47 protein-coding genes (1 of these 47 only partly in view) are annotated in these 45,137 nt (G+C 43.0%); 44 read left to right on the top strand and 3 right to left on the bottom strand.

The annotated features are described in order from the left end of the window. Window positions 1-328: 328 nt before the first annotated feature. From sucC to E2L07_RS03555, 10 genes are all read left to right on the top strand, one after another. A complete protein-coding gene (gene sucC, locus E2L07_RS03600) occupies window positions 329-1,489 on the top strand; it encodes an ADP-forming succinate--CoA ligase subunit beta (RefSeq protein WP_010898623.1) in 1,161 nt (386 codons plus the stop codon). 32 nt (window positions 1,490-1,521) lie between these two features. After that, window positions 1,522-2,430, top strand: a complete 909-nt coding sequence (gene sucD, locus E2L07_RS03595) for a succinate--CoA ligase subunit alpha (RefSeq protein ID WP_010898622.1) — start codon at window positions 1,522-1,524, stop codon at window positions 2,428-2,430. Between the two features lie 80 nt (window positions 2,431-2,510). Further along, window positions 2,511-3,419, top strand: a complete 909-nt coding sequence (gene dprA / locus E2L07_RS03590) for a DNA-processing protein DprA (protein WP_053430943.1) — start codon at window positions 2,511-2,513, stop codon at window positions 3,417-3,419. Between the two features lie 74 nt (window positions 3,420-3,493). After that, a complete protein-coding gene (gene topA, locus E2L07_RS03585) occupies window positions 3,494-5,566 on the top strand; it encodes a type I DNA topoisomerase (protein ID WP_010898620.1) in 2,073 nt (690 codons plus the stop codon). Between the two features lie 181 nt (window positions 5,567-5,747). After that, window positions 5,748-7,055, top strand: coding sequence for an FADH(2)-oxidizing methylenetetrahydrofolate--tRNA-(uracil(54)-C(5))-methyltransferase TrmFO (gene trmFO / locus E2L07_RS03580; protein WP_053430944.1), 1,308 nt, complete (start codon window positions 5,748-5,750; stop codon window positions 7,053-7,055). A gap of 60 nt (window positions 7,056-7,115) precedes the next feature. Next, window positions 7,116-8,030 (top strand): tyrosine recombinase XerC, encoded by a 915-nt coding sequence (xerC, locus tag E2L07_RS03575; protein ID WP_053430945.1) that lies wholly within the window; start codon window positions 7,116-7,118, stop codon window positions 8,028-8,030. Window positions 8,031-8,082: 52 nt separating this feature from the next. Next, window positions 8,083-8,625 carry an ATP-dependent protease subunit HslV gene (gene hslV / locus E2L07_RS03570; RefSeq protein ID WP_010898617.1) on the top strand — a complete coding sequence of 181 codons (543 nt, stop codon included), beginning with the start codon at window positions 8,083-8,085 and terminating at the stop codon, window positions 8,623-8,625. 46 nt (window positions 8,626-8,671) lie between these two features. Further along, window positions 8,672-10,066: an HslU--HslV peptidase ATPase subunit gene (gene hslU, locus E2L07_RS03565; RefSeq protein WP_243854895.1), complete on the top strand. Its 1,395-nt coding sequence runs from the start codon at window positions 8,672-8,674 to the stop codon at window positions 10,064-10,066. Between the two features lie 35 nt (window positions 10,067-10,101). Further along, complete coding sequence (gene codY, locus E2L07_RS03560) at window positions 10,102-10,881, top strand: GTP-sensing pleiotropic transcriptional regulator CodY (protein WP_010898615.1); 780 nt, start codon at window positions 10,102-10,104, stop codon at window positions 10,879-10,881. Between the two features lie 174 nt (window positions 10,882-11,055). Further along, complete coding sequence (locus E2L07_RS03555; RefSeq protein WP_243854894.1) at window positions 11,056-12,735, top strand: IS1182 family transposase; 1,680 nt, start codon at window positions 11,056-11,058, stop codon at window positions 12,733-12,735. 51 nt (window positions 12,736-12,786) lie between these two features. On the opposite strand, the gene istB is transcribed toward E2L07_RS03555, so the two are convergent. Together istB and istA are read right to left on the bottom strand one after the other, a co-directional pair. Continuing rightward, window positions 12,787-13,509 carry an IS21-like element helper ATPase IstB gene (gene istB, locus E2L07_RS03550; protein ID WP_134228857.1) on the bottom strand — a complete coding sequence of 241 codons (723 nt, stop codon included), beginning with the start codon at window positions 13,507-13,509 and terminating at the stop codon, window positions 12,787-12,789. Continuing rightward, window positions 13,502-14,965, bottom strand: a complete 1,464-nt coding sequence (istA, locus tag E2L07_RS03545; RefSeq protein ID WP_134228856.1) for an IS21 family transposase — start codon at window positions 14,963-14,965, stop codon at window positions 13,502-13,504. Before istA ends, istB begins: the two co-directional genes overlap by 8 nt. Window positions 14,966-15,296: 331 nt before the next feature. Here istA and E2L07_RS03540 point away from each other — a divergent pair, with 331 nt between their 5' ends. The 25 genes from E2L07_RS03540 to flhA all read left to right on the top strand — a co-directional run bounded on the left by E2L07_RS03540 (window position 15,297) and on the right by flhA (window position 36,537). After that, window positions 15,297-16,934, top strand: a complete 1,638-nt coding sequence (locus tag E2L07_RS03540; protein ID WP_134228860.1) for an IS1182 family transposase — start codon at window positions 15,297-15,299, stop codon at window positions 16,932-16,934. 617 nt (window positions 16,935-17,551) lie between these two features. Beyond that, entirely contained in the window at window positions 17,552-17,950 is a 399-nt protein-coding gene (flgB, locus tag E2L07_RS03535) for a flagellar basal body rod protein FlgB (RefSeq protein WP_134228855.1), read from the top strand. Window positions 17,951-17,954: 4 nt separating this feature from the next. Then, window positions 17,955-18,413: a flagellar basal body rod protein FlgC gene (flgC, locus tag E2L07_RS03530; protein WP_010898613.1), complete on the top strand. Its 459-nt coding sequence runs from the start codon at window positions 17,955-17,957 to the stop codon at window positions 18,411-18,413. A 12-nt stretch (window positions 18,414-18,425) separates the two neighbouring features. Beyond that, window positions 18,426-18,734 carry a flagellar hook-basal body complex protein FliE gene (fliE, locus tag E2L07_RS03525; protein WP_134228854.1) on the top strand — a complete coding sequence of 103 codons (309 nt, stop codon included), beginning with the start codon at window positions 18,426-18,428 and terminating at the stop codon, window positions 18,732-18,734. Between the two features lie 63 nt (window positions 18,735-18,797). Further along, the gene (gene fliF / locus E2L07_RS03520; protein WP_134228853.1) at window positions 18,798-20,375 is read left to right on the top strand and encodes a flagellar basal-body MS-ring/collar protein FliF; all 1,578 of its coding nucleotides are present in this window, start codon (window positions 18,798-18,800) and stop codon (window positions 20,373-20,375) included. Window positions 20,376-20,387: 12 nt separating this feature from the next. After that, a complete protein-coding gene (fliG, locus tag E2L07_RS03515) occupies window positions 20,388-21,395 on the top strand; it encodes a flagellar motor switch protein FliG (protein WP_134228852.1) in 1,008 nt (335 codons plus the stop codon). Continuing rightward, window positions 21,388-22,188 (top strand): flagellar assembly protein FliH, encoded by an 801-nt coding sequence (gene fliH, locus E2L07_RS03510; protein ID WP_053430948.1) that lies wholly within the window; start codon window positions 21,388-21,390, stop codon window positions 22,186-22,188. Before fliG ends, fliH begins: the two co-directional genes overlap by 8 nt. Beyond that, entirely contained in the window at window positions 22,178-23,491 is a 1,314-nt protein-coding gene (gene fliI, locus E2L07_RS03505; RefSeq protein ID WP_134228850.1) for a flagellar protein export ATPase FliI, read from the top strand. The genes fliH and fliI overlap by 11 nt, the downstream gene beginning before the upstream one ends. Window position 23,492: 1 nt before the next feature. Continuing rightward, window positions 23,493-23,933 (top strand): flagellar export protein FliJ, encoded by a 441-nt coding sequence (gene fliJ / locus E2L07_RS03500; RefSeq protein WP_010898607.1) that lies wholly within the window; start codon window positions 23,493-23,495, stop codon window positions 23,931-23,933. A gap of 10 nt (window positions 23,934-23,943) precedes the next feature. Continuing rightward, window positions 23,944-24,513: a MotE family protein gene (locus E2L07_RS03495; RefSeq protein ID WP_053430950.1), complete on the top strand. Its 570-nt coding sequence runs from the start codon at window positions 23,944-23,946 to the stop codon at window positions 24,511-24,513. Between the two features lie 22 nt (window positions 24,514-24,535). Then, the gene (locus tag E2L07_RS03490) at window positions 24,536-25,735 is read left to right on the top strand and encodes a flagellar hook-length control protein FliK (protein ID WP_134228849.1); all 1,200 of its coding nucleotides are present in this window, start codon (window positions 24,536-24,538) and stop codon (window positions 25,733-25,735) included. Window positions 25,736-25,755: 20 nt separating this feature from the next. Continuing rightward, the gene (gene flgD / locus E2L07_RS03485; RefSeq protein WP_010898604.1) at window positions 25,756-26,271 is read left to right on the top strand and encodes a flagellar hook assembly protein FlgD; all 516 of its coding nucleotides are present in this window, start codon (window positions 25,756-25,758) and stop codon (window positions 26,269-26,271) included. 3 nt (window positions 26,272-26,274) lie between these two features. Next, window positions 26,275-26,673 carry a TIGR02530 family flagellar biosynthesis protein gene (locus tag E2L07_RS03480; protein ID WP_134228848.1) on the top strand — a complete coding sequence of 133 codons (399 nt, stop codon included), beginning with the start codon at window positions 26,275-26,277 and terminating at the stop codon, window positions 26,671-26,673. Between the two features lie 65 nt (window positions 26,674-26,738). After that, complete coding sequence (gene flgG, locus E2L07_RS03475) at window positions 26,739-27,530, top strand: flagellar basal body rod protein FlgG (protein ID WP_010898602.1); 792 nt, start codon at window positions 26,739-26,741, stop codon at window positions 27,528-27,530. Between the two features lie 79 nt (window positions 27,531-27,609). Then, the gene (locus tag E2L07_RS03470; protein WP_010898601.1) at window positions 27,610-27,822 is read left to right on the top strand and encodes a flagellar FlbD family protein; all 213 of its coding nucleotides are present in this window, start codon (window positions 27,610-27,612) and stop codon (window positions 27,820-27,822) included. Further along, complete coding sequence (fliL, locus tag E2L07_RS03465) at window positions 27,823-28,254, top strand: flagellar basal body-associated protein FliL (protein WP_010898600.1); 432 nt, start codon at window positions 27,823-27,825, stop codon at window positions 28,252-28,254. A 48-nt stretch (window positions 28,255-28,302) separates the two neighbouring features. Beyond that, the gene (gene fliM, locus E2L07_RS03460; protein ID WP_010898599.1) at window positions 28,303-29,295 is read left to right on the top strand and encodes a flagellar motor switch protein FliM; all 993 of its coding nucleotides are present in this window, start codon (window positions 28,303-28,305) and stop codon (window positions 29,293-29,295) included. Then, the gene (gene fliY, locus E2L07_RS03455; RefSeq protein WP_134228847.1) at window positions 29,288-30,493 is read left to right on the top strand and encodes a flagellar motor switch phosphatase FliY; all 1,206 of its coding nucleotides are present in this window, start codon (window positions 29,288-29,290) and stop codon (window positions 30,491-30,493) included. Before fliM ends, fliY begins: the two co-directional genes overlap by 8 nt. Window positions 30,494-30,518: 25 nt before the next feature. Next, complete coding sequence (locus tag E2L07_RS03450) at window positions 30,519-30,884, top strand: response regulator (protein WP_053430954.1); 366 nt, start codon at window positions 30,519-30,521, stop codon at window positions 30,882-30,884. Window positions 30,885-30,895: 11 nt separating this feature from the next. Beyond that, window positions 30,896-31,594 carry a flagellar biosynthetic protein FliO gene (fliO, locus tag E2L07_RS03445; protein ID WP_233422115.1) on the top strand — a complete coding sequence of 233 codons (699 nt, stop codon included), beginning with the start codon at window positions 30,896-30,898 and terminating at the stop codon, window positions 31,592-31,594. After that, entirely contained in the window at window positions 31,591-32,292 is a 702-nt protein-coding gene (gene fliP, locus E2L07_RS03440) for a flagellar type III secretion system pore protein FliP (protein WP_010898595.1), read from the top strand. The genes fliO and fliP overlap by 4 nt, the downstream gene beginning before the upstream one ends. Before the next feature lie 24 nt (window positions 32,293-32,316). Further along, window positions 32,317-32,586, top strand: coding sequence for a flagellar biosynthesis protein FliQ (gene fliQ, locus E2L07_RS03435; RefSeq protein ID WP_010898594.1), 270 nt, complete (start codon window positions 32,317-32,319; stop codon window positions 32,584-32,586). Next, a complete protein-coding gene (fliR, locus tag E2L07_RS03430) occupies window positions 32,586-33,362 on the top strand; it encodes a flagellar biosynthetic protein FliR (RefSeq protein WP_010898593.1) in 777 nt (258 codons plus the stop codon). The genes fliQ and fliR overlap by 1 nt, the downstream gene beginning before the upstream one ends. 1 nt (window position 33,363) lies before the next feature. Beyond that, window positions 33,364-34,455, top strand: a complete 1,092-nt coding sequence (gene flhB / locus E2L07_RS03425) for a flagellar biosynthesis protein FlhB (protein WP_010898592.1) — start codon at window positions 33,364-33,366, stop codon at window positions 34,453-34,455. Window positions 34,456-34,491: 36 nt separating this feature from the next. Beyond that, a complete protein-coding gene (gene flhA / locus E2L07_RS03420; protein ID WP_134228846.1) occupies window positions 34,492-36,537 on the top strand; it encodes a flagellar biosynthesis protein FlhA in 2,046 nt (681 codons plus the stop codon). A gap of 116 nt (window positions 36,538-36,653) precedes the next feature. On the opposite strand, the gene E2L07_RS03415 is transcribed toward flhA, so the two are convergent. Then, entirely contained in the window at window positions 36,654-37,883 is a 1,230-nt protein-coding gene (locus E2L07_RS03415) for an IS4 family transposase (RefSeq protein WP_134228582.1), read from the bottom strand. A 219-nt stretch (window positions 37,884-38,102) separates the two neighbouring features. On the opposite strand from E2L07_RS03415, the gene flhF reads away from it, so the two are divergent. The 9 genes in view from flhF to E2L07_RS03370 are tightly spaced (at most 34 nt apart) and all read left to right on the top strand, a layout consistent with a single transcriptional unit that may run on beyond the window. Further along, window positions 38,103-39,248, top strand: coding sequence for a flagellar biosynthesis GTPase FlhF (gene flhF, locus E2L07_RS03410; RefSeq protein ID WP_134228845.1), 1,146 nt, complete (start codon window positions 38,103-38,105; stop codon window positions 39,246-39,248). Further along, window positions 39,241-40,107 carry a MinD/ParA family protein gene (locus E2L07_RS03405; RefSeq protein ID WP_010898589.1) on the top strand — a complete coding sequence of 289 codons (867 nt, stop codon included), beginning with the start codon at window positions 39,241-39,243 and terminating at the stop codon, window positions 40,105-40,107. Before flhF ends, E2L07_RS03405 begins: the two co-directional genes overlap by 8 nt. A gap of 33 nt (window positions 40,108-40,140) precedes the next feature. After that, on the top strand, window positions 40,141-41,181 hold the full coding sequence (locus E2L07_RS03400) for a protein-glutamate methylesterase/protein-glutamine glutaminase (protein WP_010898588.1): 1,041 nt from the start codon (window positions 40,141-40,143) through the stop codon (window positions 41,179-41,181). A gap of 27 nt (window positions 41,182-41,208) precedes the next feature. Next, the gene (locus E2L07_RS03395) at window positions 41,209-41,838 is read left to right on the top strand and encodes a chemotaxis protein CheC (protein WP_010898587.1); all 630 of its coding nucleotides are present in this window, start codon (window positions 41,209-41,211) and stop codon (window positions 41,836-41,838) included. Continuing rightward, entirely contained in the window at window positions 41,831-42,319 is a 489-nt protein-coding gene (locus E2L07_RS03390; RefSeq protein WP_010898586.1) for a chemotaxis protein CheD, read from the top strand. The genes E2L07_RS03395 and E2L07_RS03390 overlap by 8 nt, the downstream gene beginning before the upstream one ends. Next, a complete protein-coding gene (locus tag E2L07_RS03385) occupies window positions 42,316-42,639 on the top strand; it encodes a hypothetical protein (protein WP_053430959.1) in 324 nt (107 codons plus the stop codon). The genes E2L07_RS03390 and E2L07_RS03385 overlap by 4 nt, the downstream gene beginning before the upstream one ends. Window positions 42,640-42,671: 32 nt before the next feature. Beyond that, window positions 42,672-43,442, top strand: a complete 771-nt coding sequence (locus E2L07_RS03380; protein ID WP_053430960.1) for a FliA/WhiG family RNA polymerase sigma factor — start codon at window positions 42,672-42,674, stop codon at window positions 43,440-43,442. A 26-nt stretch (window positions 43,443-43,468) separates the two neighbouring features. Then, complete coding sequence (locus E2L07_RS03375; protein ID WP_134228844.1) at window positions 43,469-44,851, top strand: DUF342 domain-containing protein; 1,383 nt, start codon at window positions 43,469-43,471, stop codon at window positions 44,849-44,851. Window positions 44,852-44,885: 34 nt separating this feature from the next. Beyond that, window positions 44,886-45,137, top strand: partial view of a hypothetical protein gene (locus tag E2L07_RS03370; RefSeq protein ID WP_010898582.1) — the 5' portion only. The gene runs 60 nt beyond the window's last position; the window shows 252 of its 312 coding nt (coding positions 1-252); it begins with the start codon at window positions 44,886-44,888; its stop codon lies off the right edge, out of view.

The raw sequence follows: 45,137 nt of genomic DNA, 5'->3' as shown, positions 1-45,137 counted from the left end.
TAGTTGCTTTAACCATATCAGAAATGGATTCTTTTTTCATTTATTTGATGCATGGACCATTTAGCTCAATACCTTGATAGATAAGCATTATTTGGTTATCAAAGATTTTTTATGAATAATTCAGGTTGATTTCCCACCTACTGTCGTTTACTGCCGGATTTGCGGGAAAGAATTGAAGAACCCCTCCCAAAATATTTGAAAAAGTGCTAAAATGAAAAAGGATCATGCGAAGTGCCTCAAATCATGCATGATGTCACTGATGAATTCCATAAGCATACGGCAATAGCAGTATGTAAAATCTTGCATTTGACAGGAGGATGGAGAGAGAATGAATATCCATGAGTACCAAGGGAAAGAGCTCCTTCGTCAGTACGGTGTAGCGGTTCCGAACGGAAAAGTTGCCTTTTCTGTTGACGAAGCGGTTGAAGCAGCAAAAGAGCTCGGCTCTAATGTTTGTGTGGTAAAAGCGCAAATTCACGCAGGGGGTCGAGGAAAAGCAGGCGGCGTCAAGGTGGCGAAAAATCTTGATGAGGTTCGTACATATGCTGACGAGATTTTAGGAAAAACGTTAGTTACTCATCAAACAGGTCCTGAAGGTAAAGAAGTTAAGCGCTTACTTATCGAAGAAGGGTGCGACATCCAGAAAGAGTACTATGTTGGCCTTGTCCTCGACAGAGCCACTTCTCGCGTTGTCATGATGGCATCTGAAGAAGGTGGTACTGAAATCGAGGAAGTGGCAGAAAAAACACCTGAAAAAATCTTTAAAGAAATCATCGATCCAGTGGTCGGCTTACAAGGCTTCCAAGCGCGCAGATTGGCGTTCAACATCAACATTCCGAAAGAGCTCGTTGGACAAGCAGTGAAGTTCATGCTCGGATTGTACAAAGTATTTGTTGAAAAAGATTGCTCTATTGCCGAGATCAATCCGCTCGTCACAACAGGTGATGGAAAGGTCATGGCCCTTGATGCGAAGCTAAACTTTGATTCGAATGCTCTTTATCGTCAAAAGGCTATCCTCGAATTCCGTGATTTAGACGAAGAGGATCCAAAGGAAATCGAAGCGTCAAAATATGATTTGAGCTACATTTCTTTAGATGGAAATATCGGCTGCATGGTAAACGGTGCAGGTTTAGCCATGGCAACAATGGATATTATTAAACATTACAACGGTGAACCGGCGAACTTCCTCGATGTTGGAGGCGGTGCGACGGCAGAGAAAGTTACAGAAGCGTTCAAGATCATTCTTTCTGATGAAAGTGTTAAAGGAATCTTTGTTAACATTTTCGGTGGTATCATGAAATGTGATGTCATCGCAGAAGGGGTTATTCAAGCGACGAAGGAAGTAGGATTAAGCATCCCTCTTGTCGTTCGCCTTGAAGGAACAAACGTTGATTTAGGTAAGAAAAAGCTTGAAGAGTCTGGATTAAACATTACAGCAGCCGATTCAATGGCAGACGGTGCACAAAAAATTGTTTCTCTCGTGAAATAGAATGATAGGATTAGAAAGGCGGGACGTGGAGAATGAGTATCTTAATTAACAAGGATACAAAAGTCATCGTACAAGGGATTACTGGTGCAACAGGTTTGTTCCATACAAAGCAAGCAGTTGAATATGGAACAAACATTGTCGGTGGTGTAACACCTGGAAAAGGCGGAACAGAAGTAGAAGGCATCCCGGTATTTGATACGGTGAGTCAAGCGGTTGAAGCGACAGGTGCAAACGCTTCTGTTATTTATGTACCGCCAGCATTTGCTGCAGATGCAATCATGGAAGCTGTCGATGCTGAGCTCGACCTTGCCATTTGTATTACAGAGGGAATTCCTGTGATGGACATGGTAAAGGTTAAGCGTTATATGGAAGGGAAAAAGACCCGTTTAGTTGGGCCAAACTGCCCGGGTGTGATCACGCCGGAAGAGTGCAAAATTGGGATCATGCCTGGCTATATTCATAAAAAAGGCCACGTTGGCGTTGTGTCCCGCTCCGGAACATTAACGTACGAAGCGGTCCATCAGCTTTCAACAGCCGGCATTGGACAGTCAACGGCTGTCGGTATCGGCGGAGATCCAGTAAATGGCACAAACTTCATTGATGTCCTAAAGTTATTTAATGAAGACCCTGACACATACGCAGTTATCATGATCGGTGAAATTGGTGGTACGGCGGAAGAAGAAGCGGCAGAGTGGATCAAAGCCAATATGACAAAGCCAGTTGTCGGATTTATTGGTGGTCAAACAGCACCTCCAGGAAAGCGCATGGGTCATGCTGGTGCGATCATCTCTGGCGGAAAAGGAACGGCCGCTGAAAAAATTAAAACGCTCGAAAGCTGCGGCGTAAAAGTAGCGGAAACGCCTTCCGTTATGGGAGAAACGCTTATTTCCGTTCTTAAAGAGCAAGGGCTTTTAGAAAAGTGCACGACACATCAAGTATAATCTTCACATAAAAAGCTCCCTTGATGGGGGCTTTTTCCCCTTTGTTACCTCCGCCTAACAGGAAGAAAGGATGTGGCTTTTTGTCCTCACGAGCCAAACGGTTAACTCACCTTGCAAGTCTACCATCCATGTCACGCGCCCTACTTAAAAAAATTCTCCATTTTGATGAAACATTGACTGTAATTTTTAAGCAATCCCACGTACAATTATCCGAAACCTATGGACTTTCGACAAAAAAAGCACGACATCTCTACGAGCATTTACGACGGGTTTCAACAGATTTCTGGTCCGAATATTATAAGAAAAAGCAAATCGTTCCGGTTACGATCTTTGACAAAGGGTACCCAAACCTGTTAAAAGAGATTTATGACCCACCGTTTGTGTTGTTTTGCAGAGGGAGAATGAATACACTTTATTCAGAAAAGCGATTGGCGATTGTAGGAACGAGAAAACCTTCAACGACTGGGTTAAAAAGCTTGGAGCTTCTTATTCCTCCACTCCTACAGGACGGTTGGGTAATCGTGAGTGGATTTGCCGCAGGGGTGGATATACATGCCCATCAATTAACTGTGAAAAATGGGGGGCAGACGATCGCCGTTCTCGCCCATGGGCACGACAATCTTTATCCTGCTGCTCATCGCCCATTTGCTGAACACGAAATGGTCAGCCAACTGATGATTAGCGAATATCCACCTTATGTAAAGCCGAGGCCGTGGCAGTTTCCTGAACGGAACCGAATCATAAGCGGATTATGTGCTGGGACGGTCGTCATTGAAGCAAAAGAAAAAAGCGGCTCGCTTATCACGGCTGACCAAGCCCTAGAACAAGGACGTGATGTTTTTGCTGTGCCGGGAGCGATCACCAATCAGAAAGCAGCTGGGACGAATCAGTTAATTCAACAAGGGGCAAAATTAATTCAACGAGCGGACGATATAATAGAAGAACTTTGTGGATTTCAACAATCTTGTGACAGTGACAAGTTTTTCTAACTTCTGTTTGACAAAAGGAGAAACTCTGCTTCATAATAGGGAAGATTCATTTCTGTGAAAGGGGGAGGATTTTTGTGGCAGACTATTTAGTAATCGTGGAATCTCCCGCTAAAGCGAAAACGATTGGAAAGTACTTGGGAAAAAAATATACGGTAAAGGCGTCCATGGGTCATGTTCGTGACTTACCGAAAAGTCAAATGGGCGTTGATATAGAGGACGAGTATAGTCCGAGGTATATAACGATCCGCGGAAAGGGACCAGTATTAAAAGAGTTAAAAAGCGCCGCCAAGAAGGTGAAACGCGTCTATTTAGCAGCCGACCCGGATCGTGAAGGTGAAGCGATTGCTTGGCATTTAGCTCATAGCTTAGACATTGATGAAACGTCTGAATGCCGTGTAGTATTTAATGAAATTACGAAACAAGCGATAAAAGATGCTTTTAAAAGCCCGAGGCCGATCAATATGGACTTAGTTGACGCCCAGCAGGCAAGACGGGTTTTGGATCGTCTCGTTGGGTATAACATTAGCCCTTTATTATGGAAAAAAGTAAAAAAAGGGTTAAGCGCTGGACGTGTTCAATCCGTCGCCGTTAAGATGATTATTGATCGGGAGAAAGAAATTCAAGCGTTTGAACCTGAAGAATATTGGAGCATACAAGGGACATTCGCCTTGGACGGAGAGCCTTTTGAAGCAAAGTTCTATGGAACGAACGGTAAAAAGGTAGAGCTTAAATCAGAAGATGACGTGAATAACGTATTGGCAAAGTTAAAAGGCGATCAGTTTCACGTCGATTCCGTACAGAAAAAGGAACGAAAGCGAAATCCGGTCAGCCCGTTCACCACGTCTTCACTGCAGCAGGAAGCCGCTCGGAAATTAAACTTCCGCGCGAAGAAAACAATGATGCTCGCACAACAACTGTATGAAGGTATTGACTTAGGAAAAGAAGGTACGGTAGGTCTCATTACATACATGCGTACAGATTCTACTCGTATTTCCGATACAGCGAAAGCGGAAACAAAAGAATACATTGAATCAAAATTTGGAAAAGAATATGCGCAAAATGGGACGAAGGCAGTAAAGAAAGACAAAAAATCCCAAGATGCCCATGAAGCGATCAGGCCAACCTCAGTCGAGCGAGATCCTAAATCGTTGAAGGAGTACCTATCTCGCGATCAGCTACGTCTCTATAAATTAATTTGGGAGCGGCTTGTCGCTAGTCAAATGGCTCCTGCGATTATGGACACGATGACCGTCGATCTTTCCAATGAAGGCGTCTTGTTTCGAGCAACAGGTTCAAAGGTGAAATTTCCTGGATTTATGAAAGTCTACATCGAAGGAAATGACGAAGGGAAGAAGGAAGAAGATCGTCTTCTCCCGAACTTACAAGAAGGGCAAACGGTGACGAAAGAAGAGATCGAACCGAGCCAACACTTTACACAGCCGCCTCCTCGATATACGGAGGCTCGACTTGTGAAGACAATGGAGGAGCTTGGTATCGGCCGCCCATCCACCTATGCACCGACGCTTGATACGATTCAAAAACGCGGCTATGTGGCCCTTGATGAGCGGAGGTTTGTTCCAACCGAGCTCGGTGAAATTGTCCTTGAGCTCATGACAGAGTTTTTTCCTGAAATTCTTGATGTTGAATTTACGGCCAAGATGGAAGATGACCTCGACTCAATCGAGGAAGGTAAGCAGCAATGGATTAAGATCATCGACGATTTCTATAAAGGGTTTGAAGAACGGTTAAAAGTCGCAGAAGAAGAAATGAAAGAAGTCGAAATTAAAGATGAACCGACGGGAGAAATGTGTGAAAAGTGCGGCCATGAAATGGTGTACAAAATGGGGCGTTACGGCAAATTTATGGCCTGTTCCAACTTCCCGGACTGTCGAAACACAAAGCCAATCGTGAAAGAAATTGGTGTGAAATGTCCAAAGTGTGAAAAAGGAGAAATTGTTGAGCGGAAAAGTAAAAAACGTCGGGTGTTTTATGGTTGTAATCAATACCCTGAGTGCGATTTCGTCTCGTGGGATAAACCGATCGCCCGTTCATGTCCGAAGTGTTCAAGCTATCTTGTAGAAAAACGGACGAAAAAACAAGTTCAAGTTCAATGTTCTTCCTGTGATTACAAAGAGGAAGCAAATTAAGCAACTTTGTGTCAAAAACCACCTATGAGTTGCAATGGTAGCTTAAACGTATTATGATTTGTTTTGGTTATCTTAAGTACTGGAAGAAAGCCTGACACGTAAAGTGGTTGGGCTTTTTGCAAGTTTGTAAACATTAAATGAACATTTGTATTTTGACGAAGAGAGGCAAAAGGAGGTCATTATGTCTACGCCACATATTAATGTTATCGGAGCAGGGTTGGCTGGAAGTGAAGCTGCATGGCAAATCGCTGAGCGGGGAATCGCTGTCTACCTATACGAGATGCGTCCAGTGAAGCAAACACCTGCCCATCATACGGATAAATTTGCAGAGCTTGTCTGCAGCAATTCGCTGCGTGGAAATAGTTTGACGAATGCAGTTGGTGTGTTGAAAGAAGAGATGCGGCGTTTGAATTCGGTTATTATCCGTTCAGCTGACCGTTGCTCGGTTCCAGCAGGGGGAGCTCTAGCTGTGGATCGTCATGAATTTGCGCAAGCGGTTACCGAAGCGGTACGAGAGCACCCGAATGTAACGGTTTTTACCGAGGAAATTCAAAAGATCCCTGATGGACCAACGGTCATAGCGACAGGCCCGTTAACGTCAAAAGCATTATCCGAGCAGCTAAAACAATTAACCGGTGAAGAATACTTATACTTTTACGACGCAGCCGCTCCTATAATTGAAACCGATTCAATTAATATGGACAAAGTCTACCTCAAGTCGCGTTATGATAAAGGAGAAGCAGCCTATTTAAATTGTCCGATGACAGAGGAGGAGTTTGATCGGTTTTATGAGGCTCTCACCTCTGCAGAGACGGTCCCTTTAAAAGAGTTCGAAAAGGAAGTTTTCTTTGAAGGCTGTATGCCTGTTGAAGTTATGGCCAAACGAGGGAAAAAGACGCTTCTATTCGGACCGATGAAGCCAGTCGGTTTAGAGGACCCAAAAACAGGTAAGCGCCCGTACGCAGTCGTGCAATTACGACAAGACAACCAGTCGGGGACACTGTATAATATTGTCGGCTTCCAAACCCATTTAAAGTGGGGGCCGCAAAAAGAAGTGATTCAATTAATTCCAGGGTTAGAAAACGCAGAGATCGTCCGCTACGGTGTCATGCATCGCAATACGTTTATTAATTCACCTAACTTATTAAAGCCAACCTATCAATACAAGAAGCGGAAAGATCTTTTCTTTGCTGGACAGATTACAGGGGTTGAAGGGTACGTGGAATCCGCGGCAGCCGGTCTTGTCGCAGGTCTCAATGCGGCACGTCTCGTCCAAGGCAAAGAGCTCGTTGTATTCCCAGATACGACGATGCTAGGAAGCATGGCGAATTACATTACAACAGCCAATTCGAAAAATTTCCAGCCTATGAATGCCAACTTTGGCTTACTACCACCTCTTGATACCCGGATCAAGGATAAAAAAATACGCTATGAAACGTTAGCTGGGCGGGCACTAGAATCAATTCAGAATTTTGTGAAAAAAATGTAAATAGTATTGCCCCCTGACGAAACATATGTTAGAATTTAAAAGCTTTAAAAGAGGTGGTCAATGGTGGAAATTCGAAACGATCAATGGGTCTCGGCTTTTCTTCTTTATTTGAAAATGGAAAAAAATCATTCTCCTCATACGATCATAAATTATGAGTTAGATTTAAGGCATTTTCGTGACTTTATGGAGCAGCAGTCAATCCCATCGTTTGCTGCTGTTTCTTATGCATTTGTACGCCACTATTTAACCGTTCTTTATGAACAGGAATATGCGAGATCCACCGTTTCACGAAAACTTTCCACGTTAAGAAGCTTTTATCAATTTCTCGTCCGGGAAAAATGGGTGATGGAAAACCCATTTTTGCTAGCCCATACGCCAAAAGGGGTGAAAAAACTTCCCTCCTTTCTTTATGAAGAGGAAATGGAGCAGTTACTTGATGCACTAAACGGAGACTCACCATTGCAATTACGAAACCGAGCCTTGTTTGAAACAATTTATGCTTCGGGCTTGCGTGTAAGTGAATGTTGTGGACTGAAGCTTCAAGATGTAGACCTTTCCCTAGGTACCGTCTTTGTTTTTGGGAAAGGACGAAAAGAGCGCTACGTTCCAATCGGCTCATTTGCGTGTGACGCCATCCAAGAGTACATAGAAAATGGGAGAGAAAAGCTGCTAAAAAAAAGTAAAAGTGTAGATCTTCCCGGCGATTTATTCCTAAATTACCGGGGCGGTCCCCTTACAGAACGAGGAGTGCGAAAAATTTTGCACCAGGCTCTTGACCAGGCGGCTCTCTCTACTCGCGTAAGCCCGCATTCTTTGCGCCATTCGTTCGCCACTCATTTGTTGAACAATGGGGCTGACCTTCGCGTCGTTCAAGATTTGCTTGGCCACGAGAACTTATCAACGACACAAGTGTATACACATGTAACGAAGGATCGATTAAGGGACGTATATCGAACTCATCACCCACGCGCATAAAATAGGTAGAGTACATGAAAGCCGTAATTTATTTCGTAAGGAGGCTTAACGAATGGAAATGACATTCCATGCAACGACTATTTTTGCCATCCATCATAATGGGAAATGTGCGATGGCAGGCGATGGCCAAGTCACATTTGGAAATGCCGTGGTTATGAAACATACAGCAAGGAAAGTACGTAAAATCTATCATGGCAAAGTGTTAGCTGGTTTTGCAGGTTCTGTTGCCGACGCGTTCACATTGTTTGAAAAATTTGAAGCGAAGCTAGAAGAATTCAATGGCAACTTACAGCGATCTGCTGTTGAGGTCGCAAAAGAATGGCGTAGCGATAAAGTTCTTCGTCGGTTGGAGGCAATGCTTATCGTCATGAACGAAGAGCATTTGTTACTCGTCTCAGGAACGGGAGAAGTGATCGAGCCAGATGACGGTATTTTAGCGATCGGCTCTGGAGGGAATTATGCGTTAGCGGCCGGCCGCGCCCTGAAGAAAAAGGCTCCGCAATTATCAGCTAGAGAAATCGCCCAAGCAGCTCTTGAGACAGCTGGAGACATTTGCGTTTATACGAATGATCAATTGATTGTGGAAGAACTGTAAACCTAACGCCATGGCTTGGAAAGAAGATGTTTGGAGGGTGATGAAATTGAAAAGCGTTCTTACACCAAGACAAATTGTTGAACGGCTCGATCAGTATATCGTAGGTCAAGAAGGTGCGAAGCGATCTGTCGCGATTGCGCTGCGAAACCGTTATCGACGCTTCCAACTAGAAGATAAACTCCGGGACGAAATTACACCAAAGAACATATTAATGATTGGTCCAACAGGAGTTGGGAAAACAGAGATTGCAAGAAGGTTAGCGAAGCTTGTAGGTGCACCATTTGTCAAAGTAGAAGCGACAAAGTTTACAGAAGTTGGCTATGTGGGTAGAGATGTGGAATCGATGATTCGTGATCTTGTAGAAACCTCAGTTCGCCTCGTAAAAGAAGAAAAGATGAAGGATGTTAAAAAGCAGGCGGAAGAACAAGCCAACCAGCGGATTGTTGAGCTGCTCGTACCAGCAAAGAAAAAAACACAAGCATATAAAAATCCTCTAGAGATGCTCTTTGGTCAGCAGCAAGAAAATACGGACCATCAGGAAACGTCGGCGGAGCAAGACACATTGACGGAGCGGCGACGACGAATGAGTCATCAACTTGCACTTGGTGAACTGGAAGACCACTATGTGACGGTTGAAGTGGAAGAACAGACACCGCAATTTTTTGATATGCTCCAAGGTTCTGGAATGGAACAAATGGGGATGAATATGCAAGAAATGTTAGGGAATATGATGCCGAAAAAACGGAAAAAACGTAAACTCACTGTACGCGAAGCACGGAGGGTGCTGACAGAAGAAGAGGCACAGAAGTTGATTGACATGGATGAAGTGACCCAAGAAGCTGTTTCAAAAGCGGAACAATTGGGAATTGTGTTTATAGACGAAATCGACAAAATTGCTGGAAAAGGACAACAGAGTGCCGATGTGTCCCGTGAAGGAGTGCAGCGTGATATTTTGCCAATCGTTGAAGGTTCCACGGTTGTAACGAAGTACGGACCGGTATCAACCGATCACATGCTGTTTATTGGAGCCGGCGCTTTCCATGTAGCCAAACCTTCCGACCTCATTCCAGAGCTGCAAGGGCGATTCCCGATTCGTGTGGAGTTGAGTAATTTAACGGTGGATGATTTTGTCCGTATTTTAGTTGAACCTGACAATGCGTTATTGAAGCAATATGCTGCTCTATTGGAAACAGAAGGTATAAAAATCGTGTTTACTGACGAAGCTGTTCATAAGATTGCGACGATTGCAACAGAAGTAAATCAGGAGACAGAAAATATCGGAGCGAGACGACTGCACACGCTTCTTGAACGGTTGCTTGAAGATTTGTCATTTGAAGCACCGGATGTAAATTTAGAGGAAATAGTCATCACACCAGAGTATGTAACAGAGAAGCTAGCGGCCATTGCAAAAAATCGAGATTTAAGTCAATACATTTTATGACGATGTAATAACTAGGAGGAGATTAACAAATGGAAATGAGTTTATTATCAAGAATGCGTAAAATTAATGACATGTTACAAAAATCTGGGGTTCAACACGTAAACTTCCGCGAAATGGCTGAAACGTTGCGCGATGTTATTAGTGCAAATATTTTTGTTGTAAGCCGTCGGGGAAAGCTACTAGGCTTTGCGATAAAGCAAGAGATTGAAAACGAGCGAATGAAAAAGATGCTTGAGGACCGTCAATTCCCAGAAGAATATACGACAGGCCTATTCAAGGTTGAAGAAACATCTGCTAACCTAGATATTAATAGCGAATTCACGGCTTTCCCAGTTGAAAATAAAGAATTATTTAAAACAGGATTGACGACGATCGTTCCTATTTCAGGGGGAGGACAACGCCTCGGAACTTTGATTTTGGCACGTCTCAACGATTCGTTTAACGATGATGACCTCATCCTTGCAGAATACGGTGCAACGGTTGTAGGAATGGAAATTCTTCATGAGAAGACGCAAGAGATTGAAGAGGAAGCACGAAGCAAAGCAGTTGTGCAAATGGCGATTAGCTCATTATCCTATAGTGAGCTCGAAGCGGTTGAGCACATTTTTGAAGAGCTGGATGGTAAGGAAGGCTTACTTGTCGCTAGTAAAATTGCAGACCGTGTCGGTATTACACGTTCAGTGATTGTTAACGCCTTGAGAAAGCTTGAGAGCGCTGGTGTTATTGAATCGCGCTCACTAGGGATGAAAGGGACCTACATTAAAGTGTTGAATGATAAATTTTTAGTTGAGTTAGAGAAAATTAAAGCTAGCTAAAACTTTTGTAAAAAAGGGGCTGGGACAAAACCCCAGGAAATAAAAAAATAAGGCGTAGGAGCTTACACTAAAAAGTGTAGGCTTCACGCCTTTTTATTCGTATTTTGTGTAAACCAAAAGGACACCTTTTGATAAAATTAAAGTGACTAAACAATAATTTTTGGAGGTGTCCTTATGTTTAAACAGTATACCATGAATCAAATTGTTTTGCCGCTAGATTTAGAAATAAAATTACAAGAAAATGATATTGCTTTTGCGATTAATGACCTTGTAGAGAGCATACCAGAGGAAGCATTCAAAGATTTCTTACGCCAAACTGGACGTCCTGCCTATCATCCTCGTATGATGTTAAAAGTTATTTTGTGTGGGTATACACAATCTGTGTTTTCTGGTCGTAAGATAGAAGCGTTGCTCCAAGACAGTATTCGGATGATGTGGTTAGCCCAAGGAAATGAGCCGAGCTATCGGACGATTAATCGTTTCCGTTCCAATCCACTTATTGAAAAATTACTGCGCGAATGTTTTGTCCAATTCCGTAATCAACTCGTGGAAAAGGAGTTGATTGAAGAAGAAGCAATTTTTATTGATGGTACGAAGATTGAAGCGAACGCAAACAAATTTACCTTTGTATGGAGAAAATCCGTCGAACAATATAGTGAAAAATTAATAGAAAAGTCCAACCAACTGTATGATGAATTATTGGAAAAGGAAATTATCCCAGCGATAGAACGAGAAAGTAAAGAAGAACTAACCGTTAAAGAAATGGAAGAAGTGGTCAAAAAGTTAGACGAAACAGTCAGCGAATATGATAAAAAAATTGAAGCTTGTGAGGTCGGCAGTGAACGGAAGAACATTCGCGCTGAACGTAAAGCACCAAAACAAGCTCGTAAGCAGTTCATGGATTTCATTGCTCGTAAACAAAAGTATCAAAAAGATATGGAGACTTTCGGCGAACGCAATAGCTATTCAAAAACTGATCCTGATGCGACGTTTATGCGGATGAAGGACGATTACATGAAGAACGGTCAATTGAAAGCTGGTTATAATGTACAACTTGCGACAGAAGGTCAATACGCACTCGCTTACGATGTTTTTCCAAATCCAACAGATACACGCACCTTGATTCCATTTCTTCAAACGATAGAAGATTTCTTCGAATTACCAGAATATATCGTTGCAGATGCAGGATACGGAAGCGAACAGAACTATGAAGAAATCATTGAGAATCGAAATCGAACGCCACTTATTACATACAATCAGTATCGAAAGGAAAAGAAAAGGAAACACAAAGACAATGCTTTTCATGTAGACAATTGGGATTATAATGAGGAAGAGGACGCTTTCCGATGTCCAAATGGTCAAAAAGTATGGTTTAGCCATCAGTCCAAACGAACAGACAGGTACGGATTCACACGGGAATTTAAAGTGTACGAATGTGAAGATTGTTCAGGCTGTCCATTCCGCGAACTGTGCACGAAAGCAAAAGAAGGCAACAATCGAAAAGTCTACATTAATGAAAAGTGGGAATCTCAAAAAGAAAATATACGTATGAAGCTTTCAGACGAGAAAACTGGTGAAATTTACAGGAAACGAAAAGTTGAAGTAGAACCAGTGTTCGGTTTTCTGAAGGCTAATTTGGGTTTCACTCGAATGTCCGTCAGAGGCAAAGATAAAGTGAAAAATGAATTGGGGTTTGCATTTATGGCCGTGAACTTGAGAAAGTACACGGCCACGAACGGTGACATAGGGCCAGGAAATAAGAAAAACTCCACAAAAAAGGTTCCAAGCACTTATTATTTGCTTGGAACCTTTTTACTTACTATTTTTGGTGTATTTTGCAAGCAAAAAGTTTAGAAGAATGCAATGAAAAGTTTAGAACTTTGCCAGCCCTTACTTTCTTTCTAATTAGCGATTCGATAATGCATGTTTCACACGGTAACTATCGCCAGTAAAACTTAAAATATGTGCGTGATGTATCACTCGATCCACCAAGGCAGCGGTGAGCCGTGCATCCACAAATATTTTATTCCACTGACTAAATTCTAAATTGGACGTAATAATAAGGCTTTTCTGTTCATACCAATCGGAAATCAATTGAAATAATAACTCAGCTCCATCCTTACTAAATGGCACGTATCCCATCTCATCAAGAATGATCATATCGACTTTATTGAATCGGTTACGTAATAGTTGATATCGGCCTTCTGCCCAGGACTTTTCCAAAAGGTCTATTAAATCAGCTACCCGGTAGAAACGGACCTCATATCCGTTTCTACAAGCCTTACGACCCAATGCTGTTGCCAAATGGGATTTCCCAGTTCCTGGCGCTCCGGATAGAATGACATTCTCTTTTCTCTTGATAAATGAAAGGGACTCCAGACCATCTCTGTCGAGATTTGTTGGGAAATGAATATGTTCGCCCCAACGATAATCATCTAGTTCCTTTTCATTCATGAATTTTGCCTTTTTAATTAGGCGTTCTCCTTTTGCTATTTCCCTTAACTCTATTTCTTGTTGTAGTAAATCTATCAAGTATTGTTCTGGATTCTCGAAAGGAACCTTCTCGTACATGTCGGCTACATATGCTAAACGAAGCAATTTACATTTCTCTCTAATCGCATCAGTCATGATATACACCCTCCTTAACGGTAGGCTGGAGGGAGTCATAAATACTCCAATTTACATCATAAGGATGGTTCGTAGAATCATCCAGACTCGCATCAAACTGTTTTTCTTCTGGTAGTAACTCATAGAAGCGTTCGTCTATTTCTTGCATATCATGATTTACAATTAAGCTTAGTAACCACTCTACACGTTCTTTTCTTAATTTCATTGATTCAATGTTTAAGTAATAAGAAATTCTGCCGGGCAGGTAGGGGAAATACCGAGAATATACAATGGATCGTGGCTTCTGTTTCCAATTTTTTAAGATGGATTGCCACGGAATTTCCCTTGTTTGATTCATATACCGTCTAGGTCCTTTGGAGAGCACTTCACCGTTGCGGGTGACGACTTTATAGTGATCCCAATATAAAATCAAATGCAGTTTACCGTAATGGTAACTTGTAGGCACATGGACCAGCACTCCATCAACCTTTACTTCACCATATTTATTAGCGGTTACCATTGATTGCTTAAATACCGGATACTCGGACTCAGGTAAAGCTAGTCCATAATTCTTTTCCTCTTCAAACAGATCTGCAATTAAGATATCCTTCTTATAATGGAGGCGTTGTTGATCCCTTTTACTCTGGTCAAATAACAAAGCACGTAAGTGTGTTAAATCTTTGATCACAGGAGAAGGAGTGAAAAAGTTATAACGTACATATCCCACTTTGTTTTCGACATGTCCTTTTTCATTTCCTTTTCTTGCATTACAGGCTTGCGGCTCAAATCCATAATGGCTGGCAAAGCGAAGAAACTCTTCATTGAAAACAGTTTCTTCCCCACGCCCCCTTGCCTTTACTACTGCTGCTGAAAGGTTATCTAACCGAAGTTTCCTTGGAACGAATCCCGATTGTTTAAAGAGTATTTTAAGACCTTCTAAAAAGCACTCCTGGTTTTCTGCAGGCAGAGGAACGGTAAAACCTGCGTTACTATATGGAAAACTCATCACTAGTGCATGGATGTCCTTTGCTTGTCCATCTTCAATTGCCTCGGTAATGCCAAAATCTATTTGGGCTTCGGCGGGAGGATGGGTTAGCCTTTCATATTCCTCTTTCAATTCATCCGATTCATCTAATACTTTTTCTTTCCATTCTTCTTTAATGAAGTTACAAACGGTTCGATAAGAACCGGTAAACCCTAATTTCTGTAACCCTTCAAATATATTTTTATTGTTTCTTCTCGATTTCTTTTTGAGGGCATAATCTTCAACGAGCCAGTCAATTACAATTTCTCCCCACTTTTCTTCATACATCATGCCTTTTTTCTCAAGAATCTTTTCTGTAGGTAATTGATCATCATCCGCATATTTTTTAACTGTTACCCAACTAAAACCAGTACGTTTGGAGATTTCATTGATCGATAGGGATTTTATATTCCTTAACTTTTTGATATGATTGATTTCAGGCATTGCTAGCATCCTTTCATCCTCCCACCATTAGTTGATTAGACACCAATAACGGTAGGGTATTTTGAGAGGGCTGGCAAGCCTTTTCTATTTGTGCAACCTTCTAACATTTTGGTTGCAATACTCTTAACTTTTATTTTGCACTAAACATTTGGCTAGTTTTGTCCCAGCCTCTTTTACGTAAGGGGCTGTCCCATAAGTCAAAATGATTGACTTATGGGCAGCCCTTTTGAATACAAAAAAATCGCCCCGTTCGTTATAATGTAAGTACCCACACAAACAAAATAAGAAAACGGAGGCGATTCTTTTGAGTAACTCTATAGCTACTTTCATTCATTATAACATGGACCAATTAGTCCTTCCAATGGATTTTAGCGATCTCATCCCCGAAGACCATGTGGCGCGTGTGGTGAATGACATGGTGGAAATGGTGGATGAAGATCTCTTCTACGCCCCATATAAAGGTGGCGGCCGGAGTGCCTACCACCCAAAGATGATGACGAAAATCATTTTGTATGCCTACACGCAAAAATTATATTCGTGTCGCGACATTGCCAAGTCCCTGCGTGAACATCTTCCGATGATGTGGTTGGCCGCTCGTCAAACACCAGATTTCCGCACCATTAATCGTTTTCGCTCGGAACGAATGAAAGACATCATTGAGCCATTGTTTACGTCCCTCATTCAGTTACTGCTCGACCAAAACTACATCACCATGGACAACTACTTTCTCGATGGAACCAAAATCGAGGCGAATGCCAATCGATATACGTTTGTTTGGAAAAAGTCCGTCCAGAAGTATAAGGAGCGGCTACAGGACAAGCTCGAAGAATTATTCGCCCACATTGAAGAGACGATTGATTCCGATAACCAGCAGGTAGAGAATGATCAAGGGGAAAACAAGCGTGTGACTTCTGAACAGTTACGTGAAGCTGTCACTCAAGTGGAAAAACAGGCGAATCAAGCGGAACAAGCCCTTCATGACGAACAAGATCCGGTTCTGAAAAAAGAGAAAAAAGCGGAAGCTCGTCACTGGCGCCAATTACATAAGAAGTTAAACACAGACTATCTGCCACGCTTAGAAAGATACGAAAATCAATTAGCGACATTCGGTGATCGAAATAGTTTCTCCAAAACCGATCGAGATGCCACATTTATGCGTATGAAGGAAGATCATATGAAAAACGGTCAACTGAAACCCGGATATAATGTACAGGCAGGGACCGAAAATCAATTCATTGTCGGTTATTCCATTCATCAACGCCCAACAGATACTCGTTGTTTGATTCCACACCTTCGTATGCTTGAAGAACGCCAACTTCCCTTTCCAAAGAAGCTAATCGCAGACGCTGGTTATGGAAGTGAGCCCAACTATTTATATATCGCTGAAAACGAATGGGATGCCCTCATCCCTTATCATACGATGAGAAAAGAAGAAAGCCGGGTCTATCGGAACGACCCATGGAAGGTACAGAACTGGACGTATTTGGAACATGATGATACCTATATATGCCCAAATAACCGGAGAGTGACTTTTCGATACTACCGCAAACGAACGGATGCCTACGGATACGAACGAGACTTCAAAATATATGAATGTGAAGACTGTACCGGGTGTCCATTCAAGACGGATTGTACAAAAGCGAAAGGCAATCGCCAGATTCACTATAATCCGGTATATGAAGAAGGAAAATCAAAAATGAAACGAGCCCTTGATACGGAAGAAGGCGCAAAGACCTATCGAAAACGGAAAACAGAGGTCGAAAGCGTGTTCGGTCATATCAAGGGCAATCGGTCGTTCCGTCGTTTTCACCTTCGTGGCCTTGACAAGGTGAACATTGAGTTTGGGCTGATCGCAATCGCCCACAACTTCCTGAAACAGGCGAAGACCATCCGCCTGTTTCAGGAAGAGATAAACCGATCATCGGAGACAAAAAGCCTGAAGCGACTTATAAATGTCACTTCAGGCTTTTCTTTTTAAGGGCTTTTGAGACAGCCCCTCTTTTGTTTGCAGGTTTTCCTCTCTTCGCTTCCTTCAAACGAGATTTCTGCAGGAGACAGCTCTATGATCGTCTAAAATCGATATGTGAGATATTCAATATATCTAAATACCTATATGAAAAGAGAGGGGAAACCGCTTTCTATAATAGGAAAGAACTATACTTCTTCATTTTTTATCGTAGAATCATTCATAAGGTTCCATGTAAATTTTTCTAATACTAAAGTTTACAATTGCTGATAAGTTTAATATTAAAATCATGTCAAATAATGCCGATTGACGGGAGTTAAGAATTTGATATGATGGAATAGAGGAATATTGTTACAAACTTCCTACTGTTTTCGGATATATACATAAAATCACGAGGTTCATTACAAAGTTCCATTTAATTAATAAGTATTTTGAACTAGTTCTTTTATATTAAAAAATGAAACATTCCCAACACTATTAGACTTTTTTTAATAATTTGGTTAGAATTTCATGTAGAATCCTTTCCTGAAATTCCTGAGTTATGTCGAATTATTTCTAAAAAGCACGATGAAATAGGGACTTTTTATATAGTATAATTGGTGGAAATGTGAAAAAGGAAGGTGACGATATTGAATTTATTCTCTGGTTCGACATTATTCGCACTTGAAAAAGGCTTATATGGGGCCTCCTTACAACAGCGAGCGATCTCACAAAACATTGCCAATATAGATACTCCGAACTATAAAGCGAAGAAAGTAAACTTTCAAAAAGTATTCGATGAAGCTCTATCAAACACTCGTTTACAAGCAAAACGAACCCATGAGAAGCATATAGCGTTTAATAGGTCTCAAGGTTCAAGTCCAGTAGAAACAATAAGGCAAACGGCGTATAACCATAATGGGAACAATGTCGATGTAGATCTTGAGATGACGGAGCTAGCTAAAAATCAAATTTATTACAATGCCTTAATTGAACGAGTAAACGGTAACTTTAACAGTTTGCAGACGGTTATAAGAGGAGGTAGATAACACTATGTCGATCTTTCACGGAATGAACATTAGCGGCTCTGCTTTAACATCACAACGGCTCCGCATGGATGTCATCTCAGCCAACATGGCGAATGCAGAAACAACAAGAGCTAGACAGGTGAATGGAGAATGGGAGCCATATCGACGGAAAATGATCGCCGTTCAACCAAATGAACAAACTCCATTTTCTGCTCATTTACATACAGCGATGAAACGCTCTGAGTCAAAGATCGGAAATGGGGTGAAAGTCTCAGCGATCGTTGAAGACCAAACACCTTTCAAACTTGTTTACCAGCCTGACCATCCTGATGCTAATGAAGAAGGTTATGTTGAAATGCCTAACGTTGATCCTTTGAGGGAAATGGTTGATCTAATGAGTGCGACCCGTTCCTATGAAGCGAATGTTACTACGTTAAACGCATCGAAAAACATCTTGATGAAAGCCTTAGAAATTGGACGTTAGGAGGAATAGTGAATGGCTGAAATTCAAACTGTAACTGCACCGGTCTTTTTAAATCAAGCAAATTCATCTTCCGTAAACAAACACACGCCAGCCGAAGCGCAAGAGACGTTTAAACAAGCGTTGTCTCAAGCGATAAATAATGTAAATGATCTGCAGAAAGTTTCGGCGGAAAAAACGGAGCTTTTAGCAAAAGGCAAAATTAAAGATTTGCATGATGTGATGATTACAGGACAAAAGGCATCGATCACCCTTTCTGCTACGGTGGAAATACGAAATAAAGTCATTGAGGCCTACCAGGAAATCATGCGAATGCAAGTATAATCACCTAATAAGATCGCTCAATTAAACAAAGAATTGATGTCATGTTGGTAGGTAGGAGGACTCATGAACGAGAGAGTTAGACTTTATCGAGATCGTGTAACCGAATATTGGAGAAACCGAACGAAAAAGCAGCAAATGGTTATTGTTGGGGCCGTGTTATTGATCATCATTCTTCTCGCGTTCCTAACTTTTTTCAGCACAAGAACCCATTATGTTCCTTTATATTCAAATTTAACTTTGCAAGAAACTGGAAATATCAAAGAGACGTTAGATGCTCGGGGGATTTCTTCTGAAATTGCAAATGATGGGACGACCATCCTCGTACCTGAAACGCAGGTTGATGCACTAAAGGTTGAATTGGCTGCTGAAGGGCTACCGCAAAGTGGAACGATTAACTATTCAACTTTTCGTGATTCGATGGGATTTGGCATGACCGACAACGAGTTTTCCCTTATGGAACGGGCAGCGATAGAATCTGAGCTAGCGGATTTAATTCGTAGCGTGGATGGTGTCAATCAAGCCAATGTTATGATCACTCTACCAGAGCAAACGCTTTGGGTTTCCGATAGTCAGCAGGAGGCAACAGCATCCGTTGTTGTTGATCTAGCCCCAGGTTTTCAGCTAGACGCTTCGCAAGTAAGAGCACTTTATCATCTCGTTTCTCGAAGCGTACCAAACCTCCCAATTGAAAATATTGTGATCATGAACCAAATGTTTGAGGATTACCTGTACGATGATCACCATTCGACAGGTTCAACCCTATCAGTCTATGAACAACAGCGAGCCATCCAACGCGACATTGAAAGAGACTTAACAAGAAACTTGCAGCAAATGCTCGGCACCCTAGTCGGTCGTGATAAAGTTCTTGTTTCGGTTACAACGGACATTGACTTTACGCAAGAAAACCGTCAAGAAGAACGAGTGGAGCCTGTAGATGAAGAGAATATGGAAGGGATCGCCGTTAGTGTAGAAAACATTACCGAGACCTATAGTGGAGAAGGGACTCCTTGGGGAGACATTGAAGGCGTCGGTGATGATATCCCGAACTTCCCAGGAGTGTATGGAACGGGCGAAGTTGATTATGAATTAACAGAAGATCGTATTAACTACGAAGTCAACCGAATCCGAAGCGATATTGTTGAAAGTCCGTACAAGATTCGCGACTTAGGCATCCAAGTGATGGTGGAACCACCAGAAGGAATGGAGGAACTACCAGCAGATCGATTGGCGGATATTCAGCAAATTTTAGGCACGGTTGTCCGAACGAGCATTTCCGGTGTCTATGCCGCTGAGTTAACGGATGATGAGTTCAATGAAAAGATATTTGTCTCCTCCCAGCCGTTTGAAGGCAAGGCGGATCTAGAGACAGGCGCAGGTTCATCCGTTCCGGTATGGGTATATGTCGTTGGAGGAACCCTTCTGGCTACGATTATCTTCCTTATTGTTCTGTTAGTGAGAAGAAGAGGAGATTCCGACGAGGATTTGATGGACGATGACGGAGCATTAACTGAAGAGATCCCTGACCTACCACAAGAAGAGGAAGGGACTGGAGCACAAAAACGAAAGCAAATTGAACGAATGGCGAAAGAGAGACCAGAAGAATTCTCGAAACTTTTACGAACTTGGTTGTCGGAAGATTAGGAGGGGTACCACATGGCTAAAAAAGGTTTAACAGGTAGACAAAAAGCAGCGATCCTCCTAATCTCGCTCGGGCCAGAAGTTTCCGCACAAGTGTATAAGCATTTGTCCGAAGAGGAGATCGAGCAGCTTACACTGGAGATCGCGAATGTACGTAAAGTAGATAGCGAAATGAAGGAAGGCATTCTTGATCAATTTCATTCGCTCGTGCTAGCTCAAGATTACATCTCACAAGGCGGGATTAGCTATGCACAGAGCGTTCTCGAAAAAGCATTAGGGGAAACAGAGGCGATGAACATTATTAATCGCCTCACCTCCACTCTTCAAGTGAGGCCATTCGACTTTGCTAGAGAATCAGATCCGTCTCAAATTTTGAACTTCATTCAAAATGAGCACCCGCAAACCATTGCCCTTATCCTTTCTTATTTAGAGTCTGAACAAGCGGGGCAAATTTTATCGGATCTTCCTCAGGAAGTTCAAGCAGATGTCGCGAAACGGATCGCGCTAATGGACAGTACTTCACCAGAAATCATCAATGAGGTTGAGGCGATATTAGAACAGAAGCTATCGACGACTGCGATGAGTGATTACACTGAGACGGGCGGTATTGAAGCGGTAGTCGAAGTGTTAAATAGTGTTGATCGAAGCACAGAGCGAACGATTCTTGATGCGTTAGAAATTCAAGATCCTGAGCTTGCAGAAGAAATTAAGAAGCGGATGTTTGTCTTTGAGGATATTGTTACTCTTGATAATCGTTCAATTCAGCGTGTGATTCGCGATTGTGAGAATGAAGACTTGCAGTTAGCGCTTAAAGTTGCAAGTGATGAAGTGAAAGAAATTGTCCTTAGCAACATGTCTCAGCGTATGGCTGAAACCTTTAAGGATGAGATGGAATTTATGGGGCCTGTCCGCCTGCGTGATGTGGAAGAAGCACAAACGCGTATCGTTGCAGTCATTCGCCGCTTAGAGGAGGCGGGTGAAATTATCATCGCACGAGGCGGAGGAGATGATATTATTGTCTAAAATTATTAAGCCAGTCAATGACAATGATACGGCACAACGTGTAAAACAAATCGGGGTTCGTAACTTATTCGTTGCGGCGAGAACAGCAGATTCTAGAGATAATTCAGATTACGAGTCAAGTGCTGAGGCTAGCGATGCAGCGAACGTTGTGGAAGGTGAACTAGAGCGAGCGAAGAGCGAGGCAGAGGATATCATTCGAAAAGCGGAGCAGCAGGCCGCAGCTATTCGCGAGGCGATCGAGCAAGAGCGTATTCAGGCAACAGAAGAAATCGAGCGGTTGAAACAGCAAGCGATGGCTGAGGGGTTTGAAGAGGGGTATCAAGCAGGGCAATCGGAAGGCCTTGAATCTTATCGTCACTCCATTAAGGAAGCTTATGCGATTGTGGAAAGTGCTAAAGATGATTACCACCGCACGATAGAGGAAGCTCAGCCAACCATTATTAAGCTAGCTGCAGCTCTTTGCGAAAAAATCGTTGCAAAGCGATTAGAAGAAGATGAATCCCTCTGGCAAAGCTTAGTCCTACAAGTGATGGAAGAGGTCAGGGAATTTGAGGAAGTGTCAATTTATGTGCATCCGAAGTGGTATGAGCAGACGTTGCGACAAAAAAACGAACTGGCTTCCATCTTATCGGGAGAAGGGCTCATCCATGTTTATCCCGATTTGAACTTAACGGATAATGGCTGTGTTCTTGAAACAAAGTTTGGGAGAATCGATGCCTCAATGGATAGTCAGCTTCAACAATTAAAGCAAAAGCTGCTTGAAAAGCTAAAGGAGGCAGACGATGGACGCTAGATCACTCATTTCTCTGATTCCATCGTTATCTGCTTATAAATGGTATGGAAAAGTGACTCGCGTGATTGGTTTAACGATAGAAGCAAAAGGACCACAAGCTTCCATCGGTGAATTGTGTTACATCCTCGTAGGAAAACAAGGAACAAAAGTGATGGCTGAGGTAGTCGGCTTTAAGGAAGAGCGAGTGCTTTTAATGCCGCTTAACGGGACGGCAGAGATTGCTCCTGGTAGCTTAGTTGAAGGAACTGGTCGCCCTCTCCAAGTGAAGGTGGGCTATAGCTTAATTGGCCATGTCATTGATGGCTGTGGTCGGCCTTTAACTGGGGAAGCATTACCTAATGGGTTAACGCCGTATCCGACAGATAACCCGCCGCCAAATCCCATTTCTCGTCCACGGATTAAGGAAGCGATGCACTTAGGGGTTCGCGCGATAGACGGACTGCTTACAGTCGGAAAAGGACAACGTGTCGGGATTTTTGCCGGAAGTGGCGTAGGGAAAAGCACACTCCTTGCCATGTTAGCGAAAAACGCTGCCGCTGATCTGAACATCATTGCTCTTATCGGCGAACGGGGACGAGAAGTGAAAGATTTTATTGAAAGGGATTTAGGCGAAGATGGACTTAGGCGGTCGATTATCGTAGTGGCCACTTCAGACCAACCAGCCCTCATGCGAATTAAAGGGGCGATGACGGCAACTGCTCTTGCTGAATATTTTAGGGACCAGGGCCTACACGTCAATTTAATGATGGATTCAGTCACAAGGTTTGCGATGGCACAACGGGAAATTGGTCTAGCGGTCGGTGAACCTCCGACAACGAAAGGCTATACTCCATCAGTTTTCGCTTTGCTACCAAAATTATTGGAACGAGCAGGAACCAATGGGAAAGGGAGCATCACTGGCTTCTACACGGTTCTCGTCGACGGAGATGATTTGAATGAACCGATCTCAGATACGGTTCGCGGAATTCTTGATGGGCATTTCGTCCTTGATCGAGAGCTTGCCAATAAGGGGCATTATCCTGCGATCAACATTTTAAAAAGTGTGAGTAGGGTGATGAATGATATTGTTACAGATGAGCAAAAGCGTGCAGCAGAGCATGTTCGCTCACTATTATCGGTGTATAAAGAATCGGAAGACTTAATTAACATTGGCGCTTACAAGCGTGGCTCATCGAAACAAATTGATGAAGCGATCGAGCGACAGCCGGAAGTGACTTCCTTTTTAAGACAAAATACGGATGAAGTGGCGATTGCTGAACATTCGATCCAACAATTAATTCAAGCTTTTGGAAAGGGTGATTGAGTTGACATTTGAATATACGCTGCAAAAAGTTCTTGATCTTAAGAAAAGACAGAAGGAAGAACTGCAACAACAGTATTCTGAAGCAATGAACACATTTGAAACAGTAGCGACAAAACTCTATCACCTCTTAAAGCAGAGGGAAAAGCTTGAGGAACAGGCACGTGAAAAAATTGCCGTGGGCACGTCCATACACGAGCTGCAGCAGCGTGAAATGCTCATCGTCCAATTGCATCAAGAAATTCAACAACAGCAGCGTGCTACGAGCCTCGCGCGCGAACGAATGGACAAAAAGCACCGCGATTTACAGGCCATTTCGATTGAACTGAAAAAATATGAAAAAATGAAACAACAAAAACAGGAGCGTTTCTTGTTGGAAGAAAAGAAGCGGGAACAGCAGATCATGGATGAGCTATCCGTCCAGGCATTTGCATTCCGAGTGTAAAGGTGAGTGTATGGGCAAAAAAGAGAAGGGTACTAGCAAATTTCAATTTATTCTTTTTCTCATCGTCATTCCTATTATTTTCGCCGGCTTGTTGTTTTCAGGAATTGCCTATCTTCTAGGTTACAACGTAGTAAAAGAGGCGAAGGAAATCGGTGCAAACCTCCCAGTTGTAGGGAATTACATACAGACAGCTGAAGAAGAGGAGCGAGAGGAGCTAATTGCTGAGTTAGAGGAACAACTAGCGAGCCAGCAAGCAGAATTAGACCGCCTTGAGCGGGAATTAAGGGAAACGACAGAAGAGCTAAAGCAGGCTGAAGATGAAAAAGCGCTTTTGGAACAGCGAGAAGAGGTGGAAGAAGGCGTAGCAGAGCAAACGAACAATCGAGTGAAGGAGCTAGCCAAAACGTATGAGTCCATGTCTCCTAAAAATGCTGCTGCCATCCTTGAAGAAGTGGACATTGAAGAGGCAGTGATTCATATGTCCCTCCTATCCACAGATAGCCGGGCTGCCATTTTAGGGAAAATGGATCCAGAAAAGGCAGCAACGATCATGACACGACTTAACGACCCCCAGTCCTAAAAACGAAAGGAGGTGAAACCAATTGATACCAGCGATGATGATGATGCAGCTTGGAAATGTTCCCCACATCAATGGTCAAACGCCGCGATCAGAAAGTTCATTGACAGGAGAAGCGAACTTTTTGATGGTGCTTGATTCACTCACTTCAGAGGAAGGAGAGCTCGGCACATGGTCAGAAGGCACTGAGCCATCAATTGAATCGTTAGAGCTGTTCTATTCACTTCTACATATACAAGAAGAAGTGCCAAACGATGTGAAGGAGTGGCTCGTGGAGTTGATGGACGTACTGCCAATGGAATCGGTATTGCAGCTAGAGTCGCTGTTGACAGAAAAGGCTGATCCGGTTGATTTTGAAGATTTTCAAGCCATGTCAAAACAAGAGCAAGCCGTCTTCCACTTGCTTGCTGCACTACAGTTGATGACAGCGTCAGGGAATCAAGAACTACCTACTCAAATAAGAGGCCATGTTGTGCAAATCATGGAGCGAGCGTTTCCGTTTGTCGTTATTCAAGGGCAACACACTTTGTCAGAACAGTTCCGAGCTTTTATCGAACAGGCGAAAGAATGGTTGACTAAGCAAGGAGAGACTAAGCTTCTTACGAATGATGGAACGCAGCAACAAACGCAGAACAGTTTAGTAGAAACGAGCCGAACGTATCGTCCGTTTTTGTTAGCCAATGATGCAAATGAAGGACGCGTGCAAGGCTTAACGCTTCAACATCATGGTCAGGAGCTAGGTCAAGCGCTTAACCGGACACAACAGCTCGTCATCCACCTCGGAGAACAGCAGCCAAAAGAAGTCCAGCAACAACAGTTTCTTCGTCAGTTTCAACAAATTTTACAACGGGGAAATGTCGTGCAATTACAAAATGGAACACAAATGACGATTAAGCTCATGCCTGAACACCTTGGACGTTTGGATATTCAGTTAACCCAGACGAACGGTGCCATCGTTGCGAGAATCATGACGTCGACCACGATGGCAAGGGAGCTTGTCGAATCACAAATGAATCAGTTGCGTTATGCCTTCACACAGCAACAGTTGAACGTGGAGCGAATTGAAGTTGTTCAGCAACCGTCACATTCGTTGTTAGAGCGTGAAAATCAAGGTCAACAATCAACAAAGGACGAAAAGGAACAGCAACGGCAGGGTCAGGAACATTCAGACGGTGAGACGTTCCAGCAATTTTTGGATGATGTCGGCTTTGATGAACAAGTTTAGAGGGGAAGGAGTGACGGTTCGTGACGACAACAAACGGTATTGATGGCTCGTACTATTACGAAAATCGCCCGAAAGAACAAAGCAACTCGGGAATCTTAGGAAAAGATGATTTTCTGAGAATCCTCATTGCCCAGCTTCAGTATCAAGACCCGCTGAATCCAATGGATGACCGTGAATTTATCGCACAGATGGCGCAGTTCTCATCCTTGGAACAAATGACAAACATGAACAGCGCGATTCAACAGTTTGTTAAACAGCAAACAAGTCAAACGCTTGTCCAGCATAGCGAATTAATTGGTAAGCGTGTGACGTGGAAGCGGATCATTGATATAGATGAGTACAGACAAAAAGAAGAGCTTGTTGAAAACACCGTTACATCTGTAAGGCTTGAAACGAACGGAAATGTTAGCATTCAGCTCGATAGTGGACGTTGGATATCTGCCGATCAATTGGTTCAAGTATCCGGCAAAACGAATCATCAAGAGGAAGCTGAGGGGGATGTGGGCGACAACGCACCTGATGAACAGGAGGGATAAGTTGTGGACCCAAGAATCACTGGTTCGATACAGTCGATAAAGCCCTTAACACGAAAAGGTTCCGCTTTATCGAAACCGTCTCCTCATGTCTCGTTTGGAAATCTGTTTCAAACAGAGCTCCAGAAAGGGCAGTCGCTAAAGTTAAGCAAACATGCGGAGCAACGACTGCTGTCACGAGGCATTTCGATTTCAAAGCCACTTTGGAATCGAATTGAAGAGAAAGTGTTAGAGGCCGAACAAAAAGGCGTGAGAGATCCACTCATTTTAACAGAAGAAGCTGCGCTTGTCGTGAGTGCCAAAAACAAAACAGTCATTACAGTCCTTGATCTAGATGAAGCGGAAGATCATATTTTTACTAATATTGACGGAACAATCGTAGTGAACAACAAATCATTTCAATAAGGCTGGACCGAAAGGAAGCCAAGGCTGCTGATTGATGGACGCAGTCAAAAAAGGAGGAGCAAAAAATGTTACGTTCAATGTATTCAGGTATTTCTGGAATGAGAAATTTTCAAACGAAGCTCGACGTGATTGGAAATAATATTGCGAATGTCAATACGTTTGGATACAAAAAAGGTCGGACCACATTTCAAGACATGGTAAGCCAACAACTTGCTGGGGCAACCGCTCCTGGAGCGAACCGCGGTGGGGTAAACCCTCGTCAGGTTGGTCTAGGAATGCAGCTTGCATCGATTGACAATGTCCATACACAAGGAAGTTTGCAAAATACGAACCGCGAGCTTGATCTAGGGATTTCTGGTGATGGATTTTTCCAAGTACAAGATGGGGATACATTCTATTATACGAGGTCAGGAAACTTTTATTTTGACCAGCAAGGCACGATTGTTAATGCCCAAGGGCTTCGTCTGATGGATACGAACGGCAACCCGATCACGGTCCCAACGACAGCCCAAAGCTTTAGCATCGGGCAAGATGGAACGGTGACGTATATTGACGAAGATGGTGATTTGCAAGAAGCAGGGATGGTCCGTCTCGTGAACTTTGCAAACCCTGAAGGTCTAGCGAAAGCTGGAGCCAACCTCTATTTAGTGTCTGCAAACTCAGGTGCTCCGCTGTTTACTTCTGCCGGTAATGGAGGAACAGGTGACATTATAGCTGGAACGCTAGAAATGTCAAACGTTGATTTATCTGAAGAGTTCACAGAAATGATCGTTGCACAGCGTGGGTTCCAAGCGAATACTCGGATTATCACTACTTCTGACGAAATCTTACAAGAGCTAGTAAACTTGAAGCGCTAATGGCATGATCGCCATCTCGCGTAAAAATACCTGATGAAGGAGGTATGGGCTAGGGACAGCTCTAGCCCTTCCATTTCCGATGATTACGTTAATTCGTCTTAATGGCCGTCCGTTTCTTTTAAACGCGACCTTAATTGAACAAATTGAAGCTTTTCCTGATACAACAATTACGCTAATAAATGGGAAAAAAATTGTCGTACAAAACAGCATAGATGAGGTCAATGAAAAAGTGAGAGAATGTTTTAACCAAATTGGCCTTATAGCAATAAATAAAGATGTGGAGGGCTCATAAGTGTTTCGAAATCGTTTAGTCAACATCATGCTCATCATCCTGATTGTTCTAACGTTAGTGGGGGTCGCGGTCCTTATTTTCGTGAATTATTTTAATAATGAAGATGAACAAGATCGGGAGCCTACGATCGATGAGATTATTGCACAATCTTATGAGACAGAGGAAATCACGACAAATTTATTATCAAATGACTTTGTCCGTGCCCGTTTCCTGATCCACGTAGACAATCGTAATGCCTTACAAGAAGTACAAAAGCGTGATTTTCAAGTGAACAACATTATTATTCGTAGTTTAGCAGGAATGGACGCCTCTCAATTATCGGGTGCCGATGGAATCGAAAAGCTGGAGGCCCAACTTCAAGATGACATTAACGCGCTTATGCAAGAAGGTTCAGTCGTGAAAATTTATACGACCGAATGGGTCATTCAATAACGATGAAAAGAAAACAAATTGGCTAGAGTAGATTGAGAGGTGAGGTTCTTGGCTGACGTTTTATCACAAGGTGAGATTGATGCCTTACTCTCGGCGCTTTCCACTGGAGAAATGGACGCTGATGAACTGAAAAAGGAAGAGCTTGAGAAAAAGGTAAAAGTGTATGACTTTAAGCGTGCGCTTCGTTTTTCAAAGGATCAAATTCGCAGCATCAGTCGAATTCATGAAAATTTTGCACGATTATTAACCACATATTTCTCCGCCCAACTTCGGACGTTCGTTCAAATTTCTGTCGCATCGGTTGATCAGTTGCCGTATGAGGAATTTATTCGTTCGATTCCAAAGATGACGATCTTGAACGTATTTGAACCGGCTCCTCTTGACGGGCGCTTTTTAATCGAAGTGAATCCAAATGTTGCGTATGCGATGTTGGATCGGTTGTTAGGAGGTCAAGGGGTGAGCGTGAATAAAGTTGACAACTTGACGGAGATTGAAACTCGGATTATGTCCCAATTGTTTCAACGAACGCTAGATAGCTTTCAAGAAGCATGGAGCACCGTAATCGAACTAGAACCTGAGATGGATGCAGTTGAAGTAAATCCGCAATTTTTACAAATGGTTTCACCAAATGAGACCGTCGTTGTCATTTCTCTATCCACAACGATTGCGGAGACTTCTGGCATGATTAACATTTGCTTACCGCATGTTGTTCTAGAAGAAGTCTTGCCAAAATTATCGGTCCACTATTGGATGCAAGAAAAGAAAAAGCAGCGCCAACCGGGTGAACTGGATTCCATTGAACATCGAGTCCGTCAGGCTCCACTTCTAATTCAGACAGAGCTTGGCCGCTCAGAGATCACCATCCATGAATTTCTTCACCTTGGAATTGGTGATGTGATCGAGCTGGATCAGTCCATCCATGAACCGTTAAACGTCCGGGTCGGTGGTCATTTGAAATATTTAGCGCAACCAGGGAAAAAGAAAAACCATCTGGCGGTTCAAGTCACAGATGTAATTGAGGAGGCGGCAGAAGATGAATGATGAAATGCTTTCCCAAGATGAGATCAATGAATTGTTAAAGGGAGTTGCAAGTGATGGGGATGATGCAGAGGAAGTCGATGGTTTGGATGCCCCAGAAAATCAAAAAGGAGATAGCTTAGAAGGTTTCTTAACAAAGGTTGAAAAAGATGCACTCGGTGAAATCGGCAATATTTCCTTCGGAAGTGCTGCAACGGCGTTGTCGACATTGCTAAACGAAAAGGTAGACATTACGACGCCGCAAGTATCTGTGATACACAAGGATCAATTAGAAAAAGAGTTTCCCCAGCCCCATGTTGCAGTCCATGTGGATTACACTGAAGGGTTTGAAGGTATGAATCTACTAGTCATCCGCACGAAGGATGCTGTGATTATTGCAGATTTAATGCTTGGCGGTGACGGATTGAATCCTGAGGAAGAGCTAAACGAGATGCACATAAGTGCTGTTCAAGAAGCGATGAATCAAATGATGGGCTCTGCTTCGACCTCCATGTCGACGATCTTTAATAAACGTATTGATATTTCACCGCCTGGCGTAAACATGCTGGATGTGGGAAATGATCAAGGCACCGATCGTGTACCAGAAGGCGATGTTCTCATCAAAGTATCGTTTCGTCTACGGATTGGGGAACTGATCGACTCTTCTATTATGCAGCTCGTCACCGTGCCTTTTGCGAAAAAAATGGTCGACGACTTGATGAATCCTGCCCAAGATGAAGTGGCCGGTGCAGTGGCGATGGAAGTAGATCAACAGCCAAGGCAAGAAACGGTGAACGAAGCACCTCCAACCAATCAAACAGATCCAGTTCATATGCAGCAACCAACGCAAGGAGGGTATCGACAATCGATGTCACAACCACCTCTTCAAACAAGACGGCAAGCAAATGTTCAACCTGCCGCTTTTACGAATTTTGAACATCCTAAACTTAACGATACAGAAGCGGGCAACTTGGATATGCTCCTAGATATACCTTTGCAAGTAACAGTGGAATTGGGGCGGACGAAACGCTCAATCAAGGATATTCTTTCTTTCACACAAGGCTCGATCATTGAGTTAGACAAGCTTGCTGGGGAACCTGTCGATATTTTAGTGAACCAGAAGTTAATCGCGAAAGGCGAAGTGGTCGTCATTGATGAAAACTTCGGAGTTCGTGTCACCGAGATTTTATCGCAAAGAGAACGAATCGAACAGTTAAAATAAATACCGAAAGAAAGGTTGAGTGCAGATGGCAGCTAAAATTCTTATTGTGGATGACGCATCTTTTATGCGCATGATGATCAAGGATATTTTAACGAAAAATGGTTATGACGTAGTTGGGGAAGCCCATGATGGCGAACAAGCGGTGGAAAAATATAAAGAGCTTTCACCAGATCTTGTCACAATGGATATTACGATGCCTGAGAAAGATGGAATTGCTGCGTTAAAAGACATCCGAGCGATTGATCCGAATGCGAAGGTCATCATGTGTTCGGCCATGGGTCAACAAGCGATGGTCATTGATGCGATACAAGCAGGGGCAAAGGACTTTATTGTGAAGCCGTTTCAGGCTGATCGGGTCATTGATGCGATTCAGAAGACGTTAGGAGCGTAATGGATTTGGTCATGAAAGGAAACATGACAACTAAAGCAATTAGCTTTTTACTAATGGTGTGCTTGTTCAGCATCATGTCACCAAATAAAGGGTTCGCCGATGAGGTTGACTGTGATAGTGTTGCAGGATCGTTTCAAGAAGCTTGCCAAGGAGAAGCTAGTGTGAATGGGAGCGGGGAGGAACCGGGTGTGATGGAAGTGCCTGAGGAAGAACAGGCCTTTCAAGAGCAAAATATCTTTTTTCTCTTTTTGCAAATGTTTGCAGCATTGGCGTTTGTGCTCTTCTTAATCTATGTCGTGATGCGTTTCATTAGCCAACGCTCTCGTTCATTCAAGTCGACCCAAGCCCTGCAAAATCTAGGAGGCGTTCCTCTTGGCTCTAACCGCTCAGTACAGCTTATTAAAGTAGGTGACCGCCTGTTCGTTGTCGGTGTAGGTGAGTCGATTCAACTGTTAAAAGAAATAACGAATGAGCAAGAGAAAGAAGAATTACTTGCTAAGCAACAGACGATCTACGCTGACAGTCATGCTCCCATTACAAAAGCGATGACGTGGGTGCAAGACCTTACGAAACGGAATCGTTCCTCCGCGAAGGATGAGCCATTAAAGGAAGGACAACCGTTTAAACAGCTACTGCAAAAGCAGTTGTCTGACGTTCAATCAACTCAGGAACGTATTCGGAAAGCAATGAGGGAGCAGGACAAATCATGACGGAATTATTATTATTAACAGCGATTCAACTACCAGGACTTGACCCGGAATTTATGACAGACGATCCTGCGGGGGTAGCCACGACGGTTCAACTATTGCTATTACTAACCGTCTTATCCTTAGCGCCAAGCATCCTCATATTGATGACATGCTTTACAAGGGTAGTGATCGTCTTATCCTTTGTCCGGACAGGTTTGGCTACGCAGACGATGCCGCCGAACCAAGTGATTATCGGAATCGCCTTATTTATTACATTCTTTATCATGGCACCTGTATTTGCCGAGGTGAATGACCAAGCGTTGACACCGTTTTTGGACGGAGAAATTGACCAGCAAGAAGCAATGGATCGGGCAGCCATACCGATGAAGGAGTTTATGGCAAAGCACACGAGAGAAAAAGACTTGGCTCTATTTATGGGGTATGCAGGACATGATCGACCGGAATCAATTGAGGATATACCGCTTACCGCTCTCGTCCCAGCGTTTGCAATCAGTGAGCTAAAAACCGCTTTTCAAATTGGATTCCTTATTTTTATTCCGTTTTTAGTCATTGATATGATTGTCGCTAGTGTCTTGATGTCCATGGGGATGATGATGCTACCCCCGATCATGATTTCTTTACCGTTTAAAATTCTGTTATTCGTATTGGTCGATGGATGGTATCTTGTCGTCCAATCCTTGCTACTCAGTTTCAATTAGAAGAGGATCTAGAAGGTGATCTAAATGAGTGTCGATTTTATTATAGGTATAGCCGAGCGCGGGGTTTGGACTGTCCTGCTCGTTGCCGGCCCGCTTCTTCTCGTGGCATTAGGGCTCGGTCTATTTGTCAGCATTTTTCAGGCGACTACTCAAATACAGGAACAAACATTGGCGTTCATTCCGAAAATTGTAGGCGTCCTCGTATCTCTTGTTCTTTTTGGACCGTGGATGCTTTCCCAACTTTTAAACTTTGCTTATTCCATTTTCAATAACTTGCATCGGTTTATCGGATAATGGTGGATTGGATTCAGCTTTTACCAATGTTTTTGCTTGTGTTTGTTCGAATGCTAGCCTTTTTAATGACGATGCCTCTCTTCTCTTATCGGAACATTCCGGCCATGTTTAAAGTCGGCATCGCTTTATTTCTTGCTTGGATTCTCACTTTTTCTTTAGAGCCTGAAATCATTCTATTTGACGGGACTTATGTCATTTTAATTATGAAAGAAGTTTTAGTTGGTCTTATGGTTGGCTTGATTGCCATGGTGCTTCTTTATGCGATTCAAGCGGCCGGAGCATTTATCGATGTGAAAATAGGCTTTTTGATTGCGAACATAGTTGACCCGCAAACAGGAGCACAAAGTCCGTTAATCGGAAGCTACCTTTATACATTCGCCCTCTTGTTTATGCTTGCGACAAACGGTCATCATTTGTTGATTGATGGAATGTATTATAGTTATCAGTTTATCCCTTTAAATCAACCGTTCTTGAACGTTTCTGATGAGAACATGATTGAATTGATTGCGACAACATTAAACACGATGTTTATCATCGCTTTTCAGATGGCGTTTCCTCTTGTAGGCTCTTTGTTTTTAGTCGATGTTGCGCTTGGAATGGTTTCTCGTGCGGTTCCACAAATGAACGTGTTTGTCGTCGGGATGCCGCTAAAAATTTTAGTAGGGCTGCCGCTTTTAATGATCTTTATGGGCGTGTTTTTCATGTCTGTTAGTTACTTATTTGAGCGAATGCTAGAAACGATGCGAGCAATGATGGCCATTTTAGGGGGCACATGATATGGCTTCATTCATGAAAATAGATTTGCAGTTTTTTGCACAAGAGAAAACGGAGAAAGCAACGCCGAAAAAACGTCAAGACTCTAGAAAAAAAGGGCAGGTTGCGAAAAGCACCGATGTGAATACAGCGATCATCCTCCTCTGCGTTTTTTTGTTCTTGTGGCTATTTGGCGGACCCCTTCTTGGTGGTACATTAGAAAAGCTGTTGATCCATACATTCGAAAGCTATTTGTTAATGGATGTTACAGAAGAGAGCGTCGCTGAACTGATGTTTGAAATTACAATGGAAGCAGCGATCGTTCTATTACCGATTATGGCTATTGCCTTAATAGCTGGAGTGTTGGCGAGTTACATCCAGGTTGGCCCTTTGTTTACAACAGAGCCATTAAAAATGAAGCTATCTAAAATAGATCCAATTAAAGGAGCTAAACGAATTTTCTCCGTTCGCGCCCTTGTGGAGTTTTTGAAATCTTTATTAAAGATTGTGTTAACAGGGCTGGCCGCCTTTTCGATCGTTTGGTTTAGCTTAGAGGATGTTATGTTGTTATCGCAAAAAAGTGTAGAGAACTCTTTTGTTACCGTCGCACAGTTAACGGCGTTGCTAGGAATTCTTATCGCGATCCTTCTATTAATTTTATCGATTCCTGATTACTTGTATCAGCGGTACGATCATGAGAAACAAATCCGCATGTCGAAACAAGATGTGAAGGATGAGCATAAAAACGTGGAAGGGGACCCGAAAGTTAAATCAAAGCGTAAGCAAAAACAAATGGAAATGGCGATGCAGCGAATGATGCAGGAAGTGCCTAAAGCGGATGTGGTCATTACGAACCCAACCCATTACGCGATCGCTTTGAAATATGACCAATCTAAAATGGATGCCCCAGTCATCGTGGCAAAAGGCGTAGACTATGTGGCGTTTAAAATAAAAAGCTTGGCGAAGCAGCATAACGTAGTCACAGTGGAAAATAAACCTCTCGCTAGGGCGTTGTATGATCAAGCGGATATTGGTGATCAAGTACCTGAGCAGCTGTTTAAAGCCGTTGCTGAAGTACTTGCCTACGTCTATCGATTGAAGAAGAAACAAGTGTAGAAGACTAAAATTTACTGTATGTGAGGAGAGACCATCGTGAGAGCAAGAGATTTAGCCGTATTATTAAGCGTTATACTGATCGTGATCATGCTGATCATCCCATTGCCGCCGGCGATGTTGGATTTTTTAATTATCACGAACATCTCCCTCGCAATTTTGATTATACTCGTGGCGATGAACACGAAGGAGCCGTTACAGTTCTCCATTTTCCCAACGTTGCTTTTGATTGTGACGTTATTTCGTCTAGGACTGAACGTGTCGACGACAAGATCAATTTTAGGGAACGGAGAAGCTGGAAATGTCATTGATACATTCGGAAACTTCGTTATCGGTGGAAATCCTCTCGTCGGATTTGTCGTCTTCCTCATTTTGATTATCATTCAGTTTATCGTCATCACAAAAGGGGCAGAGCGTGTATCCGAAGTAGGTGCCCGCTTCACCCTCGACGCGATGCCAGGAAAGCAGATGAGCATCGATGCCGACTTAAACGCTGGGATGATTTCCGATATTGAAGCAAAAGAACGCCGGGAAAAAATCGAAAAAGAAGCAGACTTTTACGGTGCAATGGACGGGGCTAGTAAGTTTGTAAAGGGGGACGCCATCGCCGGAATTGTCATTGTCATCATTAATATCATTTTCGGCCTAGTGATTGGCATGATGCAGATGGGAATGAGTTTGTCAGACTCAGCGAATCATTTTACACTGCTTACCGTAGGGGATGGTCTCGTCAGCCAAATTCCGGCCCTGATCATTTCGACAGCTACAGGAATTATTGTCACAAGAGCAGCATCTGACGGAAACCTTGGGCAAGATATTACGAAACAATTGCTCGCTTACCCGAAAATGCTCTATGTGGCTTCTGGTACCATTCTTGCATTAGGGCTATTAACGCCCATTTCGCTCATTGTCACATCGATCATTGCAGGGGTGCTCGCCTTTGGTGGATATCATTTGTCCCAAGGGGAGCAAAAACAATTGGCAGAGGAAGAAAAAGAAGAAGCATCAGATGAGAATGAGGATTTAAAGTCTCCGGAAAGTGTCGTCAATTTGCTGCAAATTGACCCGATCGAATTTGAATTTGGCTATGGACTCATTCCACTTGCGGACACGAACCAAGGGGGAGACTTGCTTGACCGGGTTGTTATGATCAGGCGGCAAATGGCGCTAGAGCTCGGAATGGTCGTTCCAGTTATTCGCATTCGCGACAACATTCAGCTTCAGCCGAATGAATATACGATCAAAATTAAAGGGAATGAAGTTGCCAAAGGGGAGCTGCTTCTCGACCATTATATGGCGATGAGTCCTGGAGTAGAGGATGAAAGTGTGGTCGGTATCGAAACTGTAGAGCCAGCGTTTGGTTTACCGGCCCTTTGGATCAGTGAGGAAATGAAAGAACAAGCTGAACTATCTGGCTATACCGTTGTTGATCCGCCGTCAGTTGTATCGACCCATTTGACAGAAGTGATTAAGCGTCACGCACATGAACTTATCGGCCGTCAGGAAACAAAGCAATTAGTCGATCATTTAAAAGAAGCGTATCCAGCCCTTGTGGAAGAAGTAACGAATACGTTGTCGATTGGTGAGATTCAGAAGGTGTTAACAAACTTATTGAAGGAACACATTTCGATTCGCAATTTGCCTACCATTTTTGAAACGATCGCCGACTACGGACAAATGACGAAGGATATGGATTTGTTAACGGAATATGTTCGTCAATCGTTATCACGACAAATTTCCAAGCAATTTGCCCAGCAAGGAGAGCCTTTATACGTTGTCACCTTGAGCGGGATGGTAGAAAAAATGATTGCTGATGGCGTTCAGCAGACAGAACATGGGAATTTTGTTTCGATCGACCCTGATCAGTCGCAGAAAATCATTGAAGCCGCTGCCCAAGAAGCGGATCGTTTATCGCAAATGGGCCAGCCACCTGTGATCCTTTGTTCACCGGCAGTTCGAATGTATGTTCGTCAGCTACTTGAACGATATTTGCCGCAAGTTCCAATTCTGTCTTATAACGAGTTCACTAGCGTTGCACAAAAAAGTGAAGACAAAGTCAAGGGTACAGAAATGGAATATTATTGATAATTATTACATTTTATAACTTTACGAAATATTCAGTTTTATTTTTTTCTTGGTAATCAAGTCAAAAGGATAAGGGGGGTCTGTTTGAAGGTAGTCCTTATCCAATTTTTTACAAATTAGTAGATAGGGTCATAACTTAGGTCGTTTAAATGTTGGGTATCACCATCTTCAAATTGTGCTAAGGTTTCGTTGAAAATCCGGTCATGATCAAGTCGCCTTCGACCCTTTGATGATCGCTTGGGCTTTTTAAATAGCTCCTTTAGAAAAACAGAGAAGCTTCTCCACCAATATTCTTTTATAAACTCAAGCATCTCAAGGAGAGTTCCTTGATAACGCACTTTCTTCTTCATTAATAAAGTTAAACAGAAAGTAATCATGGCGATATAGACTTGGTTGTAAACGGCATTGGCGCTCTTTCCATAACATTTTTTCAGAACCATATGCTGCTTCATCCATTTGAAGAACAACTCGATTTGCCAGCGGCTTCGATAAAGATCACTGATTTCCTCTGCGCTCATCTTTGCATCATTTATGATAATCGAGATCTTGTTTCCTTGACTGTCCAGCGTTTCAATCAATCGTAGAGGGTATTTCATTTTTCCTAGCTTGACCACCGCCTCACGAAGAATATCGGAAGATGGGTCCACAGGCAGTTCTTCAATAACCTTGATGACCGTGTTATCTTTTATTCGAGTACAAAACCGAACGTTATTTTTACAGTAATCGTCAAACTTATCGAAATCGAAATATCCCCGATCAAATACGTGAAGGGCATCCTTTTCGATGACCATCAAGGCATCCAGTTGTGTGGAATCTGCCCGCCTGGCAGGGGTGATGATGATCTTATCCGGGGAAATCTCCCCTTCATGAATAACGACACGGGTATGTATTTTCACTCCCGCTTTTGTATTTCGGAAATGAGCCCATCGATACTGGCTAAGACAAAAAGAGATGGTAGTAGAATCAATGAGATGGATTTTGCCTAATAAAGCATTTCCCTTTTCCTTCCCGAATTCCCGGTGGATCTGTTGGACTAAATGATGAAGGATGGATTCAAAAATCTCTGGTGGCAAATCAGAAAGTTTACGGGATAATTGGGATTTACTGATGCTTTTTAATCCAAGTTCTTTTTGTAATTTTTTCTTATGCCGCACTTTAAAACTAATTTCCTTTAGACTTGATAACTGTTTCAATTGAGCATAAATAAAGAGTTTGATAAAGGTGAGGCTATCTAGTTTTTTAACATATTTATCCACTTGCATTTGATCAATGATTTTAGAAATGACTTTCATGTCTGTCGGTTGAATGTATTCCTTAAAAACCGTTTTTGTGTTATTCTTGTCCATAGGTTTACTCCTTATAATTAGGATATGGACAGGACTTCGTACCTTCTGTCATCTAATTATAAGGATTTTTTTATGAAGTTGAAGACTAGTATTTACCATAAATTCAATAAAATTGAATTTAATTACACCTTGACAAATCTTTTTTTATTTAATGCAACGCTAGTGTAACGAGTTAGAAGCGAATGTTGAAGTTCAAAGTGTAGGGGTGGTGAATCCGTCGTGAAGGTAAAAAAGTACGTGGCTTCGTCCATGGGGGAGGCTATGGAAAAAATTCGTGTGGAGTTAGGGGAGCATGCGGTCATCCTTAATTCAAAAGAGATTGAGACCGGTGGATTTCTCGGCTTTTTTACGAAAAAGAAGTTGGAAGTGATCGCGGCGATAGACCCTATTGAACGGGCGAAAGTCACCTTGCCCCCTAAAAAAAGAAAGGGCTGGAACGTTGATGGAAGACCGTCATCAGTAAATGAAAAGTCAACCGAAGCGCTTCTCGTCGAAATTCAAGAGCTTAAAAAAATGATGCAGACGATCAATATAAAAGAAACGAGTATGCAGTCCTATCCAGAACCGTTTCATTCCTTTGACGAACAGTTGAAACAGCAAGAAGTATGTGATGCCGTGCGTCTCCAGCTCGTCAAACACTTACTGCAATCTTGGCTACAAGAGGAAGGGGATGAGCAAACACCGTGGTCCTATGAAGAGCTGTTAACGAAAGGAGAGCAACTTTTAAAGCGAAAACTATCCCTTCTCCCAGAAGGGGGGATAACCTTTCAAAAAAAATTCGTTAACATCGTCGGTCCAACCGGTGTTGGAAAAACGACGACGATTGCCAAGCTTGCGGCTCATAGCGTCTTGAAGAAAAAGAAAAAAGTAGCCCTCATTACAACCGATACGTATCGGATTGCAGCAGTTGAGCAGCTCAAAACATACGCTAAAATCTTAAATATTCCGTTAGAAGTCGTTTATTCGATGGAAGATTTTCAGAAGGCAAAAAACCAATTTATCCATTATGATCTTGTATTAGTCGATTCAGCGGGAAGAAATTTTCGAAACGCCCTTTACGTAAAAGAATTGGAGAAGGTCATTGATTTTAAGCATGAAGCTGAAAATTATCTCGTCCTTTCCTTAACAGGGAAGTATCGAGATATGAAAGCGATTATTGAACAATTTTCGCTCGTTCCGATCAAACAGATCATTTTTACGAAGCAAGATGAGACTGATACATATGGGGCTATGCTCAATATGATGTTTGAACAAGGCAAGGGTGTGGCATATGTAACAAACGGGCAAAATGTCCCGGATGATATCGTTGAATCATCCAACGATTGGATCATTCAGACTATATTAGGGGCAAAAGGCCATGCGTGACCAAGCGGAAAGTCTCAGAAGAATGGTTGATGGCGTGATGGAGCAAGGACGGGGACAAGGGAAAGTAATCGCTGTTGTTAGTGGAAAAGGCGGCGTCGGCAAATCAAATGTTTCCCTTAACTTTGCCCTCACTCTTTCTAGGCAAAACCAAAAAGTTGCCTTGATTGATTTAGATTTAGGAATGGGCAACCTTGACATTCTCATGGGACTATCCCCTAGCTACCACATCATCGATATGATTAAACGGGAACTAACGATTTGGGATATAGCAGAGCAAGGGCCAGAAGGAATCACATACATCGCTGGAGGTTCGGGACTTTCGGAGCTTGTCGAATTAAACGAACGACAAATGGAACGTTTTTTCCAGCAACTTGAATCGTTGGGGGCAATCTATGATTATATCATTCTCGATATGGGAGCTGGAGCAACAGCCGAAAGTCTTCGATTTATTTTGTCTGCCCATGAAATATTTGTTGTCACGACACCGGAACCGACGTCTATTACGGATGCTTACGCCATGGTCAAGTATATTTGCAAGGAACCGATCGAAAATCCTGAGATTTTACTGATCGTGAATCGAGCAGAATCGAAACGAGAGGGGGAGCAGACAGCCGCTAATTTTAAACGTGTCGTCAGCCACTTCTTGAAAAAAGACATCCACTCGCTTGGCTACCTTCCGCAAGATAGCCATGTCGTGAAGGCGGTTAAAGCACAAGCCCCATTCGTTCTCCATGCACCACAGGCGAAGGCGAGCATGGCGATGGGGAAGCTCGTCCATACCTATCTTGGGCACCGAGTGGACAGGGGGGCTCCCTCGTATCAATCGTTTATGAAGAAAATAAGGAAATGGTTTCGCTAAAACGGTCAAGATTGCAGTGATGGGAGGTGTCATATGGAATCCCGCATCAAAGTATTAGTCGTCGATGACTCGGCGTTCATGCGTAAGGTCATCACATCGATGCTAGAATCGGACCCTCGCCTTGAGGTAGTGGGAACAGCTAGAAACGGGGAGGATGCCCTGAAAAAACGAAAAACGCTAGCCCCTGACGTGATGACATTAGATGTAGAAATGCCGGTCATGGATGGAATCGAAACGTTAAAACGTTTGATGTCAGAAAACCCGCTGCCCATCATTATCGTTAGCAGTACAACGAAAGAAGGGGCAGAGAATGCACTAACCGCTATGGAACTTGGAGCTGTCGATTTTATAACAAAGCCTTCAGGGCCGATCTCCCTTGATCTAGAAAAAGTTCGTGATCTGCTGATTGAGAAAGTCGCATCGGCACCGAACGTGAAATTAAAGCCGACGTCCAAAAAGGCGCCAGTCGTTTTCCGACCACTTCAGCAGCCGGTGCCTTTCGACAAAACGATCATTGTGATTGGCACATCGACTGGTGGACCGAAAGCCTTGAAACAAGTATTGACAAAGCTCCCGAAAGATTTGCCAGCACCGATATTAATCGTGCAACATATGCCGGCTGGTTTTACCGAATCTCTTGCTAATCGGCTTAATAGCTTGTGTGAGATTCACGTGAAGGAAGCGGAAGACGGAGAGATCATTCGCCCAGGAGTCGCTTATATTGCGCCAGGTGGGTACCATCTCGAGACGAAACGATTAGGAACGTCGATCGCCTTACATTTAACGAAAGAAGAGCCGCGTAAGGGACACCGTCCATCGGTGGATGTTTTGTTTGAATCTGTATCTGCTTTATCTAGTATCTATAAGGTTGCCGTCATTATGACTGGAATGGGTTCAGATGGAACGGAAGGCTTGGAACAACTTAAGCGCGGATCTTGTTATGCGATTGCTGAATCAGAGCAGTCTTGTGTCGTATTTGGAATGCCGAAAGTGGCGATTGAAAGAAAGCTTGTAGATGAAGTGACCCACCTTGAACTTATAGCTGACAGTATCGTTCGTCAATGCAAAAGGTGATAATCATCGAGAGAGGAAGAGGGCGGAATGGAAAATTTGAGCGAATTACAAGCGTTTCACCTAGACATTTTGAAAGAAATCGGAAATATCGGTGCAGGTAATGCAGCAACGGCATTATCTCAACTGCTGCAAAAAACAATTGACATGAATGTACCGAATGTCCATATCGTTTCATTTCAAGAGTTAACCGAATGGATCGGTGGACCTGAAGAAGTCGTAGCCGCGACGTTCTTACGAATTGAAGGAGATGCTCCTGGAAGTATGTTTTTTCTTGCAACGCTTGAAGAAGCAAAGGGGATGGTTGCACAGTTAACAGGGGCAAGTCGTTCATCACTGGAAGGAGAAATGGATGACCTCTCCATGTCCGCCCTAAAGGAGCTAGGAAATATTCTAGCAGGCTCTTATTTGTCGGCTTTAGCTGATTTCACAAAACTTAAGCTTTATCCATCCGTTCCTGGACTTAGCATCGACATGATTGGTGCGATCTTAAATTATGGTTTGATTCCTCTCTCTCAAATTGGTGACGAAGCGATTGTGATTGATACGCAAATTTCTGAGGAAGGGGAGAGACGCGGAGCTGGACATTTCTTTTTACTTCCTGATCCGGAGTCATTTGATGTGATGTTCTCTTCTCTAGGAGTGGGCCTACATGAATGACGTTGTAAAAGTAGGAATGGCTGATTTAAACGTTGTAACCCCACCACACACGATACGGACAGCTGGGCTTGGTTCATGTGTCGGCGTTGTTCTATATGATGACGTGAAAAAAGTAGCAGGAATGGCCCACATTATGCTTCCTGATTCCGCGTTAGGGAAAAAGCAGGAGTTTAATCGCGCAAAGTATGCCGATACGGCGCTAGATCTCTTGCTTTCGAAGCTTGAAGCGATTGGAGCCAAACGTTATTCATTAAAAGCAAAAATGGCCGGAGGAGCGCAAATGTTTTCCTTTGCCTCGAACAATGATATGATGCGGATCGGTCAACGAAATGTAGAAGCAGTAAAGAAAAAGTTGCGTGAGCTGAGCATTCCGATTTTAGCTGAGGATGTAGGGGGCTCGAACGGACGAACGATCGAATTTAACCCAGAGACCAAACGGCTTTCCATCCGGACCGTACATCAAGGAGAGAAGGAAATATGAATTTACTCGGCACTTGGAGAACCAATGTAGTGGTGGGGAGTATCACTTTTTTGATTGTCCTTTTCGGTAACCTACAAGTGAATGTATGGGTAACAAGCCTGATTCGTTCTCTGTTTTGGGCCGTGATTGTCTTTCTCCTTACATATATGTTTCGCTGGCTTTTTGCTGTTGCGTTAGCCAGCAACCCAAGAGTAGAGGGAGAACAGCGTTCACTAACAAATGACGAGTCTCAAGGGGACGTACTTGTAGAGGAAAATGTGAACAAGTCCGAAGTTGAACGAGAAACACCTGAACAAGCAGCAGCGTACGTAAAAGATTAATCGATTCAAATTAGGTACGGGAGGGAACCGAGATGTCAAGTGTTTCTACGATGGCGGATGATAAAATTTGGACAGAGTGGTTGACTGAGCGTAGTCAGGAGGCGTGTGATGCGTTAATTCGCCAATACCTTCCTCTTGTCCACTATCACGTACAGCGAATTTCAGTTGGCTTGCCGCGGAGTGTGAGCAAGGATGATCTAATCAGTCATGGGATGCTCGGTTTATTAGATGCACTAGAAAAATTTAACCCAGACCGTGACTTGAAGTTTGATACGTACGCTTCGTTTCGCGTAAGGGGGGCGATCTTGGACGGATTAAGGAAAGAGGATTGGCTACCGAGATCGATGCGTGAAAAAATTAAAAAGATTGAAGCGGCGACTGAAAAGCTAGAGCAAAAGCTAGGACGAAACGTATCGGTAGAAGAAGTGGCGAAGGAAGTCGGTTTAAGTGAGAATGAGGTTTCACAAACAATGACGGAATCTCTCGTCGCAAACCTGCTATCCATGGATGAAAAGACAAACGATAGTGATCGGGAAGAAACGTATACCGCTACGATTATTGATAAACAATCCTTAAGTCCTGAAGAAAAATTACTAGAAGAGGCGCAAAAAGAGGAACTTTCACAATTGATCGCGAATATATTAAATGAAAAAGAGCAATTAGTCATCGGTCTTTTTTACTTTGAAGAATTGACATTAACAGAAATAGGACAAATTCTAAAGTTATCGACATCACGAATCTCACAAATTCATTCGAAGGCGTTGTTCCGGTTGCAACAGGCATTGAAAAAAAGAAATGCATAAAACGCTGACAAAGGATTTGAAAAACTATGAGCAAACTGGACACAATTTTTGAAGTCATTATTTCACGAGACAAGATGGAAGCAACATTGAAACAACACGAGCCTTTCCCAGAGGATCATCCAGTGACAAAGGATGAGTTGCTTTCTTTTATGAAGGAACACGGTGTTGTGTTTGGCGTAAAAGAATCTGTCATTGATCAGGTCGTTAAAAGCGAAAAAGGGCTAACGTCGTCAGTGAAAGTGGCTGAAGGGTTACAGCCTCAAAATGGAAAGCATGGCTATTTGCAGCCGATCCAACATGAGGAAGAAGAGCGTGACGTCCACTCGATTTCAGCGATGAACCTTCGTGATGTCTTATCGATTCCAGAAGTGAAGCAGGGGCAGGTCATCGGCAAAAAAATTCCTGCGACCCTAGGAGAAGACGGCATGAATGTTTTAGGGGAACCGATCAAGGCAAAACCAGGGCGTGAATTTGTTCTTCGTCCTGGTAAAAACTCGACAGTAGATGAAGCCAATGGAACACTAGTAGCTGCTGTGGACGGGCAAATGAGCGTTGATAAACGTACGATTCATGTCTATCCCGTTTATGAGGTTCCAGGCGATTTAACGATGAAGCATGGGAACATCTCATTTATTGGAAACGTCATCATTCGTGGTCACGTCCCTGACGGATTTGTCGTGAAGGCGGGAGGCGATATTCGCGTTTTTGGGACAGTGGAAGGTGCGACGTTAGAAGCAGGCGGTTCGATCTTTGTCGGGGCCGGAATTGTCGGGCAAAATCGCGGATGTATTCGTGCAGAGGGTGGTTTGCATACAACGTTCATTAACCAAGCGAAAGTGGAAGTGGGCGGTGATATTGAAGTCGTCCAATCCATTTTGCACAGCACGTGTACGGCGGGAGGTAAGATTATTTGCACAAGAGGGAAAGGGAACATTGTTGGTGGTGCCTTATCAGCAGAAGATCACATTTATGCGAAGGAAATTGGCAATAGTATGCATACGAAAACCTCTTTGTATATTGGCGCGAAGGAAAAGTGGGTCACAAAAGAAAAACAGTTGGCAAAAGAATATAAAACAACAGAAGAGGAACTGAAAAAGCTGTCACTACTCTTGCAAAAATTTCAGGAGTTAGAAAAAGAAAATGGGCTTACAGCTAACGGTCGGGTCCAACGGTTGCGGGTGAAAAATACACTAGTCCAAGTAAAGGAAAAGCATGAGCAAATCAAAGAGCAATTAGAAGACGTACAGGAGAAGCTCACACTAAATCAAGCCGGTTCAATCGTCGTTGAACAAACCCTGTACCCTAATGTGAGCGCCCATTTTGGAAAGTATCGAAGAAAAATCGTTTCAAACCATTCGAATGTTAAGCTGTCACTCGTCGATCAAGAAATTCAACTGTCTTCTCGGTAAAAGGCAGCGATAGGTTTCATTAGGAGGGGTGCTTGTGAGCATCAGGCCGATTGAATATCAAGGGGCGATTCCTCGTTCCCAGCAAGTGGGGAAAATTCAAGATCAGCTTCAGCAACGGGGTCAGGTAGGGCAAGAGGTTATTCAAGAACAGTTAAAAGATGAGACAAACACTAAGAGAAAGCAAGTAAACGAAGCAGAAGAAACCGATGTGGCCAGATTTCGCGACGGCGACAAGGAGAAAGGGCAACAAAAGCACGAGAAAGAGAAAGAAGAGCGGAAAAAGCAG

The organism is Halalkalibacterium halodurans (assembly GCF_004376175.1).
GTDB lineage: Bacteria > Bacillota > Bacilli > Bacillales > Bacillaceae_D > Halalkalibacterium > Halalkalibacterium halodurans.
This window is presented reverse-complemented; position numbering and strand designations above follow the sequence as displayed.

Excerpts from the sequence above, each read along its gene's own strand:
- sucC (WP_010898623.1), top strand. The coding sequence starts at position 329 with ATGAATATCCATGAGTACCAAGGGAAAGAGCTCCTTCGTCAGTACGGT.
- sucD (WP_010898622.1), top strand. The coding sequence starts at position 1,522 with ATGAGTATCTTAATTAACAAGGATACAAAAGTCATCGTACAAGGGATT.
- trmFO (WP_053430944.1), top strand. The coding sequence starts at position 5,748 with ATGTCTACGCCACATATTAATGTTATCGGAGCAGGGTTGGCTGGAAGT.
- xerC (WP_053430945.1), top strand. The coding sequence starts at position 7,116 with ATGGTGGAAATTCGAAACGATCAATGGGTCTCGGCTTTTCTTCTTTAT.
- hslV (WP_010898617.1), top strand. The coding sequence starts at position 8,083 with ATGGAAATGACATTCCATGCAACGACTATTTTTGCCATCCATCATAAT.
- codY (WP_010898615.1), top strand. The coding sequence starts at position 10,102 with ATGAGTTTATTATCAAGAATGCGTAAAATTAATGACATGTTACAAAAA.
- E2L07_RS03555 (WP_243854894.1), top strand. The coding sequence starts at position 11,056 with ATGTTTAAACAGTATACCATGAATCAAATTGTTTTGCCGCTAGATTTA.
- istB (WP_134228857.1), bottom strand. The coding sequence starts at position 13,509 with ATGACTGATGCGATTAGAGAGAAATGTAAATTGCTTCGTTTAGCATAT.
- istA (WP_134228856.1), bottom strand. The coding sequence starts at position 14,965 with ATGCTAGCAATGCCTGAAATCAATCATATCAAAAAGTTAAGGAATATA.
- E2L07_RS03540 (WP_134228860.1), top strand. The coding sequence starts at position 15,297 with ATGGACCAATTAGTCCTTCCAATGGATTTTAGCGATCTCATCCCCGAA.
- flgC (WP_010898613.1), top strand. The coding sequence starts at position 17,955 with ATGTCGATCTTTCACGGAATGAACATTAGCGGCTCTGCTTTAACATCA.
- fliE (WP_134228854.1), top strand. The coding sequence starts at position 18,426 with ATGGCTGAAATTCAAACTGTAACTGCACCGGTCTTTTTAAATCAAGCA.
- fliF (WP_134228853.1), top strand. The coding sequence starts at position 18,798 with ATGAACGAGAGAGTTAGACTTTATCGAGATCGTGTAACCGAATATTGG.
- fliG (WP_134228852.1), top strand. The coding sequence starts at position 20,388 with ATGGCTAAAAAAGGTTTAACAGGTAGACAAAAAGCAGCGATCCTCCTA.
- fliI (WP_134228850.1), top strand. The coding sequence starts at position 22,178 with ATGGACGCTAGATCACTCATTTCTCTGATTCCATCGTTATCTGCTTAT.
- E2L07_RS03495 (WP_053430950.1), top strand. The coding sequence starts at position 23,944 with ATGGGCAAAAAAGAGAAGGGTACTAGCAAATTTCAATTTATTCTTTTT.
- flgG (WP_010898602.1), top strand. The coding sequence starts at position 26,739 with ATGTTACGTTCAATGTATTCAGGTATTTCTGGAATGAGAAATTTTCAA.
- E2L07_RS03470 (WP_010898601.1), top strand. The coding sequence starts at position 27,610 with ATGATTACGTTAATTCGTCTTAATGGCCGTCCGTTTCTTTTAAACGCG.
- fliY (WP_134228847.1), top strand. The coding sequence starts at position 29,288 with ATGAATGATGAAATGCTTTCCCAAGATGAGATCAATGAATTGTTAAAG.
- E2L07_RS03450 (WP_053430954.1), top strand. The coding sequence starts at position 30,519 with ATGGCAGCTAAAATTCTTATTGTGGATGACGCATCTTTTATGCGCATG.
- fliO (WP_233422115.1), top strand. The coding sequence starts at position 30,896 with ATGAAAGGAAACATGACAACTAAAGCAATTAGCTTTTTACTAATGGTG.
- fliP (WP_010898595.1), top strand. The coding sequence starts at position 31,591 with ATGACGGAATTATTATTATTAACAGCGATTCAACTACCAGGACTTGAC.
- fliQ (WP_010898594.1), top strand. The coding sequence starts at position 32,317 with ATGAGTGTCGATTTTATTATAGGTATAGCCGAGCGCGGGGTTTGGACT.
- fliR (WP_010898593.1), top strand. The coding sequence starts at position 32,586 with ATGGTGGATTGGATTCAGCTTTTACCAATGTTTTTGCTTGTGTTTGTT.
- flhB (WP_010898592.1), top strand. The coding sequence starts at position 33,364 with ATGGCTTCATTCATGAAAATAGATTTGCAGTTTTTTGCACAAGAGAAA.
- E2L07_RS03415 (WP_134228582.1), bottom strand. The coding sequence starts at position 37,883 with ATGGACAAGAATAACACAAAAACGGTTTTTAAGGAATACATTCAACCG.
- E2L07_RS03405 (WP_010898589.1), top strand. The coding sequence starts at position 39,241 with ATGCGTGACCAAGCGGAAAGTCTCAGAAGAATGGTTGATGGCGTGATG.
- E2L07_RS03400 (WP_010898588.1), top strand. The coding sequence starts at position 40,141 with ATGGAATCCCGCATCAAAGTATTAGTCGTCGATGACTCGGCGTTCATG.
- E2L07_RS03395 (WP_010898587.1), top strand. The coding sequence starts at position 41,209 with ATGGAAAATTTGAGCGAATTACAAGCGTTTCACCTAGACATTTTGAAA.
- E2L07_RS03390 (WP_010898586.1), top strand. The coding sequence starts at position 41,831 with ATGAATGACGTTGTAAAAGTAGGAATGGCTGATTTAAACGTTGTAACC.
- E2L07_RS03385 (WP_053430959.1), top strand. The coding sequence starts at position 42,316 with ATGAATTTACTCGGCACTTGGAGAACCAATGTAGTGGTGGGGAGTATC.
- E2L07_RS03380 (WP_053430960.1), top strand. The coding sequence starts at position 42,672 with ATGTCAAGTGTTTCTACGATGGCGGATGATAAAATTTGGACAGAGTGG.
- E2L07_RS03375 (WP_134228844.1), top strand. The coding sequence starts at position 43,469 with ATGAGCAAACTGGACACAATTTTTGAAGTCATTATTTCACGAGACAAG.